The 56,814-nt window shown below is 56.8% G+C and carries 50 protein-coding genes, 5 tRNA genes and 1 riboswitch (1 of these 56 running past the window's edge); of the genes, 32 read left to right on the forward strand and 23 right to left on the reverse strand.

All coding sequences use genetic code 11. From position 1 onward, the window contains the following. Window positions 1-1,004, forward strand: partial view of an MBL fold metallo-hydrolase gene (locus HUW52_RS08805; RefSeq protein WP_175555655.1) — the 3' portion only. It extends 52 nt beyond the left edge of the window; only the last 1,004 of its 1,056 coding nucleotides appear in the window; its start codon lies off the left edge, out of view; the stop codon is at window positions 1,002-1,004. Window positions 1,005-1,040: 36 nt separating this feature from the next. Here HUW52_RS08805 and HUW52_RS08810 read toward each other — a convergent pair whose 3' ends face one another. Together HUW52_RS08810 and HUW52_RS08815 are read right to left on the reverse strand one after the other, a co-directional pair. Beyond that, window positions 1,041-1,358, reverse strand: coding sequence for a hypothetical protein (locus tag HUW52_RS08810; protein ID WP_099756962.1), 318 nt, complete (start codon window positions 1,356-1,358; stop codon window positions 1,041-1,043). Window positions 1,359-1,451: 93 nt separating this feature from the next. Next, the gene (locus HUW52_RS08815; protein WP_175553427.1) at window positions 1,452-2,219 is read right to left on the reverse strand and encodes a helix-turn-helix domain-containing protein; all 768 of its coding nucleotides are present in this window, start codon (window positions 2,217-2,219) and stop codon (window positions 1,452-1,454) included. 112 nt (window positions 2,220-2,331) lie between these two features. Between HUW52_RS08815 and HUW52_RS08820 the strand changes: the two genes are divergently transcribed. The 4 genes from HUW52_RS08820 to HUW52_RS08835 all read left to right on the forward strand — a co-directional run bounded on the left by HUW52_RS08820 (window position 2,332) and on the right by HUW52_RS08835 (window position 5,543). Further along, window positions 2,332-3,147 (forward strand): sulfite exporter TauE/SafE family protein, encoded by an 816-nt coding sequence (locus HUW52_RS08820; protein ID WP_175553428.1) that lies wholly within the window; start codon window positions 2,332-2,334, stop codon window positions 3,145-3,147. A 42-nt stretch (window positions 3,148-3,189) separates the two neighbouring features. Continuing rightward, window positions 3,190-3,555 (forward strand): hypothetical protein, encoded by a 366-nt coding sequence (locus HUW52_RS08825; RefSeq protein ID WP_110718758.1) that lies wholly within the window; start codon window positions 3,190-3,192, stop codon window positions 3,553-3,555. Window positions 3,556-3,588: 33 nt separating this feature from the next. Beyond that, the gene (locus tag HUW52_RS08830) at window positions 3,589-4,308 is read left to right on the forward strand and encodes a hypothetical protein (RefSeq protein ID WP_175553429.1); all 720 of its coding nucleotides are present in this window, start codon (window positions 3,589-3,591) and stop codon (window positions 4,306-4,308) included. Between the two features lie 86 nt (window positions 4,309-4,394). Next, complete coding sequence (locus HUW52_RS08835; RefSeq protein ID WP_175553430.1) at window positions 4,395-5,543, forward strand: hypothetical protein; 1,149 nt, start codon at window positions 4,395-4,397, stop codon at window positions 5,541-5,543. A gap of 3 nt (window positions 5,544-5,546) precedes the next feature. Here HUW52_RS08835 and HUW52_RS08840 read toward each other — a convergent pair whose 3' ends face one another. Next, window positions 5,547-6,533 carry a hypothetical protein gene (locus tag HUW52_RS08840; protein ID WP_175553431.1) on the reverse strand — a complete coding sequence of 329 codons (987 nt, stop codon included), beginning with the start codon at window positions 6,531-6,533 and terminating at the stop codon, window positions 5,547-5,549. 260 nt (window positions 6,534-6,793) lie between these two features. Between HUW52_RS08840 and HUW52_RS08845 the strand changes: the two genes are divergently transcribed. Further along, a complete protein-coding gene (locus tag HUW52_RS08845; protein WP_034153333.1) occupies window positions 6,794-7,615 on the forward strand; it encodes an HNH endonuclease in 822 nt (273 codons plus the stop codon). A 249-nt stretch (window positions 7,616-7,864) separates the two neighbouring features. Here HUW52_RS08845 and HUW52_RS08850 read toward each other — a convergent pair whose 3' ends face one another. Both HUW52_RS08850 and HUW52_RS08855 read right to left on the reverse strand, forming a co-directional pair. Beyond that, on the reverse strand, window positions 7,865-9,115 hold the full coding sequence (locus HUW52_RS08850; RefSeq protein WP_008084848.1) for a ribonucleotide-diphosphate reductase subunit beta: 1,251 nt from the start codon (window positions 9,113-9,115) through the stop codon (window positions 7,865-7,867). Window positions 9,116-9,657: 542 nt separating this feature from the next. Beyond that, window positions 9,658-9,918, reverse strand: coding sequence for a DUF2790 domain-containing protein (locus HUW52_RS08855; protein WP_175553432.1), 261 nt, complete (start codon window positions 9,916-9,918; stop codon window positions 9,658-9,660). 433 nt (window positions 9,919-10,351) lie between these two features. Here HUW52_RS08855 and acs point away from each other — a divergent pair, with 433 nt between their 5' ends. The 7 genes from acs to argR all read left to right on the forward strand — a co-directional run bounded on the left by acs (window position 10,352) and on the right by argR (window position 18,410). Continuing rightward, window positions 10,352-12,307, forward strand: a complete 1,956-nt coding sequence (acs, locus tag HUW52_RS08860) for an acetate--CoA ligase (protein ID WP_007912698.1) — start codon at window positions 10,352-10,354, stop codon at window positions 12,305-12,307. Between the two features lie 721 nt (window positions 12,308-13,028). Beyond that, window positions 13,029-13,802: an ABC transporter substrate-binding protein gene (locus HUW52_RS08865; protein ID WP_122598705.1), complete on the forward strand. Its 774-nt coding sequence runs from the start codon at window positions 13,029-13,031 to the stop codon at window positions 13,800-13,802. Between the two features lie 91 nt (window positions 13,803-13,893). Next, the gene (locus HUW52_RS08870; RefSeq protein WP_007912702.1) at window positions 13,894-14,583 is read left to right on the forward strand and encodes an ABC transporter permease; all 690 of its coding nucleotides are present in this window, start codon (window positions 13,894-13,896) and stop codon (window positions 14,581-14,583) included. After that, window positions 14,580-15,278 carry an ABC transporter permease gene (locus HUW52_RS08875; protein ID WP_007912703.1) on the forward strand — a complete coding sequence of 233 codons (699 nt, stop codon included), beginning with the start codon at window positions 14,580-14,582 and terminating at the stop codon, window positions 15,276-15,278. Before HUW52_RS08870 ends, HUW52_RS08875 begins: the two co-directional genes overlap by 4 nt. Before the next feature lies 1 nt (window position 15,279). After that, on the forward strand, window positions 15,280-16,392 hold the full coding sequence (locus tag HUW52_RS08880; RefSeq protein WP_175553433.1) for a M14 family metallopeptidase: 1,113 nt from the start codon (window positions 15,280-15,282) through the stop codon (window positions 16,390-16,392). A 27-nt stretch (window positions 16,393-16,419) separates the two neighbouring features. Next, complete coding sequence (locus HUW52_RS08885; protein WP_003227281.1) at window positions 16,420-17,184, forward strand: ABC transporter ATP-binding protein; 765 nt, start codon at window positions 16,420-16,422, stop codon at window positions 17,182-17,184. Between the two features lie 245 nt (window positions 17,185-17,429). Continuing rightward, window positions 17,430-18,410: a transcriptional regulator ArgR gene (argR, locus tag HUW52_RS08890; protein ID WP_175553434.1), complete on the forward strand. Its 981-nt coding sequence runs from the start codon at window positions 17,430-17,432 to the stop codon at window positions 18,408-18,410. A gap of 3 nt (window positions 18,411-18,413) precedes the next feature. Here argR and HUW52_RS08895 read toward each other — a convergent pair whose 3' ends face one another. Then, window positions 18,414-26,276 carry a dermonecrotic toxin domain-containing protein gene (locus tag HUW52_RS08895; RefSeq protein WP_175553435.1) on the reverse strand — a complete coding sequence of 2,621 codons (7,863 nt, stop codon included), beginning with the start codon at window positions 26,274-26,276 and terminating at the stop codon, window positions 18,414-18,416. A 304-nt stretch (window positions 26,277-26,580) separates the two neighbouring features. On the opposite strand from HUW52_RS08895, the gene HUW52_RS08900 reads away from it, so the two are divergent. From HUW52_RS08900 to astE, 7 genes are all read left to right on the forward strand, one after another. Continuing rightward, window positions 26,581-27,801 carry an aspartate aminotransferase family protein gene (locus tag HUW52_RS08900; protein ID WP_175553436.1) on the forward strand — a complete coding sequence of 407 codons (1,221 nt, stop codon included), beginning with the start codon at window positions 26,581-26,583 and terminating at the stop codon, window positions 27,799-27,801. Window positions 27,802-28,003: 202 nt separating this feature from the next. After that, window positions 28,004-29,023: an arginine/ornithine succinyltransferase subunit alpha gene (aruF, locus tag HUW52_RS08905; RefSeq protein ID WP_007919353.1), complete on the forward strand. Its 1,020-nt coding sequence runs from the start codon at window positions 28,004-28,006 to the stop codon at window positions 29,021-29,023. 51 nt (window positions 29,024-29,074) lie between these two features. After that, window positions 29,075-30,100: an arginine N-succinyltransferase gene (gene astA, locus HUW52_RS08910; protein WP_008077921.1), complete on the forward strand. Its 1,026-nt coding sequence runs from the start codon at window positions 29,075-29,077 to the stop codon at window positions 30,098-30,100. Beyond that, entirely contained in the window at window positions 30,097-31,566 is a 1,470-nt protein-coding gene (astD, locus tag HUW52_RS08915; RefSeq protein ID WP_175555656.1) for a succinylglutamate-semialdehyde dehydrogenase, read from the forward strand. Before astA ends, astD begins: the two co-directional genes overlap by 4 nt. Window positions 31,567-31,705: 139 nt before the next feature. Further along, on the forward strand, window positions 31,706-33,052 hold the full coding sequence (gene astB, locus HUW52_RS08920) for an N-succinylarginine dihydrolase (RefSeq protein ID WP_016983957.1): 1,347 nt from the start codon (window positions 31,706-31,708) through the stop codon (window positions 33,050-33,052). A gap of 57 nt (window positions 33,053-33,109) precedes the next feature. Continuing rightward, window positions 33,110-33,400 carry a hypothetical protein gene (locus HUW52_RS08925; protein WP_016983958.1) on the forward strand — a complete coding sequence of 97 codons (291 nt, stop codon included), beginning with the start codon at window positions 33,110-33,112 and terminating at the stop codon, window positions 33,398-33,400. Between the two features lie 12 nt (window positions 33,401-33,412). Then, window positions 33,413-34,423, forward strand: coding sequence for a succinylglutamate desuccinylase (astE, locus tag HUW52_RS08930; protein ID WP_175553437.1), 1,011 nt, complete (start codon window positions 33,413-33,415; stop codon window positions 34,421-34,423). Between the two features lie 156 nt (window positions 34,424-34,579). Here astE and HUW52_RS08935 read toward each other — a convergent pair whose 3' ends face one another. Further along, window positions 34,580-35,089 (reverse strand): 6,7-dimethyl-8-ribityllumazine synthase, encoded by a 510-nt coding sequence (locus HUW52_RS08935; RefSeq protein WP_175553438.1) that lies wholly within the window; start codon window positions 35,087-35,089, stop codon window positions 34,580-34,582. Window positions 35,090-35,190: 101 nt separating this feature from the next. Continuing rightward, a riboswitch (FMN riboswitch) is annotated at window positions 35,191-35,362 on the reverse strand. 275 nt (window positions 35,363-35,637) lie between these two features. On the opposite strand from HUW52_RS08935, the gene ltaE reads away from it, so the two are divergent. From ltaE to HUW52_RS08975, 8 genes are all read left to right on the forward strand, one after another. Beyond that, on the forward strand, window positions 35,638-36,642 hold the full coding sequence (gene ltaE / locus HUW52_RS08940) for a low-specificity L-threonine aldolase (protein ID WP_175553439.1): 1,005 nt from the start codon (window positions 35,638-35,640) through the stop codon (window positions 36,640-36,642). 146 nt (window positions 36,643-36,788) lie between these two features. After that, on the forward strand, window positions 36,789-39,407 hold the full coding sequence (gene alaS, locus HUW52_RS08945) for an alanine--tRNA ligase (RefSeq protein WP_038366539.1): 2,619 nt from the start codon (window positions 36,789-36,791) through the stop codon (window positions 39,405-39,407). Window positions 39,408-39,497: 90 nt separating this feature from the next. Further along, a complete protein-coding gene (locus HUW52_RS08950; protein ID WP_008086083.1) occupies window positions 39,498-40,739 on the forward strand; it encodes an aspartate kinase in 1,242 nt (413 codons plus the stop codon). 188 nt (window positions 40,740-40,927) lie between these two features. Then, on the forward strand, window positions 40,928-41,116 hold the full coding sequence (gene csrA / locus HUW52_RS08955; RefSeq protein WP_002554426.1) for a carbon storage regulator CsrA: 189 nt from the start codon (window positions 40,928-40,930) through the stop codon (window positions 41,114-41,116). 62 nt (window positions 41,117-41,178) lie between these two features. Beyond that, window positions 41,179-41,269 (forward strand) — tRNA-Ser (locus HUW52_RS08960). 107 nt (window positions 41,270-41,376) lie between these two features. Then, window positions 41,377-41,453: transfer RNA gene (locus HUW52_RS08965), tRNA-Arg, on the forward strand. 72 nt (window positions 41,454-41,525) lie between these two features. Then, a tRNA-Arg gene (locus HUW52_RS08970) sits at window positions 41,526-41,602 on the forward strand. 72 nt (window positions 41,603-41,674) lie between these two features. Next, a tRNA-Arg gene (locus HUW52_RS08975) sits at window positions 41,675-41,751 on the forward strand. A gap of 19 nt (window positions 41,752-41,770) precedes the next feature. On the opposite strand, the gene HUW52_RS08980 is transcribed toward HUW52_RS08975, so the two are convergent. Beyond that, complete coding sequence (locus tag HUW52_RS08980) at window positions 41,771-42,289, reverse strand: hypothetical protein (protein WP_016983963.1); 519 nt, start codon at window positions 42,287-42,289, stop codon at window positions 41,771-41,773. Window positions 42,290-42,610: 321 nt separating this feature from the next. Here HUW52_RS08980 and mgtE point away from each other — a divergent pair, with 321 nt between their 5' ends. Then, complete coding sequence (gene mgtE, locus HUW52_RS08985) at window positions 42,611-44,053, forward strand: magnesium transporter (protein WP_016983964.1); 1,443 nt, start codon at window positions 42,611-42,613, stop codon at window positions 44,051-44,053. Between the two features lie 125 nt (window positions 44,054-44,178). On the opposite strand, the gene HUW52_RS08990 is transcribed toward mgtE, so the two are convergent. Further along, window positions 44,179-44,505 carry an Arc family DNA-binding protein gene (locus tag HUW52_RS08990; protein ID WP_003178899.1) on the reverse strand — a complete coding sequence of 109 codons (327 nt, stop codon included), beginning with the start codon at window positions 44,503-44,505 and terminating at the stop codon, window positions 44,179-44,181. A 390-nt stretch (window positions 44,506-44,895) separates the two neighbouring features. Between HUW52_RS08990 and phnN the strand changes: the two genes are divergently transcribed. Continuing rightward, window positions 44,896-45,465, forward strand: coding sequence for a phosphonate metabolism protein/1,5-bisphosphokinase (PRPP-forming) PhnN (gene phnN / locus HUW52_RS08995; protein WP_175553440.1), 570 nt, complete (start codon window positions 44,896-44,898; stop codon window positions 45,463-45,465). Here the strand turns inward: phnN and HUW52_RS09000 are convergent. Both HUW52_RS09000 and HUW52_RS09005 read right to left on the reverse strand, forming a co-directional pair. Then, a complete protein-coding gene (locus HUW52_RS09000) occupies window positions 45,440-45,619 on the reverse strand; it encodes a PA3371 family protein (RefSeq protein WP_016983966.1) in 180 nt (59 codons plus the stop codon). The two genes, phnN and HUW52_RS09000, sit on opposite strands and share 26 nt — an antisense overlap. A 20-nt stretch (window positions 45,620-45,639) precedes the next feature. Further along, a complete protein-coding gene (locus tag HUW52_RS09005; protein ID WP_016983967.1) occupies window positions 45,640-45,876 on the reverse strand; it encodes a hypothetical protein in 237 nt (78 codons plus the stop codon). A gap of 295 nt (window positions 45,877-46,171) precedes the next feature. On the opposite strand from HUW52_RS09005, the gene HUW52_RS09010 reads away from it, so the two are divergent. Together HUW52_RS09010 and HUW52_RS09015 are read left to right on the forward strand one after the other, a co-directional pair. Then, window positions 46,172-46,248 (forward strand) — tRNA-Arg (locus tag HUW52_RS09010). A gap of 135 nt (window positions 46,249-46,383) precedes the next feature. After that, entirely contained in the window at window positions 46,384-47,199 is an 816-nt protein-coding gene (locus tag HUW52_RS09015) for a hypothetical protein (protein ID WP_175553441.1), read from the forward strand. Here the strand turns inward: HUW52_RS09015 and HUW52_RS09020 are convergent. From HUW52_RS09020 to HUW52_RS09075, 12 genes are all read right to left on the reverse strand, one after another. Beyond that, on the reverse strand, window positions 47,185-47,802 hold the full coding sequence (locus HUW52_RS09020; protein ID WP_175553442.1) for a recombinase family protein: 618 nt from the start codon (window positions 47,800-47,802) through the stop codon (window positions 47,185-47,187). The two genes, HUW52_RS09015 and HUW52_RS09020, sit on opposite strands and share 15 nt — an antisense overlap. 172 nt (window positions 47,803-47,974) lie before the next feature. Further along, on the reverse strand, window positions 47,975-48,871 hold the full coding sequence (locus HUW52_RS09025; protein WP_175553443.1) for a hypothetical protein: 897 nt from the start codon (window positions 48,869-48,871) through the stop codon (window positions 47,975-47,977). Window position 48,872: 1 nt separating this feature from the next. Next, window positions 48,873-49,400: a hypothetical protein gene (locus tag HUW52_RS09030; protein ID WP_175553444.1), complete on the reverse strand. Its 528-nt coding sequence runs from the start codon at window positions 49,398-49,400 to the stop codon at window positions 48,873-48,875. A gap of 161 nt (window positions 49,401-49,561) precedes the next feature. Next, window positions 49,562-50,146, reverse strand: a complete 585-nt coding sequence (locus HUW52_RS09035) for a tail assembly protein (protein WP_175553445.1) — start codon at window positions 50,144-50,146, stop codon at window positions 49,562-49,564. Between the two features lie 3 nt (window positions 50,147-50,149). Then, window positions 50,150-50,512: a hypothetical protein gene (locus tag HUW52_RS09040; protein ID WP_175553446.1), complete on the reverse strand. Its 363-nt coding sequence runs from the start codon at window positions 50,510-50,512 to the stop codon at window positions 50,150-50,152. A gap of 52 nt (window positions 50,513-50,564) precedes the next feature. Further along, window positions 50,565-51,398, reverse strand: a complete 834-nt coding sequence (locus HUW52_RS09045; protein ID WP_175553447.1) for a hypothetical protein — start codon at window positions 51,396-51,398, stop codon at window positions 50,565-50,567. Beyond that, window positions 51,395-51,613 carry a hypothetical protein gene (locus tag HUW52_RS09050; protein WP_175553448.1) on the reverse strand — a complete coding sequence of 73 codons (219 nt, stop codon included), beginning with the start codon at window positions 51,611-51,613 and terminating at the stop codon, window positions 51,395-51,397. Before HUW52_RS09050 ends, HUW52_RS09045 begins: the two co-directional genes overlap by 4 nt. Beyond that, window positions 51,600-52,031 carry a hypothetical protein gene (locus tag HUW52_RS09055; RefSeq protein ID WP_175553449.1) on the reverse strand — a complete coding sequence of 144 codons (432 nt, stop codon included), beginning with the start codon at window positions 52,029-52,031 and terminating at the stop codon, window positions 51,600-51,602. Before HUW52_RS09055 ends, HUW52_RS09050 begins: the two co-directional genes overlap by 14 nt. Then, the gene (locus tag HUW52_RS09060; protein WP_085730375.1) at window positions 52,028-52,444 is read right to left on the reverse strand and encodes a DUF5681 domain-containing protein; all 417 of its coding nucleotides are present in this window, start codon (window positions 52,442-52,444) and stop codon (window positions 52,028-52,030) included. Before HUW52_RS09060 ends, HUW52_RS09055 begins: the two co-directional genes overlap by 4 nt. Before the next feature lie 721 nt (window positions 52,445-53,165). Then, window positions 53,166-53,498 (reverse strand): hypothetical protein, encoded by a 333-nt coding sequence (locus HUW52_RS09065; RefSeq protein ID WP_077574169.1) that lies wholly within the window; start codon window positions 53,496-53,498, stop codon window positions 53,166-53,168. A gap of 100 nt (window positions 53,499-53,598) precedes the next feature. Further along, the gene (locus HUW52_RS09070) at window positions 53,599-54,348 is read right to left on the reverse strand and encodes a KilA-N domain-containing protein (protein WP_077574168.1); all 750 of its coding nucleotides are present in this window, start codon (window positions 54,346-54,348) and stop codon (window positions 53,599-53,601) included. Between the two features lie 565 nt (window positions 54,349-54,913). Then, complete coding sequence (locus tag HUW52_RS09075; protein ID WP_175553450.1) at window positions 54,914-56,587, reverse strand: 5'-methylthioadenosine/S-adenosylhomocysteine nucleosidase; 1,674 nt, start codon at window positions 56,585-56,587, stop codon at window positions 54,914-54,916. Window positions 56,588-56,814: the final 227 nt, after the last annotated feature.

Below are 56,814 nucleotides of genomic sequence, written 5' to 3' on the forward strand. Positions count from 1 at the left end.
GGCAGCATCAGGGGCTGTTTCGCAATCACGCACCTGTGCAGCGCGAGGGTGCGCGCAAAATGCTGCGGATCATGTGGAACATGATTTTCCACAAACCGCGCAACACCCGGCCCGCCGCGCCAATCCCTGTGCAGGCGTTGACCCGGGAAGCATTGCTGGCGGCGCCCAACCACAGCGTCTATCGCCTCGGCCACTCGACCCTGCTGCTGAAGCTTCGCGACAAATTCTTCATCACCGACCCGGTTTTCGCCGAGCGCGCATCGCCGGTGCAGTGGGCCGGACCGAAACGCTTCCACCAACCGCCGATCAGCATCGACCAGTTGCCACCGATCGAAGCGGTGATCCTGTCGCACAACCATTACGACCATCTCGATTACCAGGCCGTGCTCCGATTGGCCGCCAAGACCAACCTCTTTCTGACCCCGCTGGGCGTCGGCGACACGCTGATCAAATGGGGTATCGAAGCCAGCAAAGTCCGCCAGTACGACTGGTGGCAGGGCGCAGAGATTGCCGGCATCCGTTTCGTCGCCACACCGTCACAGCACTTTTCCGGCCGTGGTCTGTTCGACGGCAACAGCACCCTGTGGGCATCGTGGGTGATGATCGACGGCGATACACGGATCTTCTTCAGCGGCGACAGCGGCTACTTCGATGGCTTCAAACGCATCGGCGAACAGTACGGCCCGTTCGACCTGACCCTGATGGAAACCGGCGCCTACAACGTCGAATGGCCACACGTGCACATGCAGCCAGAAGAAACCCTGCAAGCGCACATCGACCTCAAAGGCCGCTGGCTCTTCCCGATCCACAACGGCACCTTCGACCTGGCGATGCACGCCTGGCACGAACCGTTCGACCGGATTCTGGCACTGGCGTGGGAACGCAGTATTTCCATTACTACGCCGCAGATGGGTGAGGCGTTTAACATCACTCAGCCGCAACGCGGTGAGGCGTGGTGGTTGGCGGTTGAAGGGGAGAATGACGCGGTGGTGCAGAGCGCCTGATAGCTCGCCCAGTTCGCCCCTTCGGGGGCGATTGTCTTACTCAGCCATCGCAAAATCCCCACGCCCCATCGCTTCCGACGACACGCCCTGAACACTGGCACTACGCCCCGGTGCAAACCCGGGAAAGAACACCAGCCCCTGCGCCTCGAACCGATAAGCCAGCGCCAGTCGCGCCGCATCCGCGACATCCTGCTGCGCTTCAAACCGTTGAATGTCTTCAACCGAAACTTCAGCCTCCCGCGATAGCTGTTCCACGCTCCAGCCCAGCATCGCTCGGGCCTGGACGCAGTGCGTCGGGGTGAACTGGAAAAGGGCAATGCGTTCGAGGATGTGGTTCATCGCAAGAGAGGCCATGGTGTGCTCCGGGCTCAAGAGTGCTGATTGAAAATGTACTGTGTTTTTGTACAGTTGTTTTCGGCCGGGATCAAACGCATTTTTTGATTTGCCCTAATTCGCCGCCTGCAACCAGACGGACGGTGCCTGCCCGAGGATCCGCCGGAACATCGTCGAGAACGCCGCCGGGCTTTCATAACCGAAGTCCAGCGCGATGCGCGTCACCGCTTCACCCGAGGCCAGTCGCGCCAGCGCCAGGACCACGCACGCCTGCTGCCGCCATTGCCTGAAACTCAATCCGGTCTGTTGCCGAAACATCCTGTTGAAGGTACGCAAGCTTATGTGTAACTGCTGGGCCCACTGCTGTGGAGATTGATGGGCGTACGGCTGATGCAGAAAGGTCTGACACAGAGACAGGAGCTTTCCGTCAGTCGGTAGCGGAATGTGCAACGGCAGCGGCGCACTGCGCGTCAATTCATGCAGCAACAGATCAATCAACACACCATCGCGTCCGCCCAACTCATAGGTCAGCGGCACTTCCACCGCCTCCATCAGCAAATGCCGCATCAACGGCGACACACTGATCACCTGACAGCGCGTCCCCAAATCCACCGCACCGGGCTCGATGTACAAGCTGCGCGTGCTGACCCCAAGCATCAACACCTCATGCGCCACATTCGGCGGAATCCACACCGCCCGCTGCGGCGGCACCACCCAATTACCGTCATGGGTGCTGACTTGCATCACACCCGTCGCGCCGTACAACAACTGCGCCCGCCGATGCGTATGAAAGGGCAGTAGGTGACCGTGAGAATAATCCGTACCGATTGCCACCACCGCGCGCGGCGTGTCATCCAGCAGATTGATCGAAACATTGCGCATCAGGCTTTTCCCGGTGATTGGCGTAAACACAAACATTATTGGCTCACTTGCTGAAGCAGGCCAAGCGATGCTGCTCTATCGTCGACCGCTCTCCCACCACGGACACCTCAACATGTTCTATCTACTGCTGACCCTCTTCGGCTGCCTGACTGGCATCACCGCGGTCCTGTTCGGCTTCGGCGGCGGCTTCGTCGTGGTGCCGCTGCTGTATCGCCTGCTCACCGCCAGCCACGGCGCCGATGACCCGATCGGCCAATCGGCGATGCACATCGCCGTCGCCACCTCGACCTGCGTGATGATCGTCAACGCCCTGATCGCCACCGACAAGCACCGCCGCGCCGGCAATCTCATCCGTCATTACCTGTGGCCCTTGGGTGGGTTTATCGGCGTGGGCGCAATCGTGGGTGCAGTAGCGGCGATATGGGTTAGCGGCGAAGTGATTCGCTACGCGTTCATTGGTTACCTCGGCGTGACAATCATTGATTGCCTGCTGCGCCGCGGATTTCTCACGCAAAACGCAGACGTCATCCCGCGCCGACTAGGCGCTACGGAAACTTCCGCAGGCGGTGTAGGCATCGGCGCCATCGCGACGTTTCTCGGTGTAGGTGGCAGCGTCATGACCGTGCCGCTGTTGCGCCGTTGCGGGCTGAGCATGTCGCAAGCGACGTCCATGGCCAATCCGCTGAGCGTGCCGGTGGCAGTGGCCGGCACGCTGACGTACATGGCGTTGGCCGGGTTCAGTCAGGCTAATCTGGGCGCGTGGTTTGTCGGGTATGTTGATTTGCTGGCGTTTGCGGTGCTGACGGTGGGGTCGCTCATCGGGATTCGATTGGCCGCGCCATGGATTGGCCGGATACCGGATCGGGTGCATGCCTGGGTTTATATTGGATTGCTGATTATTGTATTGCTGTGCATTTCACTAAAGTGATGCATTGCTCCACTGCACTCGCAACCAATTAATGGAGGGGATATGTCGGTTTCCGAGAGTGACTGGAAAAAGTACCGTGAACTGCGCAAGGTGGCACTGGATCGTTTTTGTCAGGGAGTTCTGTCCGAGGCCACGGTCGTCGCTCAAAACGATGCTCTTTCAGCGCATGCGCGTTACTTGACGCTATATCGGCTCATTCGCAGTCGAGATAAGGACATGGCGGCAGTCTTCGATCAGCGAATGAGCCGCTCAAACGTATGGCTTCCATTGCTCATGATGGTCGCGCATGATTTGCTGACCGACGCGGAGTTGTCTGGCTTCAGCGAAGAGATGCGTGAGAGGATTTCGGAAGCTGTGCGTCAGCCTTATGAAATTGAATGGGCGGAAGAAACCAAAATTGATAACTGAACGCTGTCCTCCAGCAATAACCAGAGAACCAGGATGTTGATCTTCAATTGCACCGAAGCCGCCAGTAAGTTTTTCAGCCGTGTTCACAAAGGCAAAAAGATTACGCCGGTGGACGCTAATCCGCCGTCCCCAATCATTGAAGATGATGAGTCGAACGGCGCTGATGAGCAGTGGCTGGTGCACGCGATAACGGTACAACGCAAGCATGTGTTGCTGGTCATTCACGTCCAGACCCGCTATTGCCTGATTTTCGCTGATGCGAAAAAGGCTGACACAGAAGACTTTGTTGATCGATTCGTGGATCGTTGGGTCAAGGGGATAGTGATCAACGCACATCATCATGACCTCGGGCAGTGGCTTAACCCTGAGTTGATGTTGGCGCGGCTGAAACAGACTTGTGAGCATCAACGGTTCTATCGACGTAGTCATCGCAGCGCGCAAAAACACATTGATGAAATTGCATGGATGTTTCAGGACAAGGTCGCCCATACGGGATCTTTGCCGCCGGATGAAATCACTGCGATGGTTTTTGACGAGCAAATGAATGACACGCCCAGGAACAGCAAGGGCGCCAAGTCTTACTACTTTCCGGATGAGGAAATGGCGCTTCACTGGCTGCGTCACTACTGCTTTCTCGATGACGTCCAGCTTCATGCTGCCAAGGAACGTCGCCAACAGATGGCTCGGGAAATTGCGGCCCTTGAGCACGAAGCCTGGCTTAAAAAGTACGAGCAAGAAAACTCGAATAGTTAAACCGTCCCCGCCATAATCCGCAGCGTATTTTTCAGCGCCGGCGCCTGTGTGCCGACGCGACCACCGACTCCTTCAAGGATTGATTCATGCTCAAGGGACTGATGCGCCTGGCACCGTGCGCCGCTGTGCTGTTCTCACTGATCTCCACTGCCCATGCCGAAGATGGCCGTCGCGTATTTACCGGCACATTGGGCAAGACGGCGATTGTTGTTGAACTCAACACCACACAGCAGGACGAAGTCACCGGCCGCTATTTCTACGAGAAATATCACCGCGACCTGGCACTCAGCGGTTCGCTGCAGGACAGCACGCTGAGCCTCGTCGAAGGCAATAACCGCTACGGTGACGACAAGCCGCTGCCGACGCTGAAAATGAAACCCACTGCTGATGGCTGGCAGGGCGAGTGGCAAAGTCCGCAGGGCAAGAAGCTGCCGGTGAAACTTGCCGAAGCCAAACTTCCAGCGCCGACATCAACGACTTTGCCTTTCATTGCCACACTGCCGAAGAGCGAACCCTACGAATATTTACGTTTACAGGGACTCAAGCTCAAGCCCGCGAAAACAGAAAGCTTCATGGGTTATAACCTGCAGTGGTGGGTCGAACCGGAATCGAAAATTTCGTTGTTCAGCGTCGCGTCCGGCTACCCGGCGCAAGATCAACTACGCATCAATCAGCTATTGCTTGAGCGACTTTGGCGAGAGGTCATCAGCTACCACGCCTGCATGCTGCAAGGTGGCGAAAATGCCGAGCAGTATCAGAGTGTCGCGCCCACGTTCCTGTCGCCGGACGTGGTCAGTCTGAACATCAATACCGGGTATGACTGTGGGGGCGCGCACCCCGATGTCAGTAACTCACCCGTCAACCTCAATGTTCACACTGGCCAAGACATAAAGCTGCAAGACGTGTTGTGGGTTGGCGAGCGCGAGAATACCTCGGCTGAAACAAACGCCAGCAATCAGAGCGATGTGTTGGCGCCGTGGCTGATCAAACAATTCACAACGCTGTATCCCAACGAAATGAAAAAACCAGCCGTCGGTGATGAGGACAGCTGCGATTACACCGATGAAAATGTCTGGAGCGTTTTGAATTGGCACTTCACCGCCAAAGGCATTTACCTGGGACCGTATTTTCCACGCGTACAACGTGGTTGCGATGAACCAGAGTGGTCGATCCTGCCGTACTCCCTCGTCAAACAACACCCCGGCGCCGTCAACCTGCAACTGCCCCAAGGCTAACCGTCACTCCAGACCCGGCGCTTCACGAATAATGAAGTGATCCAGGTTCTCGATATTGGCATTGAAGACCTCGAAAGGCTTTTCGGGGTTCTTCTTGCCGGGCACCTGCTTCAACTCCGGCGTCACCCCATAGAAGAAACAGAACAACGCCTTGTCGCTGTCCACCGCGTGCTTGATCTCTTCCAGAAACGCCTTGCGCTTGCGGTAGTTGTCGATCAGCTTCTTGTTCAGATAAACGCTGACCGGATACGGCTTCTTCTTACTGTCCTCGGGCTTCTTGAACCAGACCTTGTCCTCGAAATCGATACGAAAACTGGCACTGTGGAAGTCCTCGATCTTCTTGATCCGCCCCCAGTAAATCAGCCCCTTGTTGTCCGTCAGATACTCAATCTTCTTGAAGAACGAACTGTACGGCGCCGTATGCTCGCCGACCTTCAACGGCATCCGCTTAAGCAACTCCTTGTCCGCGAAGTTCGACACAAAACACTCCACCGGATGCGCAAACACACTGGTCTTGTCCGGCGCCGACTCACGACTCGCCGACTCTTTACCAGTGTCCGTCGCCACTCGCACCGGCTCATCCCGCAACACATCTGCCGCCCCCGCTGGCACGACAGGCTTGCGCACATACTCACGCCGGGTCAGCAACAGCTCTGATGGGAAGTGCTCCTCACGCCCGTCATCCGCCTCGCCATCCGCCGTCTCAACGCCTAACGCCGAAGCCTTCAAACTCACATACGGACAACCCGCCACATGCTGCGTAGTGGGCAGATTCTTGAAGTGCGGTGTGCGCACGTAATTCACGTTCTTGGCGTTGAATGTGCCCAACTCGTTGCAAATCTCGAACGCCGAACGACAGGCATCGTTGGGGCACTGGAAGTGTTCCTTCGCGGAGTCGAAGGCCACCGTCTCATCGAAATTGAGATCGCGAACGTCATAGATCGACAACTTGTCGTCGAGGCTGAGGCAGTAGGCGAGATCGAATTTCATGGTGGGGCTCGGATCCTTGAGTGGGGGAGGGGTATTAATAGCGGGAGGTGTGGGGTCGTGCACCTATTAATTCGGCAAAATAAAATATTTCTATACACGCGGAGTCTGGCGATCTGTCGTGTCATTCAAGGGGGGGATGCCCCCAGGTTTAGTCCATGAAGCCCTCAATTTTCTGGTCCTTGCGTCGGGAGCCTTCCATAATCATGTAGGAAATTTCGTGTTATTTGGTAGGCTTCGTCCTCTCTTGTGAGGATAAATGGATGCCAGCTGTCATTGCCGAAAGTGATGTTTCGAAGTGGTCTGATGAAACCGGCGTGCGGTACCACTTCCCAAAGCAGTTCAAAGGGGCGCTCTCCGAGGGGATGGAGGTGCTCTACTATAAATGTAGGATGAAAGAAAAGGAGTTTAAGAATCTGAGGCTTAGCACTAAACCTCATTATTTTGGTGTTGGTCGCGTCGTGAGAATATACGCGGATCTCGACAGTACAACTGGGGATCTGTTTGCTGATATTGAGGGCTTCAAACCTTTTGAGTTTGCGGTTCCAACCAAAGTGGATGGGCAATACTTTGAACCCGTTCCCCCGACACCTAAAACTAACTATTGGCGTAGTAGCGTTCGGAAAATTAATCAAGACGTCTTTGACAGGGTTCGTTCTCATGCGGTGCTAAAGGAGCAACCCAGTCTGAGCTCTGTTTCAGAAGACGGCGCGCAAGAGTTTGAGACGAGAATAACTGGTATTGAAGGAAAGAAGATCGCCTATTACGGTGTGAGGTATGAGCGCAACCCAAAGCTGAGATCGCGCGCGATAGATATTCATGGCCTTCGGTGTAACGCATGTAATTTTGATTTTGAGAAGGCTTACGGCGAGCATGCGAAAGGGTTTATCCATGTCCATCATGTGAAGCCCATTTCTGAATATGAAGAGGATCAAGTAGTTGATCCAGCAACCGACATGATTACTCTCTGTGCGAACTGTCACGCGGTTGTGCATAAAAAGCCCCAGCAATTGCTGAGTGTTGAGCAGTTGAAAGGGGTTCTTAGCGGCCGTTGGGTTTTCGATGACTCAACTATTGGAAAATAGCCAGATTACGCTTGGACGATTGATGCGCCAGTGTGCCTTTCGCCACTGAGCTTCAGCAGCGCGGATGGCCGTTTAAAGTAGGGCTACGAAAGTCGTTATGAGTATCGGTGTTGTGTAAACGCTGCCAGCTAAAGATCGAAAACACTAGTCATCACCCATAAAAAAGCCCCGATCAGATCGGGGCTTTTTGCTTTCTAGACTCGCCGACTCAGGCCGCAATCGTCAAATCGTGCCAAGCGAGACTATTAGTTAGTCCCAGCTAAGCGCACCACCAGTTTGGTATTCGATCACACGAGTCTCAAAGAAATTCTTCTCTTTCTTCAAGTCCATAATCTCGCTCATCCAAGGGAACGGGTTAGTCGTCCCTGGATACTCTTCCTTCAAACCGATCTGCGACAAACGACGGTTAGCGATGAACTTCAAGTAGTCCTCCATCATCGCCGCATTCATACCCAACACCCCGCGAGGCATGGTGTCACGCGCGTATTCGATCTCCAGCTGCGTACCCTGCAGGATCATCTGGGTCGCTTCTTCCTTCATTTCGGCATCCCACAGGTGTGGGTTTTCGATTTTGATCTGGTTGATCACGTCGATGCCGAAGTTCAGGTGCATGGATTCGTCGCGCAGGATGTATTGGAACTGCTCGGCGACGCCGGTCATTTTGTTGCGGCGGCCCATGGAGAGGATCTGGGTGAAGCCGCAGTAGAAGAAGATGCCTTCCAGAACGCAGTAGTAAGCGATCAGGTTGCGCAGCAACTCTTTGTCGGTGTCCGGGGTGCCGGTTTCGAACTTCGGATCGGAGATCGAACGGGTGTACTTCAGGCCCCAGGCCGCTTTTTTCGCGACCGATGGGATCTCGTGGTACATGTTGAAGATTTCGCCTTCATCCATGGCCAGCGATTCGATGCAGTACTGGTAGGCGTGGGTGTGGATCGCTTCTTCGAAGGCCTGGCGCAGGATGTACTGGCGGCATTCCGGGTTGGTGATCAGGCGGTACACGGCCAGTACCAGGTTGTTGGCAACCAGGGAGTCGGCGGTAGAGAAGAAGCCGAGGTTGCGCATGACGATGCGGCGCTCGTCGTCGGTCAGGCCTTCCGGGTCTTTCCAGAGGGCGATGTCGGCGGTCATGTTGACTTCTTGCGGCATCCAGTGGTTTGCGCAACCGTCCAGGTATTTCTGCCAGGCCCAGTCGTACTTGAATGGCACGAGCTGGTTGAGGTCGGCGCGGCAGTTGATCATGCGCTTTTCGTCAACGGCGACACGGGCGGAGGCGCCTTCGAGTTCGGCGAGGCCTTCGGCGACGTCGAGGGAGTTCAGTGCAGCCTTGGCGCGGGCGACAGCGGCCGAGTCGTCGGCGGTCACGGCGCGAGCTTCGATCGCGGCGGCACCGCCAGCGTTGTCGAGGCGGTCCATGTTGGCTTCAGTAGCGTGGCCGGCGTTGGCGCCTTTCACGGTTGCTACTTCACTGTCTTCTTTGTCGAATTCGTCCCAGCTCAGCATGACGTGTCGTCTCCTGCGTGAGGGCCTGTGCCCGTGTGAAACCTGATTGGTTGGTTTTTCACACGGTCGTACAGACCGCGTTGGATGTCGTTTTTTGCAGCGATGCACGCAGGCAAATAAACAGAAATTTTGACGGGTTCCGAGAGCCTCTGATGGGCGCAATCAGCGTTGAACGCTGCTGCGGGGCTTCAGAATGGCTTTTGCTCCCTGTAAGGGAATATTGCTGACCCGTATGGGGCGGCATTATAGGGAAAAAAACACGGCTGTGCTGAGGCGAATCCGCGCATGGAGCGGTCGAGGAGGCTGGTTTTTCGACGAGAGTGAGGGTTTACAGGGCTTTGCCGGGAGAAGATTTTTTTTCGTAAAAATCTCGCCATTGTGAATTTGCTCAAAAAACGAACAAAAAAACCGGTTTTTCACTACATCTAGTGTTTTGCAAGCATTTCTGACGGTTTCAAACACAACTGAGCCCGACCGAAGTCGGGCTGGAATCGACCCTCAATGAAGCGCTGAGAGATCCAATTCGGTGCAGTCTCGAATCATCAATTGGTGCAGCCGTTGCCCATGACGCTGTAACGCAGGATGTGGCGCTGGCCCTTGGAGTCGTCGTACTCCATTTTTGCCGGTACTACTTCGCAGACGTTGGGAATTTCACTCATCGATACAACGTTGGCGATGTCCAGGTGAGTGGAGTAAGTGTATTCCTCGATAGCCGGTTGTTGCTGTGCGACATCAGTCGGGACCTCATCTGCCATGGCGGTTGCGCACAGACTGCTGAGGGCCAGAACCAATAAAGCTTTCATTTCAGATTTACCTTTTTGAGGTCGAGTGGGGTCACGCAACCTTTATGGGGTTGCGTGTGTAACTTCATCGTTTGCAGTTATTACTTGGAGAGCTGGATTAACGGCCTTCGTGGGGGCTGTATCGTTGTTAATCGCGTTTGCCTTGTTGGCGAGGTGAATTTTAGGGGGATGGGGCGGGGGTAAACAGAGCGGGTTTTGATAAACACCTTTGGCAGATTTGGTAACAATCCCCTGAAAGGTCAAAAGATCGTCCGATCGCGGCCCGAGCCTTCGGCAGCTCCTACAGGGGCCGTTGCGCTTGGGGTTGGGGGCGTTTGCTCGGTATCGCCACGACTTGTAGGGGCTTGTTACTACCATCGTCGAATGGTTCTATGGCCCCCGCCCCGTTACAACAGGGTCATACAAAAACAACTATTACACCGAGGTAGGAAAGATGAGTGCGGCTTCTCTGTATCCCGTTCGTCCCGAGGTTCTGGCTAACACGCTGACTGACGAGGCGACCTACAAAGCCATGTACCAGCAGTCGGTCGTCAACCCTGACGGCTTCTGGCGCGAGCAAGCCAAGCGTCTCGACTGGATCAAGCCTTTCACCACGGTGAAACAAACGTCGTTCGACGATCACCATGTCGACATCAAGTGGTTTGCCGACGGCACCCTGAACGTTTCCTACAACTGCCTCGACCGTCATCTGGCCGAGCGCGGCGATCAAGTCGCGATCATCTGGGAAGGCGACGATCCTTCCGAGAGCCGCAACATCACCTACCGCGAACTGCACGAACAAGTGTGCAAACTGGCCAACGCCCTGCGTGGTCAGGACGTACACCGCGGCGACGTGGTGACCATTTATATGCCGATGATTCCCGAAGCCGTGGTCGCCATGCTGGCCTGCACCCGGATCGGCGCGATTCACTCGGTGGTGTTCGGTGGTTTCTCGCCGGAAGCCCTGGCCGGTCGCATCATCGACTGCAAATCGAAAGTGGTGATCACCGCTGACGAAGGTATCCGCGCTGGCAAGAAGATTTCCCTCAAGGCCAACGTCGACGACGCGCTGACCAACCCGGAAACCAGCAGCATCCAGAAAGTCATTGTGTGCAAGCGCACCGGTGGCGATATCAAGTGGAACCAGCATCGTGACATCTGGTACGAAGACCTGATGAAAGTGGCGGGCACCGTTTGCGCGCCGAAAGAGATGGGCGCGGAAGAAGCGCTGTTCATCCTTTATACCTCCGGCTCGACCGGCAAGCCGAAGGGCGTGCAGCACACCACCGGCGGTTACTTGCTGTATGCGGCGATGACCCACGAGCGCGTGTTCGACTACCGTCCGGGCGAAGTCTACTGGTGCACCGCCGACGTCGGCTGGGTCACCGGCCACAGCTACATCGTCTACGGCCCGCTGGCCAATGGCGCGACCACGCTGCTGTTCGAAGGCGTGCCGAACTACCCGGACATCACCCGGGTGGCGAAGATCGTCGACAAGCACAAGGTCAATATCCTCTACACCGCACCGACCGCGATTCGCGCGATGATGGCTTCGGGTCAAGCCGCGGTTGAAGGCGCGGATGGCAGCAGTCTGCGTCTGCTCGGTTCGGTCGGCGAGCCGATCAACCCGGAAGCCTGGGATTGGTACTACAAGAATGTCGGCAAGTCGCGTTGCCCGATCGTCGATACCTGGTGGCAGACCGAAACCGGCGGCAACATGATGAGCCCGTTGCCGGGCGCTCACGCGCTGAAGCCGGGTTCGGCAGCACGTCCGTTCTTTGGTGTGGTGCCGGCGCTGGTCGACAACCTCGGTAACATCATTGAGGGCGAGGCTGAAGGCAATCTGGTGATTCTCGATTCGTGGCCAGGTCAGGCGCGCACGCTGTATGGCGATCACGATCGTTTCGTTGATACCTACTTTAAGACTTTCCGTGGCATGTACTTCACCGGTGACGGCGCGCGCCGTGATGCCGATGGTTACTACTGGATCACCGGGCGTGTCGATGACGTGCTCAACGTGTCGGGCCACCGCATGGGTACCGCCGAGATCGAGAGCGCGATGGTGGCGCATCCGAAAGTCGCCGAGGCGGCGGTGGTGGGTGTGCCGCATGACATCAAGGGGCAGGGCATTTATGTCTATGTCACGTTGAAGAATGGTGAGGAGCCGACTGAGCAACTGCGTCTGGAGCTGAAGAACTGGGTGCGCAAGGAGATCGGGCCGATTGCATCGCCGGACGTGATCCAGTGGGCACCGGGGCTGCCGAAGACCCGTTCGGGCAAGATCATGCGCCGGATTCTGCGCAAGATTGCTACGGCGGAATACGATGGCTTGGGGGATATCTCGACGCTGGCGGATCCTGGTGTGGTGCAGCATTTGATTGATACGCACAAGACCATGAATGTGGCTTAAGCGTTAGAAGCATAGGAGCCCTGTCCGGTTTTGCCGGGCGGGGCTTTTTTGTGTCTGGAGGTTTTGTGGTGACTGGGCGGGCCTCTTCGCGAGCAAGCTCGCTCCCACAGTTTGACCGAGTACCTTCAGACAAAATGCAGATCCCTGTGGGAGCGAGCTTGCTCGCGAAAGCAATTTGTCAGACGCCGGTGTAGTCCCTCGTCGGAACCCAGATCCACCCAACCAATAATTATCGATCTCCCCCGTAAGACATTTCCCGCTGTTACCCGCTGCCTTTCACGTAACCGAATGTGTAACCGCCCGCCTCGCGACGGGGCAAAGGGAAACGCATCGCCCCGTTTTAGAGCCTTAAAAGCCCCGGTGAAAAATAAGACACCACGCTGCGCTTGCCGGATTAGAAGGGTTTGCGAATAATAGGCCCGCAATTTGCAGCATAGATCGGTTCACTGTCTTTCGCTCTTGCATGAAATTGCAGGGCTGTCAATGTGCCAAAGTCGCTTTCTCTGTGCATCTGTAATTAGTTGTCGCATTGAAGAAATATCGGCTTCGGGCCTGTCGTTAGAATGCCGATCACTCGCTCATCGTGGCCGAGGTTGAAATCTCTGACGGTTTCAATCGGAAATTTCCCACCGATGCAGCAACCGATTTCCTGATTCACCCATTCGCATATTGGGCTGTCGCTCACTCTGCCGTTTTTGCCCTTTACCGATGGAGTCCCAAGATGAAGAAACTTGTGCTGCTTGGCGCCCTGGCACTGTCCGTGCTGTCGCTGAATGCCTTCGCTGACGAAAAACCTCTGAAGATCGGTATCGAAGCGGCTTACCCTCCGTTCGCTTCTAAAGCACCGGATGGCAGCATCGTTGGTTTCGACTACGACATCGGCAACGCTCTGTGCGAGCAGATGCAGGTCAAGTGTGTGTGGGTCGAGCAAGAGTTCGACGGTCTGATCCCGGCACTGAAAGTGCGCAAGATCGACGCGATCCTGTCGTCCATGTCGATCACCGAAGATCGCAAGAAGTCGGTCGACTTCACCAACAAGTACTACAACACCCCGGCACGCCTGGTCATGAAGGCCGGCACTCAGGTCAGCGAAGGTCTGGCTGAGCTGAAGGGCAAGAACATCGGCGTACAACGTGGTTCGATCCACGAGCGTTTCGCCCGCGAAGTTCTGGCTCCGCTGGGCGCCGAGATCAAGCCGTACGGCTCGCAGAACGAAATCTACCTCGACGTGGCCGCCGGTCGCCTCGACGGTACCGTGGCTGACGCCACCCTGCTGCAAGACGGTTTCCTCAACACCGACGCCGGCAAAGGCTTCGCGTTCGCAGGTCCTGCGTTCACCGACGTCAAATACTTCGGCGACGGCGTAGGCATCGCAGTGCGTAAGGGCGATGCCCTGAAAGACAAGATCAACGCTGCCATCGCGGCCATCCGCGAAAACGGCAAATACAAGGCAATCCAGGACAAGTACTTCGCCTTCGATATCTACGGCAAGTAATACGTCTCTGCGACAAGTCCGAAATGGCGCAAGCAACAGGATCTCTGCGGTTTGCGCCATTTTTTCATCCCAACTTTCGAGGACCTGAATCATGTTGAAAGGCTACGGGGCTGTCATCCTCGATGGCGCATGGCTGACGCTTCAGCTCGCCTTGTCGTCCATGGCTCTGGCCATCGTTCTCGGGCTGATCGGTGTCGCGTTGCGCCTGTCGCCAGTGCGCTGGCTGGCCTGGCTGGGCGATCTGTATTCCACGGTGATTCGCGGGATTCCCGATCTGGTGCTGATCCTGCTGATCTTCTACGGCGGTCAGGACTTGCTCAACCGCGTGGCACCGATGCTCGGCTATGACGACTACATCGACCTGAATCCATTGGCCGCCGGTATCGGCACCCTCGGTTTCATCTTCGGTGCGTACTTGTCGGAAACCTTCCGTGGTGCATTCATGGCCATTCCCAAAGGTCAGGCCGAAGCAGGCATGGCGTACGGCATGAGCAGTTTTCAGGTGTTCTTCCGGGTGATGGTGCCGCAGATGATTCGCCTGGCGATTCCGGGCTTCACCAACAACTGGCTGGTACTCACCAAGGCGACCGCGCTGATTTCCGTGGTCGGTCTGCAAGACATGATGTTCAAGGCCAAGCAGGCGGCAGATGCCACTCGCGAGCCTTTCACCTTCTTCCTCGCAGTGGCGGCGATGTACCTGGTGATCACCAGTGTTTCGTTGCTGATCCTGCGTCAACTTGAGAAGCGCTACTCGGTAGGCGTAAGGGCGGCTGATCTATGATCTTCGACTACAACGTCATTTGGGAGGCCATGCCGCTGTACCTCGGCGGCTTGCTGACCACCCTCAAATTGCTCGCGCTGTCGCTGTTTTTCGGTCTGCTCGCGGCTCTGCCGCTGGGGCTGATGCGCGTCTCGAAGAACCCGGTCGTCAACGGCGCCGCGTGGCTTTACACCTACGTGATCCGTGGCACGCCGATGCTGGTTCAACTGTTTCTGATCTACTACGGTCTGGCGCAGTTTGAAGCGGTCCGCGAAAGCTTCCTGTGGCCGTGGCTGTCCAGCGCAACGTTCTGCGCGTGTCTGGCCTTTGCGGTCAACACCAGCGCCTACACCGCTGAAATCATTGCCGGCAGCCTCAAGGCCACGCCGAACGGTGAGATCGAAGCGGCCAAGGCCATGGGCATGTCGCGCTTCAAACTGTACAAACGCATCCTGCTGCCATCGGCCCTGCGCCGGGCACTGCCGCAGTACAGCAACGAAGTGATCATGATGCTGCAGACCACCAGTCTGGCCTCCATCGTCACCCTGATCGACATCACCGGTGCGGCGCGCACGGTCAACGCGCAGTTCTATCTGCCGTTCGAGGCGTACATCACCGCCGGCGTGTTCTACCTGTGCCTGACGTTCATTCTGGTCAAGCTGTTCAAACTGGCCGAGCGTCGCTGGTTGAGCTACCTCGCGCCGCGGAAGCACTGATATGGAACGCATCGACCACGTATTGCCGTGGAGCCATCTGGGCAGCGAGCGCAAGATTTCCGTGTTCCGCTTCGGGCATGGCGAGCGCAAGGCCTACATTCAGGCCAGCCTGCACGCTGACGAATTGCCGGGCATGCGCACCGCCTGGGAGCTGAAAAAGCGCCTCGGCGAACTCGAAGCCAAAGGCTTGCTCAACGGTGTCATCGAACTGGTGCCGGTCGCCAACCCGTTGGGTCTCGGGCAGTTGCTGCAAGGCAATCACCAAGGCCGTTTCGAGGCGGGCAGCGGCAAGAATTTCAACCGTGATTTCGTTGAGCTGAGTGCGCCGGTTGCGGCCGCTTTGGCTGAAAGCCTCGGTGATGATCCGCACGCTAATGTGCGTCTGATCCGTCAGGCGATGGCCGATCACTTGGCCGCATTGCCGGAGGCGAGCAGCCAGTTGCAAGGCATGCAGCGTGTGTTGCTCAGCCATGCTTGCACCGCCGATGTGGTGTTGGATTTGCACTGCGATGCTGAAGCCGCGCTGCACATGTACGCGTTGCCGCAGCACTGGCCGCAGTGGCGTTCGCTGGCCGCGCACCTGAATGTGAAGGTCGGATTGCTGGCGGAAGATTCTGGTGGCAGCTCGTTCGATGAAGCGTGCTCGTTGCCGTGGTTGCGTCTGTCGCGTCAGTTCCCCGATGCGCAGATTCCGCTGGCGTGTCTGGCGACGACCATTGAGCTGGGCGGTCAGGCCGACACCGGTCGCGCCGAAGCCTGCGCGTATGCTGAAGGCATTCTCGCCTTCCTCGCTGAGCAAGGTTTGATTACCGGCGAGTGGCCGAACCCGGCGCACGAAGCCTGTGAAGGCATGCCGTTCGAAGGCACCGAGTTGCTGTTCGCGCCGCATCCGGGCGTGGTGAGTTTTCTGCGCAAGCCCGGCGAGTGGGTCGAGGCGGGCGACGAAATTTTTGAAGTGATTGATCCTCTGTCCGATCGGGTCAGCACGGTGTGTGCTGGTACCTCCGGGGTGCTGTTTGCTATTGAACGGCTGCGTTATGCCCAACCCGGTTTCTGGCTGGCCAAGGTGGCGGGGCGCGAAGCGCTGCGTCACGGGCGCTTGCTCAACGACTGACTGACTGTTTTTGTGAGAACCGACCGCATGTACAAACTTGAAGTCCAAGACCTGCATAAACGCTATGGCAGTCACGAAGTGCTCAAGGGCGTGTCCCTGAAAGCGGCAGCCGGCGATGTGATCAGCATCATCGGCTCCAGTGGCTCCGGCAAAAGTACTTTCCTGCGCTGCATCAACCTGCTCGAGCAGCCGCACGCGGGCAAGATTCTGCTCAACAACGAAGAGCTGAAACTGGTGGCGAACAAGGACGGCGCGCTGAAAGCCGCTGATCCGAAACAGCTGCAACGCATGCGTTCGCGCCTGTCGATGGTGTTCCAGCATTTCAACCTGTGGTCGCACATGACCGCGCTGGAAAACATCATGGAAGCGCCGGTGCATGTACTCGGCGTCTCCAAGGCCGAAGCGCGCGAGAAAGCCGAGCACTACCTGAACAAGGTCGGCGTGGCCCATCGTAAAGATGCGTTCCCGGGGCACATGTCCGGTGGCGAGCAGCAGCGCGTGGCGATCGCTCGTGCACTGGCGATGGAGCCAGAGGTGATGCTGTTCGACGAACCGACCTCGGCACTCGACCCGGAACTGGTGGGCGACGTGCTGAAAGTCATGCAAGCGCTGGCTCAGGAAGGTCGCACCATGGTTGTGGTAACCCACGAAATGGGCTTTGCCCGTGAAGTGTCGAACCAGTTGGTGTTCCTGCACAAAGGTGTGGTTGAAGAAAGCGGCAACCCGCGTGAAGTGCTGGTCAATCCGCAATCGGAACGTTTGCAACAATTCCTCTCGGGCAGCCTCAAGTAATCGCTGCCGTTATGCACCAGATTAGGTCATGCTTCGCGACCTAGAGACTGACCAAAATCCCCTGTGGGAGCGAGCTTGCTCGCGAAAGCGGTAGTTCAGATAGCAACGATGTTGACTGATACACCGCCTTCGCGAGCAAGCTCGCTCCCACAATGGATCTCGGTTGGTTTCAAGATTTGTGTTCATTTACGGGCTAGCATTGGCCCATGCCTTCATCACTGTTCTTCGCTTCGGATTGCCCGCCCATGACTGCCCATCGAATTGGTTTCCTGATTTGGCCCAGCACTAAAGCGTTGACGCTGGCGCTGGCGGAGGAAGCCTTGCGTGTTGCTCAGCGGGTGCACCCGGACGTGGTTTACGAACTGTCGTTCCTGCAAGCAGAACCTCCGACCGAAGGTGCCTGGCAACTGCCCGGTGAAGCGTGGGCGGGCAAGCTCGAAAATTTCCAGAAACTGTTCCTGCTCGCTGACGAACCGCCGACCACGTTGGCGCCGGCACTCAGCAGTGCGCTCAAGCAACTGGTACGCGCAGGTACGGTCATCGGTGGTCTGTCCGCAGGTGTTTATCCGCTGGCGCAACTCGGTTTGCTCGACGGTTATCGCGCCGCCGTGCACTGGCGCTGGCAGGACGATTTCGCCGAGCGTTTCCCGAAAGTCATCGCCACCAGCCATCTGTTCGACTGGGATCGCGATCGCCTGACCGCGTGTGGCGGCATGTCCGTGCTCGATCTGTTGCTGGCGGTGCTGGCTCGTGATCACGGTGCAGAACTGGCCGGCGCGGTCTCGGAAGAGCTGGTCGTCGAGCGCATCCGCGAGGGCGGCGAGCGTCAGCGCATCCCGTTGCAGAACCGTCTCGGTTCCAGTCATCCGAAGCTCACCCAGGCGGTGTTGCTGATGGAAGCCAATATCGAAGAACCGCTGACCACCGACGAAATCGCCCAACACGTGTGCGTATCCCGTCGTCAGTTGGAACGGATCTTCAAGCAATACCTCAACCGTGTGCCGAGCCAGTACTACCTGGAACTGCGCCTGAACAAGGCCCGGCAGATGTTGATGCAGACCAGCAAGTCGATCATCCAGATCGGCCTGTCGTGTGGTTTCTCTTCGGGGCCGCATTTCTCCAGCGCCTATCGCAATTTCTTCGGTGCCACGCCGCGGGAAGATCGCAACCAGCGGCGCAGCAGCAGCCCGTTCGAATTGTCATCGGTGCCGCCTGAGCGCGGCTAACCCCTAGTCGACGACGAGGTCAGCGGAGCTTCCCGAAGAGTCGATGTACGGCCTGGCTTCGGCGCCACTGGAAAACGAGTCCTCCTCGAACGCGTCGAATTCCTGTCGGGTTCTTCGCGTCAGCGCCAATCGCGCAGCCCTTCTGCTGTGGTAAACATTGAGGGTTTGCTGACTGGTCGGGGATAGCGGATTGCCGTTGAAGTCGAAATCGGTAGTGTCGGCGTCCATGATTTCGATGGGCAATTCGCTGATGCCGTTGTTGCCCAGGTTGGCATTATCAAGGCGCGCGCTACTGAATAAACCCGGCGGTATGTCTGTCAGTCCCGTGTTGTTCAGATCCAGTCTGGCCAGTGCGGTCATCTGACTGAGGTCGGGGACTCGGCCCAGCGTGTTGTTCCTCAAGTTCAGTCGATTGAGATTGATCATGTTGCGCAATGCATTCGCGGTGTCCTCGGTGAGGGTGACACGGCAGTCGATCAGGCTCAGTTCCGTCAGGTTTTCCATGGCTGCAACCGCGTAGGGAATGTCCCCCAGTTGGTAGCCTTCTATGGCAAGTGCGTGCAGGTTGGCAAAACGCTCGAGGAATCGACCGAGACGAGGCGATGTGAAGCTGCTGCTCGTCAGGTTCAGTGCGCGTATGTGGCTGAAGTCAGCGGACAGCGTCGGCAGCTCACCGATGATCGGCAGGTTCGAGGTGAAACTGATTTCGCTTTGACCCGCGGTGACGATTCGGCGCCAGCAATACTCCAGGCTTGTCTTGAATTGTTCCCGGCGTTCGCGCTCCTGCAGCAAGGTTTCGGGGGGCAGCGGGGCATTGCTGACGGGATCGACTGGAGTCTGTGTGGTCCAGGTTTCGAGATCACTGATCAGGGACGTCAGCTCGCCGCGCCGGCGTATCAGTTCAAGGTGCCCGTCGGCCAGTGTGCCGGGCAGGCTGTAAACCAGTTCGTCGAGCCGCGAATCGGTCAGATGCGGATACAACTCGCGGGCCAACAGGCTGTTTTCCTGCGGGACGGAAACGCCAAAATTAATGCCCTGTGCTTGCCAGTGGGTTTTTATCCGCTCGCGTATGGCCGGCAACAGTGGGTTCTGATTCAAGTCAAAACCATTGCTGGCGTCCGGGGACAGCTGAAAAAGTGCCTCTGGCAGCACGCTGATGCGGTTTTGATGAAGGATCGCGGTTTCCAGTACCGGCAATTCGAGCAGGCCGGGGGGAATCTGCTCGATCCCGGTTCTGGAGAGGTCGATGAAGGTCAGTGCTCTCAATGCAGAAACGTCAGGGGCGTCGCCGAGTGGGTTGTTGTACATATCCAGCATGGTCAGTCGGGACAGCGAGGACAACGCAGCTTGCCCGGCTTCTTCCAGAGCAACGCCACAGTTGCTCAATACCAGTGTTTTCAGTTTGGGCATACGAGACAGGGCCAGGGGTACTTGACCCAAGGCAAAACCGCGCATTTCCAGTGCCTCAAGTCCGCTAAAGCAGCTCAGGAACCCCTCGGTGCCGGACAGCGCTTCGTTGCCCTGCAAGGTTAGTTGGGTGACATGGCTGAAGTCGGCCGCCAGCGTCGGCAGATCGCCGATCACCCGCAGATTGGCGTCGAACGCATTGAGCCTGAGTTCTGTTTTGCTGTTTTGTCGACTACGCCAGAAGTGTTCCAGTTTCCGACTGAACGCTCGGCGCTCAAACCGTTGCGTGGCTCGGTCAGCCGCGATCATGTTCAACCCCAGAGGGCCTGCCGGAGCACGGTCGGACCATTCGGCAAGGTCGCTGACCATCTGCGTGATTTCCATCTCCCAGTGCGCCAGTTGAGCGCTGCCGTCTGCCAGTGTTCCGGGCAATTCATAGATCACATGAGTGATATCTTCGATGTCCAGGTCAGGAAACAATTGCTGTGCGGTGGTGATGTCGGCGAGATCGGGAAGTACGCCGAAGTCGTAACCAATGGCCGCGTAGTGCGCCTTGATGCGATCACGCGTAGCGGTGGACAACGGGTTTTTGGCCAGATTGATGCCGTCAGCCAGATCGATGTCCATCGTGAAAAAGGATTCCGGCAGATCCGTGATCGCGTTGTCGTTGAGCAGCGCAGTGCGCAGGTTCGAGTGAGTGGCCAGGCCATTGGGCACGTTGGCCAGGCCGGTGTTGATCAAGCGAATATCATTGAGCATCGGCAGCCCCGCCAGATCGGGAATCTGCACCAGCGTGTTATGGCTCAGATTCAGCCGTTCAAGTTCACTCAACGATTGCAGCAACGTCTGCCCTTCAGGCGTGAAGGTGATACCGCAACTGGACAGTGTCAGCTCCCTGAGCTCTGACAGGCGCGCAAGGTTGGCCGGGACCTGCCCCAGTGCGAAGTTGCGCATTTCCAGAACGTGCAGGTTGGGAAACCGGTCAATGAAGGAGGCGATCTCACCAATGGCTGGCGTGCCTATCAGGTTCAGCGTTGACACATGGCTGAAGTCCGCCGTCAGCCGTGGCATGTTTCCGCTGAAGGCCAGATTGGTAAAGAAATGATCCTCGCGCATGCTGGATGTGCTCGATCGGCTCTGCCAGAAATTCTGCAGTCGTTGAGCGAATTCCGATCGTGCCGTGTAGTTGTTGTACATCTCGATGGCATCGATCGCCGCACCGGTCACGGGATCGTGTTGCGGTACCTGAAGGGCCCATGCGCGAAGGTCGCGTTTGAGCCCTTCCAGCTCTGTTTTCCAGGTGTAGAGCTGAGTCCTGCCGTCTGCCAGGGTGCCGGGCAGGTCATAGATCACTTCACTGGCCTCGACGGTGTCGAGCGCCGGGAACAGTTCGCGCGCCAGGGTGATGTCTGCAGGATCCGCGAGTACGTCGAAATCCTGCCCGGTTCGGCGGTAGTAGGTTTTTATCCGTTCACGGGTGGCCAGCGAGAGTTGCGGATTATCGGCCAGATCAATGCCGTCGCTGCGGTCGGCCGGGAGATCGAACAGGGCGTCGGGCATTTCGCTGATGTTGTTTTCGCTGAACAGTGCCGATCTCAGGCGGGGATGGTCGGTGATGCCGGGTGGAAGCTCGCGCAGGCCTGTATCGGAGACGTCCAGATATTTGAGCGAGGGCAGCAGATTCAGATCAAAAAGGGTTCCGAGGGGGTTGCCGCGCAATTCGAGTGTCTGCAACTGGTTCATGGCGGTCAGCGCTGCCTGATTTTGCGGGGTGTTCACCACCCCGCAATCCTTCAGCCGCAATATGACCAGTTGCTGCGCATCGATGGATGACAATGTGCCGGATTCCAGGTCAAAAAAACTCAGTTCCAGCTGGGTCAGATTCTGAAAACGTTGCAGGAAGGGCTGCAGGGCCGAAACGTTCTTGTTGCCATCGAGCAACAATTCGCCAACGTGAGCGAAGTCTGCTTCGAGCACCGGCATATCGCCGATGAACTCGATGCTCGCTTGCAGGCGACTGTTGCGCAGGCTCGGGGTTGCCGGAGATCTTTCGCGCCAGAACTGTTCGAGTTTGATGCTGAATCCTTGTCGGGCCAGGCGCTCATTTACCCGCTCGCTCATGGTCAACGCCAGGCCGGTTTCGGGGTGAACGTCAGGAACGCCATTGGTCCATTGCGCGAGGTCGTTTTGCATCTGGTGGAGTTCGGTTTCCCAGCGGGCGAGCCGGGCGCGGCCGTCAACCAGTGTTCCGGGCAATCGATAGAGCAGTTCAGTGGCGCGCTCGGTGTCGAGTACGGGAAAGAGGTTCATGGCCCGATTCAAATCGGCTCGTTCCGGCAAGATGCCGAAGTGTTTTGAGGTTCGCTGGTAGTAGATTTTCGCCCGCTCGCGGCTGACGGCAGACAAGGGATTGTTGGCAAAGCTGAAGCCATCGCTCAACACCGCAGACAGCTCGAAATAAGCCTCGGGAATGTCGACGATCCGATTGCTGTCGAACCTGCCGGTAGCCAGTCGTGGATGATTGAGCAGACCGTCCGGCAGCGTGGTGATGTTCGTGTTGTCGAGATTGATGTAGCGCAATGAAGGTATGGCGTGCACATCGGGCGTGGCGCCCAGTCGGTTGCCCTGCAGGTCCAGCACCTGCAGTTCGGACAGCGGCGAAAACAGCGAGCGGCTGTCGGCCGGCAGCGCTATGCCGCAGTTACGCACGGTCAGATTTCGCAGGCTCGACATCGTGCTGATGGCGGGCGGCAGGTTCGGCACGTTCAGGTTCTGGATGTCCAGATACATCAGTCGCGGGAATCGCTGCAGAAACCCGTCGACGGCACCGGTGCGGGCGCTGCCATTGATGCTCAGCAAGATGACATGGCTGAAATCGGCGTTCAGCACCGGCAGATCGCCAATGATCGGGTCCCTGATCTGCAGGATGTAACCGGCAGAGCTGCGTAACTCTCTGCGCCAGCAGCGTTCGAGGTCGATCCTCAGATTCGTTCGGCTTTGCCTTGCCGCTCGCCGTTCAATCGCCGTCAAAGGAAGGCCGGTGGCGGGGTTGTTCGCCGGCACCTGCTGCTCCCACAGGCGCAGATCATCTTGAAGCTGGCCGAGTTCGCCTCTCAGGCGCGCCAGTTCGTTTCTGATGGCGACCGGATCCTGGTTGAAACTGAGCGCAAAGTCCTCGGCCTCCTGGGCGGTGTAGCCGCGATAGATCACCTGAACAGGTTCCCGCGGAGCGGGTTCTGCGAGGCCGCCGGGCGGCAGATAGGCTTCAGGCAGACCAAACGTTGGCTGATGACCGCCGCGTCCCACCAGGCGCAGGGTTTCCAGCTGTGTCTCTGGCGCGGGGGCCAGTGCAATCGCCACGCGCAGATTCGCGCGATCGAGCGGTCGGGCACGTATTGCACTTTTCAATTGTGGCGCCTGGTCAATCTGCAGGTTCAGCGCCTGGCGTTCAGTGTCCGGCAGGGCGTAGAGGATGCTCGAGTAAATATCCGCGACCGCGTGCAATTGCTGGCCGCGGTCATCGAACGGCTGGTAGCGACCATCGGTCTGCCTGACCAGGACTTTTTGCGACGGGGCATCGACACGCCCGGTGCTGTCGAGCAGTGCGCCTGCGTAGTGCTCATCACGGATTTCGAGGCGCACGTCACCGCTCCAGCCCGGCAAGTTCCGGAGGCTGTGCAGGGCCAGCGTGTCGGTGTCCGGATTGCTCGTCGAGTCCAGCTCCAGTCCTTCATAAGCGCGGGTGATGCGTACTTGGGCAGTGGCGATCTGGATCAGGTCTTGCTGACGCTGTGGCAACTGACCTTCGCTGATCTGCAGCAGCTCATCGCCGGTGGCGCTGTTGAGCAGTTCCTGGGTGACGGGCAGGGGCAGTGTCGATTGATGTTGTGTGATGCAGGTGATCAATGGGTCTTCGGGCGTTCCGATGGCCTGGTAGCGAGCATCGAACAACACCCCGCGCTGCGCTTTGGCGACTTGCAGCAGTTGCTGGCGCAAATTGCGGGTGCGCACCTCCAGCGACAGATCCGGCCCGGCGAATGTTTCGCCCGATAACGCTTTGGCATCCTGTTCGTTGAGCGTTTGCAGCAGCGTTTTGAGAACGTCGCCGTCGCGCAGATTGTTCAGGTGAATATCGGTCAGTGGCAAGGTCTCGTCGGTTGCAGACTGCCAAATGACGAGACCTTGCTGATCGGTCAGGCAAAGGCGTTTGCCGACAGGCCAGCGACCGTATTCGCTGAGCAGTTGCAACTGTGTCAGCGGGTCGGCGGCACGTTGCTGTTCAGGCAGTTCGCTGGCCATCTGTTCGATGAACAGTTGAAGATCCTGGTCGATCCTGAAGCGTGTAATGCTGTCGGCCAGCAATGGCGGCAACGGCGCCTGATCGACATGCATCAGGCGCAGGGCGTCATGGTCAAAGCCGCTGACCTGAAGGATGCGCTCGCGTTGAGCGGGAGTGAACGATTCGACCGTGTGGCCGATTCGTCGCAATGCCGTTGGGGGATCCCACTCCAGCGGCTGTTCGAGCTCGGTATGCCACGCGCCGTCGCCGTTATGGCGAAGTAGCGGTTTGTAGGCATCGGAGCGGGTGGGATGGTCAATTCGATACTGGCCGGGAATCTGGCTTTCGGTCACGGCGTAATGTGCTTCATCCAGTGACAGCACTTGCTTTCCTTGATGCTGATGCAACCCGAGTCCATTCGGCGTGGACGAGTGGTCAGGTGCGGTTTTCTGTTCGTAGCGGGCCAGATCCGGTGCCCAGTAGCGGGTTTGGCCGTCAGGCATCTTCACCGACTTGAAACGGTCGATGAAGGCGACAATCTCTTTGGGCAACACATTGCGAAACTCGCTCACCGCAATGCCACCGCCGACGGCAAATGCGCCGAGCTGGACCAGTGACTCCAGGCAACCGAACAGATGTTCCAGCGCTTCGATGTTTTGACCGTGTGCCCATTCGACGATGCCTTCAAATACTTCGTCGAGAAACTGATAGGCCATGTACGCCATCATCATCTCTCCCAGAAACGGCACGAACGGCGCAATGATGAACGCAGCGGTCTGTAAAACGGCCGAAGCGATGCCGACGAACGAATCCCATAGCGCCCAGCGCGCTTTTGAATCCACCGCAGCGGTGGCGACGGCAATGACTGCGGCGTCGTTAAGGATCTTGTTCAACTTGCCTTGATAAAGGTGTTCCCATAATTCGCCGCTGATCGGTGTCGGGTTCAATTGAAGTTTCGGTTTGTCCAGCGGTTCGTCTCGCCAGGGCGCTTTAGAACTGCCGGCTTGCGGTGGGTGCCACGTGACCCGGCTCAATCGCGCGTTCAGGCTGGAGAAGAAAAAGCCGCGCTGTTCATGGTTGATGAAACGACTGAAGAAGTTCTGGTAGTCGGCGGAGCGCAACTGGCGGGTCAGCTCGACTTCAAAGGCTGCCGATGAGGCGTACTCCTTGATCGGGTGCTCAGGATCGTTCGGCACATAGACCACCACTCGGGCCGCACTTCGCGGCTCATAGGTTGGCGGCGCAAAAAGCACAATGTCGGCCAGCGGCGCGGCCATCATCGTCAGGCTGTGGCATAACACGGAATGGCCGTTGATCCGCATATGCGGGATGCCATCGACCAGTGCGCTGATCGTGCGAAACCAGCTGTCACTGATGTCGCCGCTCATGCGCGCAAATTGCAGGGCGGCTTTCAGTCCGGCCTGCTGGCTTTTGTCGACTTGCTGGCGCAAGGCCGCAGCGGTTTGCCCGTCGCTGATTCCGAGGTTGTCTTGCAGATAGGTCATGTACTGCGCGCCGATATCCAGCGTGCGACAGAGCTGGGTGAACGCCGGGATGCTCATCTGTTGCTTGATCCCGGGCAGGGTGTCGAACACGTCACTCAGCGAAGGTTGAGCGGGGAGCGCCGAGTCGACGCCCTCCTCAAGGAGGGGGCGGCCGCTCTTGGTGGGGAAGGTGATGTAGGTGGAGTCGGCCTCGTAGGCATCGTCCACGGTTTCCTTTTCCTCGAAGTTATGCAAAGCGGCGTCCAGCAACGACACCTTCCAGGTACGGGCACCGGTCTTGATCGAAAACACCGGAGTGGTCACCGGGATGTACAGGTGCAGGAACGTGGTTCTGACATCCAGATCCAGATTGAACCGGGCCTTGAGCGCGGCTTTGAGCAATGGCTCGGCGAAGGCTCGGGCATCCTGCAAGTGGGCCAGCCGTTGGTCGACAGCGTTTTGTGCCGACCAGTGGGCGGCATTGAGGGCTTTAAGCGCCTGATGCTGAGCAACCGGCAGCCCTTGCAGTTTCAGCGGCATCACCGGGTGTGTGTTCTTGAGGGCGTTGCGTCGGGTTGGCGAGGCGTTGCCCAGCCATTCGGGCAGGCTGTCTTTGAGATGCAGGTAATGAGCATCGGGTTGTCGGGAGTCGACGATTTGGCGGGGGGCGGTGTGCTGCTCTGCGGTCGGGTACATCGGGCCAATCCTTGGCGGTGGAAAGTGCCAAGCAAAACAGAGCAACGCACAGCGAGTGCGGTACATATTTATACCGGTGAAAAGGTATTGAGTTGATATCCTTCCCGACCTGCCGCAAATCGGCAGCGCCAGTTTAAACTGCGCCTTTGCGACGCTATATGTCGCATTGCCGTAAACCCGTGAAAATCCGGGGTTTGCGCTATAAGAAGTTGTCGCTTGGCGACAAGGCCGGGCAGAAAACTGTCCTTACAATCCCCCCATCGCTCGCCAGTTTCAGGCGGGTGGCCCTCATCAGGAGACTCCGATGTCCGTTGAGCACGCTGCGGTACAACGCGCCGATTTCGACCAGGTAATGGTTCCCAACTACGCGCCTGCCGCTTTTATTCCGGTGCGTGGCGCCGGTTCCCGTGTCTGGGATCAGGCCGGCCGCGAGCTGATCGACTTCGCCGGCGGGATTGCCGTTAACGTATTGGGCCACGCGCACCCGGCGCTGGTCGGTGCACTGACCGAGCAAGCGAACAAGCTGTGGCACGTGTCCAACGTGTTCACCAACGAACCAGCGCTGCGCCTGGCGCACAAGCTGATCGACGCCACATTCGCCGAGCGCGTGTTCTTCTGCAACTCGGGCGCCGAAGCCAACGAGGCCGCGTTCAAGCTGGCCCGTCGTGTGGCGTTCGACCGTTTCGGCAGCGAGAAGTACGAAATCATCGCCGCGCTGAACAGCTTCCACGGCCGTACCCTGTTCACCGTCAACGTCGGTGGCCAGTCGAAGTACTCCGACGGTTTCGGCCCGAAAATCACCGGCATCACCCACGTGCCTTACAACGACCTGGCGGCGCTGAAAGCTGCAGTTTCCGACAAGACCTGCGCGGTCGTGCTGGAACCGATCCAGGGCGAGGGCGGCGTACTGCCGGCCGAACTGGCTTACCTGCAAGGTGCCCGCGAACTGTGCGACGCGAACAACGCGCTGCTGGTGTTCGACGAAGTGCAGACCGGCATGGGCCGCAGCGGAAAGCTGTTCGCCTACCAGCATTACGGCGTGACCCCGGACATCCTCACCAGCGCCAAGAGCCTGGGCGGCGGTTTCCCGATCGCGGCGATGCTGACCACCGAAGCACTGGCCAAACATCTGGTCGTCGGTACTCACGGCACCACGTACGGCGGCAACCCGCTGGCGTGCGCGGTCGCTGAAGCGGTAATCGACGTGATCAACACCCCTGAAGTGCTGAACGGCGTGAACGCCAAGCACGACAAGTTCAAGGCGCGCCTTGAGCAGATCGGCGAGAAATACGGCCTGTTCACTCAGGTGCGTGGCCTCGGTCTGCTGATCGGTTGCGTACTGAACGATGCCTGGAAAGGCAAAGCCAAGGACATCTTCAACGCCGCTGAAAAAGAAGGCCTGATGATTCTGCAAGCCGGCCCGGACGTGATTCGTTTCGCCCCGAGCCTGGTGGTGGAAGACGCCGATATCGATGCCGGTCTCGACCGCTTCGAACGCGCTGCTGCAGCACTGACGCAAGCCTGATAGACCCTTCGGCGCCGGAGCATTCGGGCGTCGAACCCAATTTTTGATGCCGGTGAGATTCATTGTGGGAGCGAGCTTGCTCGCGAAGAGGGAGTTTCAGTCGCCATCTATGCTGACTGATACACCGCTTTCGCGAGCAAGCTCGCTCCTACAGTGTCCGGTGTTTTTTTCTGTGAATTGATAAGAGAAAAGGAGTGACACCATGCTGGTGATGCGCCCCGCGCAAATGGCTGATCTGGGCGAGGTACAGCGTCTGGCTGCGGACAGCCCGATTGGTGTCACTTCCTTGCCGGATGACGTGGAACGTCTGAGCGACAAGATTGCCGCGAGCGAAGCTTCGTTTGCCGCCGAAGTGAGCTTCAACGGTGAAGAGAGTTATTTCTTCGTCCTCGAAGATTCCACCACTGGCAAGCTGGTCGGTTGCTCGGCCATCGTCGCTTCGGCCGGTTATTCGGAACCGTTCTACAGCTTCCGCAACGAGACCTTCGTCCACGCCTCGCGCGAGCTGAAGATCCACAACAAGATCCACGTGCTCTCGCAGTGCCACGACCTGACCGGCAACAGCTTGCTGACCAGTTTCTACGTGCAGCGCGAGTTGGTCGGTTCGCCGTGGTCCGAGCTCAACTCCCGCGGTCGTCTGTTGTTCGTTGCCAGCCACCCGGAGCGTTTCGCTGATTCGGTGGTCACCGAGATCGTCGGTTACAGCGACGAGAACGGCGACTCGCCATTCTGGGACGCGATCGGTCGCAACTTCTTCGATCTCAATTACGCCGAAGCCGAGCGCCTGTGCGGGCTGAAAAGCCGTACGTTCCTCGCCGAATTGATGCCGCATTACCCGATCTACGTGCCGCTGCTGCCGGACTCCGCCCAAGAGGCGATGGGCCAGGTGCACCCGCGTGCGCAGATCACCTTCGACATCCTGATGCGCGAAGGCTTCGAGACCGATCACTACATCGACATTTTCGACGGTGGCCCGACCCTGCATGCACGTGTTTCGGGGATCCGTTCGATCGCCCAGAGCCGCGTGGTGCCAGTGAAGATCGGCGAGCCGGTGAAAGGTGCCGGTCGCCAGTATCTGGTGGCCAATGCGCAGTTGCAGGATTACCGCGCGGTGCTGCTGGAGCTGGATTACGCGCCGGGCAAACCGGTGACTCTGGATCTGGAAGCGGCCGAAGCCCTGGGCGTCGGTGAGGGTGCCAGCGTGCGCCTGGTGGCGGTTTAACGCCTTAGCGAGTTTCACGGGTGGCGAAAGCGGCCCGTTTGAGGAGATAGCATGATTGTTCGTCCCGTACGCAGCAGCGATTTAGCCGCTCTGATCGACCTGGCCCGCAGCACCGGCACCGGCCTGACCACGTTGCCGGCCAACGAAGAACGTCTGGCCCACCGGGTCGGCTGGGCCGAGAAGACCTTTCGCGGCGAAGCCGGTCGTGGCGATGCGGACTACCTGTTCGTGCTCGAAGACGATGACGGCCGCGTAGTGGGGATTTCCGCCATTGCTGGCGCTGTCGGCATGCGTGAGCCTTGGTACAACTTCCGTGTCGGCCTGACCGTCAGCGCCTCGCAAGAGCTGAACATCTATCGCGAGATTCCGACGCTGTTTCTGGCCAACGACCTGACCGGTAATTCCGAGCTGTGCTCGTTGTTCCTGCACGCCGATTACCGCAGTGGTTTGAACGGTCGCATGCTGTCGAAGGCGCGAATGCTGTTCATCGCTGAATTCCCTGAATTGTTCGGCAACAAGATCATCGCCGAAATGCGTGGTGTGTCGGATGACGCCGGCCGTTCGCCGTTCTGGGAAAGCCTCGGTCGGCACTTCTTCAAAATGGAATTCAGTCAGGCCGATTACCTCACCGGTGTCGGCAACAAGGCGTTCATCGCTGAACTGATGCCGAAATTTCCGCTGTACACCTGCTTCCTCTCCGAAGGCGCGCGCAGTGTCATCGGTCAGGTTCACCCGGACACCGAGCCAGCCCTGGCGATGCTCAAGGGCGAAGGTTTCAGCTATCAGGGCTACGTCGACATCTTCGACGCCGGCCCTGCGATCGAATGCGAAACCGGCAAGATCCGCGCGGTGCGTGACAGTGAAGCGCTGGTGCTGGCCGTCGGCACACCGGGGGATGACGCGACGCCGTTCATCATCCATAACCGCAAGCGCGAAGACTGCCGCATCACCGCTGCGCCGGCGCGTCTCGCTGCCGGCACGCTGGTGGTTGATCCGCAGACCGCCAAACGTCTTCAACTCAACGCTGGCGACCAAGTGCGCGCCGTAGCGTTGTCCGCTGCACGGGAGTCGAAATAATGAATTCGTTATACATCGCAGGTGAGTGGCTGGCCGGTCAGGGCGAAGCTTTTCAATCGCTGAACCCGGTGACCCAGCAAGTGCTGTGGTCGGGGGAGGGCGCCACCGCTGCTCAGGTTGAGTCGGCTGTGCAGGCTGCGCGTCAGGCGTTTCCGGAGTGGGCGCGTCGTTCGCTGGACGAGCGCATCACTGTGCTTGAAGCGTTCGCCGCTGCGCTGAAAAACCACGCTGACGAACTGGCTCGCACCATCGGTGAAGAGACCGGCAAACCGCTGTGGGAATCTGCGACCGAAGTCACCAGCATGGTCAACAAGATCGCTATTTCGGTGCAGAGCTACCGCGAGCGTACCGGCGAGAAGAGTGGCCCGTTGGGCGACGCCACCGCCGTATTGCGCCACAAGCCACACGGCGTGGTTGCGGTGTTCGGCCCTTACAACTTCCCCGGTCACTTGCCGAACGGTCATATCGTGCCGGCGTTGCTGGCCGGTAACAGTGTGCTGTTCAAGCCGAGCGAACTGACCCCGAAAGTCGCCGAGCTGACGGTGAAGTGCTGGATCGAAGCGGGTCTGCCGGCAGGCGTTTTGAACCTGCTGCAAGGCGCTCGCGAAACCGGCATCGCGCTGGCGGCGAATCCGGGCATCGACGGTCTGTTCTTCACCGGATCGAGCCGTACCGGCAATCATCTGCACCAGCAATTTGCCGGTCGTCCGGACAAGATTCTGGCGCTGGAAATGGGCGGCAACAATCCGCTGGTGGTCGATCAGGTCGCGGATCTGGATGCGGCGGTTTACACGATCATTCAGTCGGCGTTCATCTCTGCCGGCCAGCGTTGCACCTGTGCACGCCGTCTGCTGGTGCCGCAAGGCGCGTGGGGCGACAGCCTGCTCAAGCGTCTGGTGGAAGTCAGCGCGACCATTGAAGTCGGCGCGTTCGATCAACAACCGGCGCCGTTCATGGGTTCGGTGATTTCCCTTGGCGCGGCGAAAGCGCTGATGGACGCTCAAGCACATCTGTTGGCCAATGGCGCGGTGTCGTTGCTGGCGATGACTCAGCCACAGGCACAGGCCGCGTTGCTGACCCCGGGCATTCTCGATGTGACGGCGGTTGCCGAGCGTCCGGACGAAGAACTGTTCGGCCCGTTGCTGCAAGTGATCCGTTACGTCGATTTCGAAGCAGCGATCGCTGAAGCCAATGACACCGCTTATGGTCTGGCCGCTGGTTTGCTGTCGGATTCCGAGGCGCGTTATCAGCAATTCTGGCTGGAAAGCCGTGCCGGCATCGTCAACTGGAACAAACAGCTGACCGGTGCTGCGAGCAGCGCGCCGTTCGGTGGTGTCGGTGCTTCGGGCAACCATCGCGCCAGTGCCTATTACGCAGCGGATTACTGCGCGTACCCGGTGGCGTCGCTGGAAACACCGAGCCTGGTGTTGCCTGCCTCTCTGACACCCGGCGTGAAGATGGCGTGATGCCCCTTCGCGAGCAGGCTCGCTCCTACATTGGAATGCATTTCCCTGTGGGAGCGAGCTTGCTCGCGAAGGCCGCGCCTCGGTCGTACTGAATTGTTACCTGAAGCCTATAACAACAGATTCTCGTGGAGCCTCGCTGATGAAATCCTATGAAGTCAATTTTGACGGTCTAGTGGGGCCGACCCATAACTACGGTGGTCTGTCCTACGGCAACGTTGCCTCCCAGAGCAACAGCCAGCAATCCTCGAACCCGAAGGAAGCGGCGCTGCAAGGTCTGGCGAAGATGAAAGCGCTGATGGAGATGGGCTTTCAGCAAGGCGTGCTGGCGCCACAGGAACGTCCGGACGTGGCCGCTCTGCGCCGTCTGGGTTTCAGCGGCACCGACGCGCAAGTGATCGAGCGCGCCGCCAAAGAAGCCATGCCGCTGCTGGTCGCCAGTTGCTCGGCGTCGAGCATGTGGGTGGCCAACGCCGCCACGGTCAGCCCGAGTGCCGACACCGCAGACGGTCGCGTGCATTTCACCGCTGCCAACCTCAACTGCAAATATCACCGCAGCATCGAGCACCCGACCACCAGCCGTGTGCTCGGCGCGATGTTCGCCAATCAGCAGCATTTTGCTCATCACGCAGCATTGCCAGCGGTCGCGCAGTTCGGTGACGAAGGCGCGGCTAACCACACACGTTTCTGTCGTGAATATGGCGAGGCGGGCGTCGAGTTCTTCGTGTTCGGTCGCAGTGCCTTCGACAATCGTTTCCCAGCGCCGCAAAAGTACCCGGCGCGCCAGACCCTCGAAGCGTCGCAAGCGGTAGCGCGTCTGCACGGTCTGCGTGATGAAGGCGTGGTTTACGCTCAGCAGAACCCGAACGTGATCGATCAAGGCGTGTTCCACAACGACGTGATCGCCGTGGGTAACGGTGAGGTGCTGTTCTATCACGAGGATGCATTCCTCGACACCGAGTCGATGCTGGCCGAACTGCAAAGCAAACTGGCCAAGGTTGGCGGCAACTTCCAGTCCGTGTGTGTGCCGCGTTCGGCAGTCACCGTGGATGACGCCGTGCGCTCTTACCTGTTCAACAGCCAGTTGCTGTCGCGTCCTGATGGCTCGATGTTGCTGATCGTGCCGCAAGAGTGTCAGGCCAACGAGCGCGTCTGGGCTTACCTGCAAAGCTTGACCAGCTCCGGCGGTCTGATCCGCGAAGTAAAAGTCTTCGACCTCAAGCAAAGCATGCAGAACGGCGGTGGTCCGGCGTGCCTGCGTCTGCGCGTCGCGCTTAACGAAACCGAACTGGCGGCGGTCAACCCAGGCGTTATCATGACGCCACCGTTGTACGGTTCGTTGACCGCATGGGTTGAAAAGCACTACCGCGACCGCTTGAGCGAAACCGATCTGGCGGATCCGCAATTGCTGCTTGAATGCCGGACGGCACTGGATGAACTGACGCAAATCCTTAAGCTGGGCGCGGTTTATCCATTCCAGATCAATTGATGGCCGGCGCGTCGCCTGATCGCGGCGCGCGGCTTGTCTCCCCAAGAGAGTAAAAACATGAGCGATTCCCTGCAGCTGATCCTTGAAGACACCGACGGCACGCAACTGCAAACCTCGTGCACCCGCGTCGCGGTCATGTGGCAAGGCAAAGAGCTGTGGATCCAGCAGGACGGCCGTGGCCAACTGCTGATCGGCGTGGACGTTGAAGAAGGTGACGCCGAGTACGCCAACCTGCTGCTGCGCCCATTGGCGACTAATCTGGTAAGTCTGCAACTGGAAATGGAACCGGCTGACGTCGGCGACGACGAAGACCACGTGCACGGCCCGGATTGCAACCACGACCACTAAGGAAACCGCTCTATGCTCGCCCTCGGCAAACTGCTTGAACTGACCCTCGCCGGCCGCGAACCGGCGGAGAAGACTCAACTGACTGTCGAAGGCGTGCGTATGCGCTGGTTGAGCGAAGGTGCGCTGGAAGTCCGGCCGCCCGAAGCACGCGACAATGGCCTGGACCTGCTGCTGTCGGCAGGCATCCACGGCAACGAAACAGCGCCGATCGAGTTGCTTGATCGGCTGCTGCACGACATCGCACGCGGCGATCTGAAACCGCGCGCACGTATTCTGTTCCTGTTCGGCAACCCGGAAGCGATTCGCAAAGGCGAGCGTTTCGTCGAGCAGGACGTCAATCGGCTGTTCAACGGCCGTCATGAACAAAGCAGTGGTTCGGAAGCGCTGCGTGCCTGTGAGCTGGAGCGGTTGGCGGCGAGCTTTTTCAGCAAGCCGGATCGTCAGCGTCTGCACTACGACCTGCACACCGCCATTCGCGGTTCGAAGATCGAACAGTTTGCGCTGTATCCGTGGAAGGAAGGCCGCCAGCATTCGCGCCTTGAGCTGGCGCGCCTGCGCGCTGCCGGGATGGAAGCGGTGCTGCTGCAGAACAAACCGTCGATCGTGTTCAGCTCGTATACCTACGACAAGCTCGGTGCCGAGGCTTTCACGCTGGAACTGGGCAAGGCGCGGCCGTTCGGGCAGAACGACGGGGTGAATGTCTCGCTGCTGGAAACCCGTCTGAAGCAGATCATTGAAGGCAACGAGCCGCAGATGGCGCAAGAAGGGCTGGATGGTTTGCAGTTGTTCAGCGTCGCCCGGGAAATCATCAAGCACAGCGATGCGTTCCGCCTGAACCTGCCGCAGGACATCGAAAACTTTTCCGAATTGGAGGTGGGTTACGTGCTGGCCGAGGATCTGGCCAATACTCGCTGGATCATTGAGGAGGAGGGCGCACGCATCATCTTCCCTAATCCCAAGGTCAAGAACGGCTTGCGCGCAGGCATCCTGATCGTCCCGACCACCGACGAAAACCTCGCCTGACCCCAGTTTCGGTTTCGACATATAACCCTGTGGGAGCGAGCTTGCTCGCGAATGCAATCTGACATTCAACATTTGAGTTGGCTGTCAGTCCGCTTTCGCGAGCAAGCTCGCTCCCACAGTGGAAAGAGTGAGGCCCAAGGCCTCACCCATGGGCTATCAGACCGCTACAGCACGCGGCTCTGTACGACGCAACGCCCGAACTTTCTGCAGCGTATCCGCGCAAGTCCGCGCCGCTTCCTGACCCTTGTGCACAAAGTGCTCAAAGAAGAACTTCTGATGCTCGTCGCCAGCATGGAAGTGATGCGGCGTCAGGGATACCGAGAACACCGGCACTTCGGTTTCCAGCTGCACCTGCATCAGACCACTGACCACCGATTGGGCAACGAACTCGTGACGGTAGATGCCGCCATCCACCACCAAGGCTGCGGCGACGATGCCGGCATAACGACCGGTCTTGGCCAGCAACTTGGCGTGCAGAGGCATTTCAAAAGCGCCGCCGACTTCGTAGATGTCGATGTCCGATTCCTGATAACCCAGGGCAATCATTTCAGCGACGAAGCCTTTACGGCTCTGGTCGACAATTTCCTTGTGCCAGCAGGCCTGGATGAACGCAACGCGCTCGCCGTGTGGGTGTTTGCTTTTGCTGTCGATAGCGGTGGGTTGCATGTTCTGACTCCTGTTTGTGTGAAAAACAGGGCGTTATGAATCGAAAGGGATTCAAGGGTACGCACACGCACAACATCGCGCGGACGGCCCTTTGGCGTTAATCCCGTTCTCTCTTCATCCGGACTATGACCGTCGGCCCCGGGATCACACCGGGTCTGCTGACCTTGCCGCCGCTCACAACCGAAGTCGCATTCGTCGCCAAGCGCTCGCGGGCTATGCGCATTGCGCGCAATTACCGCCGGTGGGGAATTGCACCCCGCCCTGAGAACGTTTTCGCCGCCCTTTCTCGGGCGGCGCAGCGTTTTTAACACATATTTTCCGGCCCTGCACAGAACCTGTGGGAGCGAGCCTGCTCGCGAAAGCAGTGTGTCAGTCAGCAGATGTGTCACTGACAGACTGCTTTCGCGAGCAGGCTCGCTCCCACATGGATGGCGTGTTCTCAAGAAGTAACCTGACCTTTTCGCGCACAAGGGTTGATTAATCCACGCGATGACCGCAGTAATTCCACTTCGTAAAGGGATTTCCCCTGCTGACTTGAGGCCAGGTTCATGAGCGTTATCGATCTTCGCAGCGACACCGTCACCCAACCGACTCCGGCCATGCTCGACGCGATGACAGCGGCGGACACCGGCGATGACGTGTACGGCGAAGATCCGACGGTCAATCGTCTGGAAGCAGAATTGGCCAAGCGTCTGGGGTTCGCCGCCGCGTTGTTCGTGCCGACGGGCACCATGAGCAACCTGTTGGGGTTGATGGCGCACTGCGAGCGCGGCGACGAATACGTCGTGGGTCAGCAGGCGCATACCTACAAGTACGAGGGCGGCGGCGCGGCGGTGCTCGGTTCGATCCAGCCGCAGCCGCTGGAAGTGCAGGCTGACGGTTCACTGGATCTGGATCAGGTCGCGGCAGCGATCAAACCGGACGACTTCCACTTCGCTCGCACTCGATTGCTGGCGCTGGAAAACACCATGCAGGGCAAAGTGCTGCCGCTGGAATATCTCGCCCGGGCGCGCCACTTCACTCAAGACAATGGCTTGCAACTGCACCTCGATGGCGCGCGCCTGTACAACGCGGCGGTCAAGCTGGGTGTCGATGCGCGGGAAATCACTCAGTACTTTGATTCGGTATCGGTGTGCCTGTCCAAAGGTCTTGGCGCGCCGGTTGGCTCGGTGTTGTGTGGTTCTGAGCAACTGATCGGCAAGGCTCGCCGTCTGCGCAAAATGGTCGGCGGCGGCATGCGTCAGGCCGGGGTATTGGCAGCGGCGGGGCTGTATGCGCTGGATCACAACGTCGAGCGTCTGGCAGATGACCACGCCAATGCGCAATTGCTCGCCGAGGGCTTGCGTGAAGCGGGTTTCATCGTCGAACCGGTGCAAACCAACATGGTTTATGTGCAAATGGGCGACAAAGCCGAAGCGATCAAGGCCTTTGCCGGCGAACGCGGGATCAAGTTGAGCGCCGCCGCGCGTCTGCGCATGGTCACGCACATGGACGTCAATCGCTCGCAAATCGAGCAAGTGATCGCGACATTCGTCGAGTTTTCGCGCAAGTGACAGCGTTAGCCGTCCAATTGACCGTTTCTATCGTATAAACACGCTGTACCCCGCGCGCAGGGCCGATATAATGCGGCCCTTTGCCGTCGCTTCGTCTGTTGACGTTTCGAACAGGCCTTTGGCCGCAGCCTCCGTGGAAGAACCTAATGAAAAGCGCAGAAATCCGTGAAGCCTTCCTTCGCTTCTTCGAAGAGCAAGGCCACACCCGTGTAGCCTCCAGCTCTTTGATTCCGGGCAACGACCCAACCCTGCTGTTCACTAACGCGGGGATGAACCAGTTCAAGGACTGCTTCCTGGGCCAGGAAAAACGTGCGTACACCCGCGCGACCAGCAGCCAGAAATGCGTGCGTGCCGGTGGCAAGAACAGCGACCTGGAAAACGTCGGTTATACCGCTCGTCACCACACGTTCTTCGAAATGCTCGGTAACTTCAGCTTCGGTGACTACTTCAAGAAGGACGCGATTACCTACGCGTGGACCTTCCTGACCGGCGTTCTGCAACTGCCGAAGGAAAAACTCTGGGTCACCGTCTACGCCTCCGACGACGAAGCGTATGACATCTGGACCAAAGAAATCGGTGTGCCGGTCGAGCGCATGATTCGCATCGGCGACAACAAAGGCGCGCCGTACGCCTCCGACAACTTCTGGACCATGGGCGATACCGGCCCGTGCGGCCCATGCACCGAGATTTTCTACGATCACGGCGACCACATCTGGGGCGGCCCACCGGGCTCGCCGGAAGAAGACGGCGACCGTTACATCGAGATCTGGAACAACGTGTTCATGCAGTTCAACCGCACCGCCGATGGCGTGTTGCATCCGTTGCCAGCGCCGTCGGTCGATACCGGCATGGGTCTGGAGCGGATCAGTGCGGTGATGCAGCACGTCAATTCCAACTACGACATCGATCTGTTCAAGAACCTGCTGAAAGCTTCGGCTGAGGCAATCGGTTGCGAAAATGGCGATCAGTCTTCGCTGAAAGTCGTGTCCGACCACATCCGCTCGTGCGGCTTCCTCATCGCTGACGGCGTGCTGCCGTCCAACGAAGGTCGCGGTTATGTGCTGCGCCGGATCATTCGTCGCGCCTGCCGTCACGGTAACAAGCTGGGCGCCACCGGCAGCTTCTTCTACAAGATCGTTGCTGCACTGGTTGCCGAGATGGGCGAAGCCTTCCCGGAACTGAAGAAGCAGCAGAGCAACATCGAGCGCGTACTCAAGGCAGAAGAAGAGCAGTTCTCCAAGACTCTGGAGCACGGCCTGAAGATTCTCGAGCAGGACCTGCTGGAACTCAAAGGCACCGTGGTGCCAGGCGACGTGGTGTTCAAACTCTACGACACCTACGGTTTCCCGATGGACTTGACCGCCGACATCGCGCGCGAGCGCAGCCTGACGGTCGACGAAGCCGGTTTCGAACGTGAGATGGAAGCCCAGCGTGTTCGCGCGCGTTCGGCCAGCTCGTTCGGTCTGGACTACAACACTTTGGTCAAGGTTGATGTGGCCACTGAGTTCACCGGTTACAAAGACACCAGCGGTTCGGCAAAAATCGTCGCTATCTATAAAGATGGCCAGTCGGTCGACGTCTTGAATGAAGGCGAAGAGGCGGTGATCGTTCTGAATCAGACGCCGTTCTACGCTGAATCCGGCGGCCAGATCGGCGACTGCGGTTATCTGCAGGCCGGCAGCGCACGTTTCGACGTACGTGACACCACCAAGACCGGCGGCGCGTTCCTGCACCACGGTGTGCTGGATTCGGGCAGCCTGACCATCGGCGCGCCAGTGGAAACTCACGTTGATGCCGAAGTACGTCACGCCACTTCGTTGAACCACTCGGCCACCCACTTGCTGCACGCTGCTTTGCGTCAGGTGCTGGGCGAACACGTTCAGCAGAAAGGTTCGTTGGTGGATAGCCAGCGCCTGCGTTTCGACTTCAGCCATTTTGAAGCGATCAAGCCTGAGCAGATCAAAGCGCTGGAAGACATCGTCAACGCCGAGATTCGCAAGAACTCCGCCGTTGAAACCGAAGAAACCGACATCGAAACCGCGAAGAACAAAGGCGCGATGGCGCTGTTCGGCGAGAAGTACGGCGACAACGTGCGCGTGCTGAGCATGGGCGGCGATTTCTCCGTCGAGCTGTGCGGCGGTATCCACGCCAACCGTACCGGCGACATCGGCCTGCTGAAAATCATCAGCGAAGGCGGTGTGGCATCGGGCGTGCGTCGTATCGAGGCGGTCACTGGTGCTGCGGCACTGGCGTACTTGAATGCGGCAGAAGAACAACTCAAGGAAGCGGCCAGCCTGGTCAAGGGCAGCCGCGACAACCTGATCGACAAGCTGTCGGCTGTGCTGGAGCGCAACCGCCAACTGGAGAAGCAACTCGAACAGTTGCAAGCCAAGGCGGCGAGCGCGGCGGGCGACGATCTGTCGTCCTCGGCACTGGACGTCAAGGGCGTGAAGGTTTTGGCCGCACGTCTGGATGGTCAGGATGCCAAGGCGCTGCTGGCGCTGGTAGATCAGTTGAAGAACAAACTCGGCCGCGCAGTGATCCTGCTCGGCAGTGTCCATGAGGAAAAGGTCGTTCTGGTTGCAGGCGTAACCAAGGACCTGACTGGCCAACTCAAAGCCGGTGATTTGATGAAACAGGCTGCTGCGGCAGTGGGCGGGAAGGGCGGTGGTCGTCCGGACATGGCGCAGGGCGGCGGTGTTGATGCCGGCGCGCTAGATGGCGCATTGGCGCTGACCGTTCCATTCGTCGAGCAGGGTTTATAAGACAGTCCGTGCGGCCCGCAGTCTAGTGGCGGGCCGGGCGGCTGTTCGAGTAATTATTGGGCGCCCTTCATGGGCAGAGGCGGCTTTGAAATGGCTTTGATCGTACAGAAATTTGGAGGCACCTCGGTCGGCACTGTCGAGAGAATCGAGCAGGTCGCCGACAAGGTTAAGAAATTCCGCGATGCCGGCGATGACCTGGTGGTCGTGCTGTCTGCAATGAGCGGCGAAACCAACCGTCTGATCGATCTGGCCAAGCAAATCAGTGGCGATGGCCAACCGGTTCCGCGTGAGCTGGACGTGATCGTGTCCACGGGTGAGCAGGTGACGATTGCCCTGTTGGCCATGGCGCTGATCAAGCGCGGTGTGCCTGCGGTGTCGTACACCGGTAATCAGGTGCGGATCCTGACCGACAGTGCGCACAATAAAGCGCGTATCTTGCAGATTGATGACCAGAAGATTCGCGGTGATCTGAAAGCGGGTCGCGTGGTGGTTGTCGCCGGTTTCCAGGGCGTCGACGAGCACGGCAACATCACCACCCTCGGTCGTGGCGGTTCGGATACCACCGGCGTGGCACTGGCGGCAGCGTTGAAAGCTGACGAATGCCAGATATACACCGACGTTGATGGTGTTTACACCACCGACCCGCGCGTTGTACCGGTCGCTCAGCGCCTGGACAAGATCACCTTTGAAGAGATGCTGGAAATGGCCAGCCTCGGTTCCAAGGTGTTGCAGATCCGTGCGGTTGAATTCGCCGGCAAGTACAACGTTCCGCTGCGCGTACTGCACAGCTTCAAGGAGGGTCCGGGCACCCTCATTACTATTGATGAAGAGGAAACCATGGAACAGCCGATCATTTCCGGCATCGCTTTCAACCGCGATGAAGCCAAGCTGACCATCCGTGGCGTGCCAGACACCCCGGGCGTGGCGTTCAAGATTCTCGGCCCGATCAGTGCCGCGAACATCGAAGTCGACATGATCGTGCAGAACGTTGCGCACGATAACACCACCGACTTCACCTTCACCGTGCACCGCAACGACTACCAGGCCGCACAGACCGTGCTGGAAAACACTGCTCGCGAGATCGGTGCCCGTGAAGTGGTTGGCGACACCAAGATTGCCAAGGTCTCGATCGTCGGCGTCGGCATGCGTTCCCACGCAGGCGTGGCCAGCCGCATGTTCGAATCCCTGGCTAAAGAAAGCATCAACATCCAGATGATCTCGACCTCGGAAATCAAGGTTTCCGTGGTGATTGAAGAGAAGTACCTGGAACTGGCCGTGCGCGCCCTGCACACGGCTTTCGAACTGGATGCTCCAGCCCGTCAGGGCGAGTAAATTCCGTTTCTTGAAGGGCGCGGTCTGACCGCGCCCTTTATTTTTTGAATGGCGCGAGCCCTGAACTGTTCTTTTGCTCGCGCTGGTCAATACTCAGGCATGTAGGGCTACGATCGCTCCGGTTGTAGGTCGGGTGCCTTTTTTTTGCAGACTGTTGTCCCTGAAGTGAATTGCGTAAGGAGAAAGGTATGCTGATTCTGACTCGTCGGTGCGCAGAAAGCCTGATTATCGGTGATGGCGAAATCACCGTGACCGTGCTCGGCGTTAAAGGAAACCAAGTGCGTATCGGCGTCAACGCCCCGAAAGAGGTTGCCGTGCACCGTGAGGAAATTTACCTGCGTATAAAGAAAGAGAAGGACGAAGAACCAAGCCATTAATTTTTATCGATTTTTATGTTTGCAAACGGGGAAAAGGTTGGTTAAGATACGCCCCGTGTTGCGGAGAGCTGGCCGAGTGGCCGAAGGCGCTCCCCTGCTAAGGGAGTACACCTCAAAAGGGTGTCGGGGGTTCGAATCCCCCGTTCTCCGCCATTATTTGCTTAGTACGTCGTAATCTGGCTTTTTCTGTAAGTTGTTGAAATTAATAGAAAAAGTGGTTGGAATAGAGATTAGACGGGCTATAATGCGGCGCAACAAATGCACTCGTAGCTCAGCTGGATAGAGTACTCGGCTACGAACCGAGCGGTCACAGGTTCGAATCCTGTCGAGTGCACCATTTAAGAGTTAGTTACAGCAATGTAAATAACTTGGCTTCAACCAGGTGTGATCTGGTCTAACAAACACAAATGCACTCGTAGCTCAGCTGGATAGAGTACTCGGCTACGAACCGAGCGGTCACAGGTTCGAATCCTGTCGAGTGCACCATTTAAGAGTTAGTTGCAGCGATGCAGATAACTTGGCTTCATCCAGTTGTGGTCTGGGCTAAAAACACAAAATGCACTCGTAGCTCAGCTGGATAGAGTACTCGGCTACGAACCGAGCGGTCACAGGTTCGAATCCTGTCGAGTGCACCATATACCGAAAAGCCCGCGTTTAACGCGGGCTTTTTGCTGTCCGGGATTTGGCTTTTCCTTTCACGCAGCCCCTCTCATCAAAATCGACTTGAGCACTTCTGCCTCGCTTGAGGTCATAGCGATAGCTCGTCGTCGATGTCCGAATATTCACCTTGTCCGGCTTGCCCAGCGCGCTTTCGACATCCTGCTGGCTCATTCCGGCAATCACGCGTTGATTGATGATCGCTTCGCGACGTTGTCTGGCATCGATCAGGTTTCCACACGGGTCTTCGGCGGTGCCAACAACGCCAGGTTCGCGTCCTTTGATTTTCATGCCGGATATTTCTTCGTGGTTGTGTTCCGGCATCACTGCCACAACTGACCCGGGCATATAAGGATGGACTTCCTGCACGGACAGCTGTTCGCCGCTCGCGCAGCTCATGCTGGTGAAGGTGATGCTGCCGTCGGTAGCTTCGCAGCGATGAAGGGTGGTAGCGCCCCCGGCAGGCGGGAGGAAAAGCAGGCAGGTGAGTAAAGGCAGCGCTGATTTCAATGGCATTCGACGTCCTCCATGACGATCTACGCTGAAGGGTAGTCGCTACATTTTTCATTGCCGGTGTGTTTTCTTTTCAGGATGAGTCGTCGCATTTGCAAGGATCAGGACAGTGCTCAGGTTTGTTTCGCAAGCGCTTGTTTCGGCCGTGATTTTTTAACGTTTAAAACCGTCAGGCGGTGTATCATTGCGCCCGTCAGCCCCGCCGGGGCTTGTGGAAAACCTCCATGGACTTACCCAGTAGTTACTCAGTACCCCGTTTCACCAATCATGAATTGACTGATTGATCCTTCCGGCGTGCCCCGCTGCTGGGAGTGGAGTTCGCCTATGTCTGAAATCGAAGTAAAGAAAACACAGGAAAGCCTGCAGGATCGACTGGCGCAAGTCGTCGAGCTGCTGCAGCGTCAGCGCGTCGTTGAAGACCTGACTCATCGCCAGGAAGGCGCGCATCACGACCGGGTTGAAAACCTGGTTCACCGGCAAAATCTCGTCGAGTTGCAACGCAAGCTCGATGATCTGCACTCCGCCGACGTCGCCTACATTCTTGAAGCCTTGCCGCTGGACGATCGTCTGACGCTCTGGCAACTGGTCAAGGCCGATCGCGACGGCGACATTCTTCTCGAAGTATCCGATTCGGTTCGTGAAACGCTGATCGCCGACATGGACGATCACGAGCTCCTGGCTGCCGCCAAGGACATGGACGCCGACGAACTTGCTGACCTGGCCTCCGAGCTGCCGCGAGACGTCGTCCATGAGCTGATGGAGAGCCTCGATAACCAGCAGCGCGAACGTGTCCGTTCGGCCTTGTCGTATGACGAGGAGCAGGTCGGTGCGCTGATGGACTTCGAGATGGTGACGATCCGTGAGGATGTCAGTCTCGAAGTGGTTCTGCGTTATCTGCGGCGTCTCAAAGAGCTACCCGGTCATACCGACAAGCTGTTCGTAGTTGATTACGACGGTGTGCTCAAAGGCGTGCTGCCGATCAAGCGTTTGCTGGTCAACGACCCGGAGAAGCAGGTGGCCGATGTCATGGCCAGCGATCCGGTGAGTTTTCACCCGGATGAAGACGCCTACGACGCCGCTCAGGCGTTCGAACGTTACGACTTGATCTCGGCCCCGGTGGTCGACAAGAACGGCAAGCTGATCGGCCGTCTGACCATCGATGAAATGGTCGACTTGATCCGTGAGGAGAGTGAAAGCGAAGTCCTCAACATGGCGGGTCTGCGTGAAGAGGAAGATATTTTCGCTTCAGTATGGAAATCCTTGCGCAACCGTTGGGCGTGGCTGGCGATCAATCTGATCACCGCGTTCGTCGCGTCACGTGTGATTGGCCTGTTTGAAGGCTCGATCGAGAAGCTGGTAGCGCTCGCCGCATTGATGCCCATTGTGGCGGGTATTGGCGGTAACTCCGGTAACCAGACGATCACCATGATTGTTCGCGCCATGGCGCTCGACCAGGTCAGCACCGGTAATACTTCACGTCTGATGCGTAAAGAACTGGCAGTCGGGTTGATTAACGGTCTGGTCTGGGGTGGCGTGATCGGCGTGGTCGCTTATCTGCTTTACGGCAGTTGGTCGCTGGGCGTGGTCATGACGGCCGCGATGACGCTCAACCTGTTGCTCGCGGCGTTGATGGGGGTGTTGATCCCGATGACTCTGGCCAAGATGGGCCGCGACCCGGCCATGGGTGCCAGCGTGATGATCACGGCAATGACCGACAGTGGTGGCTTCTTCATCTTCCTGGGGTTGGCGACAATCTTCCTGCTCTGATCCGCTTAAATGAAAAGCCCGCCGATTGGCGGGCTTTTTTATGCGTGTAGCTTTATCTGTGCAGCCCTCAAATCGCAGGCAAAAAAAAGCCAGCAATCATGCTGGCTTGAGGTGTTCGGTACGGCTCAGGACGCGTCTGCGGCCATTTCAGCGTCGTGGGCGATCAAGGACACCAACGCGTTCTGCTGACGGTGGGACAGCTGACGGAAGCGTTGCAGCAGCTCGCGCTCGTGAAGCGACAGCTCCGGGCTGTCCAGGCGCATGCTCAGCTCTTCGCCCAATGCACCTTCCTGAATAAGACTCTGCTCAAGGCGCGCAATGATCTCGGAGTTCATGCTGCGATGATGATTGCGAGCCACCTCGGCAATGCGTTCACGCATTCCGTCTGGCAGACGTACGACGAACTTGTCAGCCGTACGGCTGGAATAAATTGCCTGTTTCAATGGGCGCATATATTTAACCGGTTAGTTCAGGGGAGCGGTTCTCGGGATTGGCCGCAGGATGTGTGGTAGGACAAGCATCCGCGCCAAATGGTTCAACCTGAATTGTTAAGAGGCCGGCATCATGCCTCAAAATTGCCAGATCATTGGCGTCAATTCTGTGACAAATATTGATCCGGGTAAAGGCGTAATGCCAGCACCAATTATCAGAAATGCGGACTGGTTGGAAAACTTTACCTTGGCCGGCATCTCTGACCGCTTCTTCATGCAGATCAATTGATGTCCGAAGACCTCGGAATGTGCATGCTATGCGGGTTTCATTCCTTTGTTCCTTACCTGTACAGGATAGTGGCAATTTGCCGATTTACTAGGGGCAGACACGTCCCCGAGGGCTTTTTCAGGATGGATGGCAGGCTTATTTATCTCATGGGACCGTCCGGTTCAGGCAAGGACAGCCTGATCGAGGCCGCGCGTGAGCCATTGCGGGCGAGGCATTGCGAGATCATGCGTCGGGTGATTACCCGATCAGCGGAGTCGGTGGGTGAGGATGCCATCGGCGTCACGCCTGAAGAGTTCGAACGACGTCAGCGCGCCGGCGAGTTTTCCCTGGCGTGGCAAGCCAATGGCCTGGCCTATGGCATTCCCGGAGAAATGGACGAATGGTTGCGTGCGGGGCGCGATGTGCTGGTGAACGGCTCGCGCGCCAATCTGCGTCAGGCGATGGAAAGCTACCCGACGCTGTTGCCGGTTCTGCTGACTGTCAAGGATGAGGTCTTGCGCGAACGCTTGTTGCGCCGTGGGCGAGAGACGCTGGAGCAGATCGACGCCAGGCTCGCGCGCAACGCGCTCTTCAAGGACAGGCGATCAAGCGACGCACCGGTGCACTTGATCGATAACTCCGGCGACCTGACGGCCGCCGTTCATCAATTGCTTGAGCTGATCCGACTCAACGCAACACCGGATCAAACTTGATCCGGCGGCCGGCAACCAGTGCCAATACGAACAACACCGCAAACACACCACAGCCAATCAACGGCAGGGTGATTTCGGTTTCCTCGAACAGCGCAAAATGCACAACGCCACTCAATAAGGCGAGGATCAGAAATCCTGCAGCTGACTTGGACATGCTGTACTCCTGAAGATATTTCAAAAAACCAGACGTTCGCCAGCGTCCGCCGGCAGTGCCTGCCCAGGTTCACTGACGGTTTTACGGGTGATGCCGCCCTGATCATTCAGCACTGCCAACTGCGGCGCCTTCTGCACCTGCAAGTAATGCGGCATGCGCTGCGCCACCGATTCCGGCGCAGCACCCTGTGGGGCAAAGTGGAAACCCAGCAGAACCGCCAGGGCGGCTGCGTTTGCGAGCAAGAGGGTGCTGTTCATGGGGCGCTGCTCCGATTGTTCTTCTATGGAACAGGCAAAGCAGCTGTCGTGCCAACAGTCTAACCGCTGTTAAGTCCTTTAAAAACAAGCATTTGGAAGGGTTTTTCCAAGGAGTCGGGTTGCAATCTGCAATGATGGCTTTTTGGGGGAGTGCAAAATGCACGGTAAATCTTCCCACAGCATTGCAGGACGCCTGCCTACACTTAAAAAGCCCTACGGATGACATGACAAATCAGGGCCTGGCCGTTAACATGCACGCCGTCCGTCGCGCCGTCTCTGGCCTCGACAACTCAGTGTCTCAGTAGCTCAATTGGATAGAGCATCCCCCTCCTAAGGGGAAGGTTGGCAGTTCGAACCTGCCCTGGGACACCATATTTTCTGGGCCTCTTAGGCCGACCGGTTGTAAGCTTACTTTCCGCGTGACAGCAGGGTGACAGCAAGTGTTATCAAAGAGCTCCAGTCAGATCGATCTGATGGGGCTTTTTTTCGGAAATGGGGTAATTGGTCATGGAAGAATTCAGCAAAGTCGTTTTGACCGCGGTTACCTCGTCTCTAGGCACCGCAGGATTGATTGCGATTCTGGGCTGGCTCTTTAGGGTTTGGATTGGTGAGCGCCTCAAGTCTTCACTTAAGCACCATTACGATCAGCAGCTTGAACAACTCAAGGCCGATTTGAAGGGGCAGGGGGAAGCGAACCTTACCCATCTAAAGTCAGAAGTCGACCGTCAAGCTGAGCAGCTTCGAATAGCTGCATCATCTTTTTCTGAGGTACAGAAGGCGACGATCGTTCGCAAAATCGAAGCTGTCGACGCTCTTTGGGTAGGTGTGCTTCACGCTCGCAGGGCCTTCCCATCGATAATAGTAATGACCGACGCGCTCACGAGGTCGGAAATCCTAGATCTTTACAATGGTGAAGCTAGGTCGGAGCTTCTTACTTTAAAGTTTGGGATGATTACAGAGTTTTTTGGGGATCTTCCAAGGTATCGTCCATATCTAGGAGAGGTGGTATGGGCGCATTTTGCTAATTATCACGCTCTCCTGAGTCGTATCGTTTATCTGTTTGTCCAAGGTAAAACGGATCAAACCAAAATGATTTGGTACGAAGATGAATATATAAATCAGCTCGTCCGGAGAGTATTTGGTGAAGAAAAATTTACCGAGTTCGAGGGCTTATTCGGCAGCCGATTGACTTGGATGCATGGTCAGTTTGATTCGATGTTGCTTCAATCTATTGACCACCTGCTCAGCGGCAAAGCGTTCGGCGCGGAATCGTTGGCTCATGCTCAGTACACGCTTGGACTTCTATCTTCAAAGGCAAGCTGAATCTCTAATACGCAGCACGGTGGTAGTTGAGCAATTGGCGTGCCGAGCAGTAGCGCGTATGCCGAGGCCGGCGCCCAGCAGTTCTTTCACCCGCTTGTGCAGCTCCTCATCCACCGGCCGCCCCTGGTACTTCCCGGCGGCCCTCGCCTTCTCAATCCCTTGGGCCTGCCGCTCGCGGCGCTGCTCGTAATCTTTGCGAGCGATCGCCGCCATCATCTCCACCAACATCGAGTTGATCGCGCCCAGCATCCGGCCAGTGAACTCGTCGCCCTTGGTGTCTTGCATTCCCTGGTGGCTTGTCGGTAGGTCGAGCGCGACGATGCGCAAGCCCTTGGAGTCGATCGCAGCCTTGAGCTTATGCCAATCTTCCACAGGAAGGCGTGAGAGGCGGTCTATCGACTCCACCAGCAAGACGTCACCCTTGCGCGCATCTTTGAGCAGGCGCAACAGCTCAGGCCGATCTGTCGAGGCGCCGCTGGCGCTCTCCAGGTAAACACTCGCGATCACCTTGTTGTGGTCAGTGGCGAATTGCTCAAGCGATGACCGGGCGCGGCCGGCGTCCTGCTCTTCGGTTGATGCTCGGAGATATGCGCGGATGAACATGATGTGCTGTCCGTATCAGTTAAGATGTTCTACTAATACTGTTGCACTTTGAGTGTTACTTATCAAGCAGGGAGGGCGAATAAACCCGAATTTGCGCGTATCAGCTCAGGCATACTCAAAAGGACGGACCAGCGGAAAAGGCGGTGACAACCGCCCCTTCACAGCTCAAACCTTAAACTCCAACCTGAATTTTTGTTTTTGAATTTGTTTTGAATCTATTTCCAGAAATTGGAGATTGGTAGATATCTTCGTCTAAGAAACGGAGGAGTTCCTTTAGCCTACGCTTGTCTTCAGGAAATGTAAGTTTGTGCTGTTCCCCAAACTCTTCTATATCTACAGTTATTCCGAAGCCCGCTGCAGCGGTTCTAATGTCGCTAGGGGTGCAGCGCTCAAGAATTCCCTCTTGATTTATAAAGGTTACTTTTTTGCGAATCCAATTGTCTAGATTGGCATTGAGCCATTCCTCATTGAATCCGTGAAATTTTTCCGCGTTAAAGAAATTATTAACCTCTTCCTGGGTGCTTTCGTGGTAGTAAGCATCCATGTCAAAAAGCCTTCGTACGTTGTGGAGGCTAACAAAACGCAACTCGGCTGGGTCGGTGGCAGCGCTATTCTGACTTAGAACAGCTGTAGGTTTGTTGTCTAGTGTCATGCCCACGCCGGTCAAACGACGAAATGTATTCTGATCGTAAAATAAAGAAAATCTACCTGCGGTAATAGCTTGTCGTTTATCGAACGCCTGTAACATAACAGTCGTTTTTCCATCTATAGTCACGCCCGCGAAAAGCGCCTTTACCGTTGACAGCCCTTCCTCTGTTGGCTCCCAGATGCCTATGTCTTGGGGGCTGCGTACGGCTGACAAGACCCCGTCAATGTCATCGAAGTTTCGAATGATAAGTAACTCGTCATCGAGTGGTCTGTAACGTGCGTCAAAATCAATTTCTTCCTTGTCTGTCGTGAAGAAGTTGATTTGGCGGCGAACCTCGATTTCTAAATCGTCTTGCAAAGGCGCGGTTGTTATAACGCGCAAAATTCGTGGCGTGGTTTGAAGTAGTACGAATAAATCCATTTCATTGCTCCTTGCTCGCATCAAGAACTGTATGAGAGGTTACATATCGCACGTGAGTTACTTCGGAGGGGACGTGTATTTTTGATCTCGTGATCAATAAGAGGTTTGCGCCGTTGCTCAATTGAATTTCAAAAAACTTGTAACCGCATAGCGCGAGTATGGGGTTTGCATAGGAGGCTTTTGAAACCCAGATGAAAACAAAAAATGTCGCTGCAAAAAAAGAAAATGTGGCGGCGTCTACGAAGTAAGATCCACCGCCAAGAATCGGGAGCATGTATGCGACGAAATATCCTGAGATTTCTTTGTCTGCTGGCTTGGTAGAACTCACTGTTATTGTGGTTCGATTAAGTCGTTTTGAGCTAGCAACTATGATCTCTAAACATATACCGCAAAGAACCAGCGAGACTGCGGCGATTAGTAATGCTTTCAGGCAATCTTGTTGTACTTTGTAAACTAAGAAAGCCAGCGTCAATCCAATCGGCGCAATGGTGGTCGCGACAAGTGCAAATTTCATCAAAAAACCTAGCATTCAGCGATCCTTGAGCTGTGGGATTTCCGTGCATTTGAAAATGCGCTAAGTCGTAATGATAGATCCTTGTTACTGGTTTTATGTACAGTGTTTTTTGCCGTTCGTCCGTATTCCGTAGGTTGACGGTAGGTTTCATTTGAGAGAAGTCAAATGCTGAACGCCTATGTTTTGTCTTCGGCATAGATCGAGGCCGAGATAATCATTCCACCCCACCGGCGTTCGCCGATGCAGATCGGCACCGGGTTGCCGCTCGCCGTAGTGTTCTTTGCGCTGCCGAATGCATAGGACGGAGCGTTATCAGGGGAGCTACTTTGCTTCAGGCCAGTAGCTTGAGGGCTCAGCATCTGGATGACTCCGCCGGCTGCGAGTGCAATACCTGGTGCCAGGGTCGCGCCGTTCGTTACGGAGCTCATGGCGATCAAGACCACGCCAAGTACAGTTTGAAACAGACCTGCACGCTTGCTCCCTGCGATTACCGGGACGATCCGGATCTCCTGAGCGCCCCCCATCTTCAGCTCGCGCTCGCCGATATTCTTGCGGTTCTGGAACACTGCGAATTCGAGACCTTTTCGTTTGGCATCTGCGAGGTACTTTGCAAACCCAGGGTGATTGACGTCGATCGCTTTCACAGCTTCCCGCGTGTCGCCGGTGGAGAGTTCGTAAATGTGTTCACGCCCGAACAGCTTGCCGGCCGATCCGCTCAGCAGGATTCGGGTTTTGGTTCCGTAGTTGGTGGTCATAGCCATGGTTTACTCCTTGGCGCCCTGGGCGCTGTTGTTGGGTACCGAAACACCCAGTCGGATGGCGAGCAGCGAGCGCGAAATATGTGCTTGGTCGACGGTCACCTGTTCGTGGCGTGGGTCGTAGTTCCAGATCCGGTCATAGATCCCCTGGTAGGCCCTGGCACCGCGGTAGGTGCCGCGCAGAAGATCGGCCGATACCCGGGCTTCATCCTCGGTGAAGAACGGCCCGTCAATGGTCACCTTCTGGCCGTCGCGGACGTGCTGGACATCCCACACGACGTAGCCAGAGTCAGGGCTTTGCTTCAGCGTGTAGGGTGCAAAGCGGGTTGTCTTGCACGCCTCCGCGAAGCGTTCCTGGTAAGTGGTCAAGGTATTTGCTCCCAGTTGGCGGCCGCACCGTGACGGCCGCAAGTCGAACCGCTTACGCGGCTTCGGATTCTTCCTCTGCGGCTTTTGGCCTGCTTCGAGCTGGGATCTTTTCCAGCCAGGCGCGCAGAGCTTCCGAGCCTTCACAGCCGGATCGCCATTTTTCGAATCGACCTGCGTAACCAGTTGAGTTCGCAATCATTCCACTGAGCGACACACCAACCTGCGAAGTGGTGGCCAGCACATCGTCGTAGACGGCCAGCATTTGACGGAGAGCGTCGATGTCATCTGCGCGAGAGGCGGCGATGCCCGCCCGGGAAAGGCTCGCTGCTGCTTCAGAGTTGAGGCCAGAGAGCATCGGATTTGCTCTTAGCACTGCTTCGACGATATCGAAGTGACCACCCTGGCGCGCTTCTGACATGAGGTTGCGGCGTTCTTCCGGACTGAGGCTTCGCACAAGGGCTCTCAGTTCTTGGTCTGCGAGAAAGCCTGCGATATCGCTACTCGCGCGCGGAGTGACAGGAGAGAAGCCTTGGGTGACGGTTTCGGCCAGGGTGAGCATATCCTTCGCGACCGACTGCATCGCGGGAAGGAGGGTGTCTGTCACGCCTGCGATTTTTTCTTTGCTCAAGCGCTCGATCGCGGACGAGTTGAAATCTTTGTTTTCCCGGATCGAGACGATCTCTTCGCCGAAGTCTTTGAAGGTCTCCAGCGCCAGTGTTTGAAGCTGGCGAGCGGACTTCATCAAACCGCCGGCTTGCCATACACCTTTGGTCCCGTCCGGACGCTGGATAGAGAAGGTGTGAGACTCAATGCGGGAGTGCTCGTATTCGGAGTAGTGGAGGTTGGCCAAGCCGACCTTGAGAACTGAGCGTTTGCCGATTTTCATTGCGTTACCTTTGGATTGTTTGGGATTGGAGTCGGGCGGTCGGAGCACGTAGAGGCGTTGAGAATTTCGAGGAGAGACGTTTCCCCAGCAGCGGCGCCGCCGACGGCTTCGGCACTCAACTCGTCCATCAGCTGACTGATCTGCCGAACGTCGCTGCTAAACTGGGAGTCGCCGGCGGTCTGCTTCAGGCGGGCGATTTGGTTACGGATGTTCATTACGCGCCTCCACGATCCGCTGGTATTGCTCTGCAGCGTGCTGCTCAACCGAGACACCTTCAGGAGGCCAGGTAACGATCCAAGCCCCTTCCTCGGGCGCGGCGCGCATATCGAGAATGCCGACTTGAGCTGTCCGGCCGGCGCGCTCAATTTGTCGAGTGTGAAGAATGATGGCTTTCGCCATTTGCTCACCCTGGTCGCTATCCATCTCTGCGAAGGGGAAGAAGAGCGATACGTTTTGCCCTTGAATTCGATAGTCGACCTGGTGCCCAGCGGTTTTCGGAAAGTCTTCTTCCGCTTGGGGCTCTCTGGTATTTGCTCGGATCACCGCGAGCACAATCAGCAGCACTGTTTCATCTGCGGCGCCGATCTTCTGGGCGATCCTTTGCAGTTCTGCTTTCAATGACTTGATGCTCATTGCTGCATTCCCTCCATTTGCGTTCGGAGTTCTTCGACGGCCTTTTGAAGCTCTGCGACCTCGATCACTCGGGCGACGGCGCCCAAGCCTTCGATGAGCGATTTGCCTTGGTCGGGCGCGAGTTGTCCGCCGGCAACGGCACGCATGATTGATTTGGCTGCGCTCGGTAGGTCCGTATCGTCGAGTTCAAATTGCACCGGCTCGGAGGTCGGTTTGATTGGTGGGACAAGGCGTTCAAGGATCAGTCGGCAGGCTTGCATATCGCCCTTCTTGGCAGCCGCGAGCACCTTCTTCGTAACTGCGTCCGCACCCTCGGCAAGTCGAGCTCGAAGCTCCTGTGTTTGCCCGGAGCGCCCACCTGGGTTGCCTGACTGCCCGGGCTTCCATTTCCCGCTCTTGTCGCGCTCAGTCATGCGGTGGGAGATTCCATGGCAATGACCGGTTTGTTTTCCGCAAGCGCGATGAGGAGGGCGGATGCCTGGATGCTTCCTTCGCTGGCAGCGTCGCGCAGGCGACCCCACGCCGCGGCTACCTCTGAGCGAGTCGGTTTGTGTTGTCGACCTCGAGCGGTCTTGGCTGTGTTCATGGGATGGCCTCAAGTGGATTTGAATTGGCTTCAAACCCACATTAGGCATGATCTGATCTTATATCCAGTGTTTTTTGGGTGCACCTCATGTGCTACACGTAACAGGACGGAATGGGACTGAAATAGTTGGTTTTGCTGGTAGAGAAGGGAGGATTTTTGTTGCAGTAAGTTGGCGACAGCCAAAGTGATACACGGCTGAACTTTCAGCCCAGTCATTCATCCTGCAATGAAGGTTGGGAAATTGCCGTGGAGTGGCGGGACTTCCTCAACTTGAGGAACACCCCCCAATGGCGGAAGTTGAGCGATCCAACCCCCGTTGGGGGCTGGACCTGACCTCCCATTTCGGTATGGCAGGTGTCGCGACACGTTTTGCGAATTATGAAAACGTGTCGCGTACTCGATGCGCTCAGTTTTGAGCACATCTTCCCCCAGCGGGGTAATACCCCGGATATGAGGGGGGTCGAACTACCGAGAAATCCTCGGCAGTTCGCGGACAGGGCAAAGTGAGAAAATCCCACATCTGTATGAATGGCCCAAAAGTGAGCTAGTCATTTCGTAAATCGAGTCTCTAGCACCTGGCCAGACGCTTCATCGATCCGGCAACTGCAGCCAGCAAAGTTCCCAACCCACAGCGGCTCCTCGCTCGTCACGTCGGTATAGGCATCAATGGCCCCCATCCTAATATCTGGCGCGCGCCATAAAAGATTGCCGGAGCGGTCATAGCAGAAGAGGTTTCGAGCAGGGATATCCCTCTCAAAGGCCATCCAGTCGAATATCACCATCACTCGCTCGTTGATTAGCACCGCTTGAAGGGCGGGATGTTCACCGTCAAAGCTTATGCCGTTGCCGAATATCTTTTTACCGCTGACGTTGAGTTTCATGCGTTTTCATCCTGCCCACTGGCATTACCTCAGGCGAGGTTTCCACCATATCCGGAGATGCGTGTTACCTGTTCCAGCCTGCTGTCAGGATTAGTGAACGTTACTGGTTTTCAAGGAGTCGAGGTAGGTACTGAAGGGCTGTCACGTCTCGTTCTCTGAAGTATGTCGCAGCCTTTTGGGGTAGCCAGACTTGGTGAAAGTGAGCTCGGAAGTCTCCTAAAACCTCATTTGGATAGAGTTTTGGATAGACGACCCGTCCATCTTCAAATTCGTGCCGATATGTCCCAAGAGCATCAGTGTCGATTCCTTTCACATCTCTCAGCCATTTGCAGAACATTCGGCCTTCGGAGATATCCGGTAGCAAGCGATCCGGTAACGAGTAGCCCGCGTCCTCCATAGGACCGATTAGCGCAAGGATCATCTCGTTAAGCATAGAGAAATGGGTGTAGGGAACCGCGCCACGGTTGGCCATGTATCGTTTCATGTGATACGGCAGATTCTGTGGCTTCGCTTTATCCGCAAGCCATTCACGCACCCAGATTGCGACGGCCACAGCAAATTTCGGCGAGCACCATTGCCCCAGGTTGAGCGCCACATCCGGATGCACCCATGTTCCTCGGGTCTCATTAGGGCCATTCATAACGGTGAGTACAAGCTGGTCGGCGGGAATCCCCGTTGACCTTGCGAGCTCGTCCAAAAAGTCATTGGTAACCTTCAATCTCGAGTAGTCGTAGAAAGACTTCCCAGAAGCGTTACACATGGCGGTGGCGTTTACGTAGCCGTCTGCTGTCCGTTGATGGATGAGGGCTCCATCTACACGGCGCGGGATGAGGTCAAGCTGTACTTCCATACGGCAAACTCCGTTATTAGGTCCGAGTGGATCCAATCGGACAGGCAGAGTGCCACCATAACTGCATTTGTCTAATTTGGCCTATACCCTTTGGTCTAAGAAGGAGGGAACCAAATGCTTACCCACTGGATTTTTGTGATGTTTATCGGCGGTCAGCCGGTCATGACAGAGCAGAGGGCTTCCGAGTCTGACTGCAATCGGATGCTGGTGCGTCTTGTCACGGCGGCGCGAGCCCAGGGTAAGGACGCGATCGGTGCCTGCTATCTTCGTGCAACGTCAGATTAGGGGTAGCACAGCGAGACCAAAAACGTCTCAATAAGATCTAAACGTCACACACTGTGTCTATTACGCTAGGGCGCTATCAAAGTGTTTGAACGATGAGGACGATTCTTGTAAAGCTAGGTTAGCATAGTTTTACCCCTTTCTTGTTTATGAATCTACCGTACTTAGATTAAAGTGTGACTACGATGATCATGCTTCTAGATATCAACTTTTGAGGTTGTAACTCATTAAAGGTCAGAGCTAATATTCTGACCCTTGGTATGGCTGTGAGATTGCTTTGATTTTAATTTTGACTTGCGGGTGTGATTTGATCAAAAAAATCAATCAGCCGAAATGCAAGATCAGCTGCGTTATTTATAGCGAGCGGGTGGTCTTCTTGTTGTTCTTTGTTGTCCAGTAGGTCTGATATCCCGCGAATCAGTATTCCAGGAATGCCGGTTTCATTCATGGCAGCTAAAAAACCAAAGCCTTCCATTTCAATTGCCAATGCATCAGCATAGGTTGTAGCAATGGTCGTTGCTGATCTACCACCGGTACTTCCTACTAGTTTTTCTCCGCACGCAATTGGTTTAAAGAACGTTTCATAAGGTTTTTCTATGCCCCTGTCTCGAGTTAGAAAAGCAGTCGCCAAAGACTCTGCTTTTGGAGAAAGTCCAAAAATGCGAGGACGCGGTAATAGTTTATATTCAGTTTCTTTGCCTGATTCGTAGTTGTATACAAGGCTTGCCACAACTACACTTCCTATTTTTGCCTCTTTGCGGCCACCTGCGATTCCGCTAAATATCGTTAGATCTGGTCGCAGTAGTTCTAAAAGTCTCGAGGTGTTAATTGCGGATTTTGTGTTGCCAACACCGACTGAGAACAAATAGATATTAAGGGTGCCACTTGAGGTTTCGTATAGTCCGCGGGTTACGATGAAGTCGCCATATGATACAGGCGTTGGGTCTATCATGCGCGCGTAAAACGGAGCGGCCTCTGATTCAAGAGCAGTGATTATAAGGAGTATACGATCACCGCGACCAGCTGTTTCCCTAGTTTGCATTTCTTGTTCCACTTCAATCCATTGCGTAGGCGATAGGTCGAATTCAGCAGCTGTTTGCTGCCAAATTAGTTTGGATGACATACTATGTAAAAATCTTTTTTCAGGTTTTTTGAAGTAAAACGACAAATCTGCGATTGATAAGCTGGTTAAGGTTGATAATGTCTTTTTCTCAATCATCCTCTCAGTGCAGGCGACCAGCTCGAGAGTGTTGCTTGCTGCCAAGAATCTGCGTGTGACAGTTTGGTCAAATTTCAATTCGTCAGGAATAACCGCGAGGATGCCTTGACGATCAATTAATAGTGTTGAGTCGTCACTTTGTAGTGGGCTATTCTTATTCGTCACATGCTCCACAGTGATTGCAGAGGGATTTCTATGTCTCGTGAGAAGCTGAACTAACTGGCGCGTATTAGGAAGTTCATTGTGCGCCCCTGTAATGCAATTGCAGATGTAGGTTTTTGGCCAGTCCGCGGCAGGCTTGAAATTTTTCTTTTGGGGGCTCTTGATGAGCCCTATGATGGACAGAACTAGATGCTTTAGCGATTTGTCATTACGAAGTATGCTAAGTTTTAATATGTCTGTGTTTTCATCAGTTGGCAGTGCTTGTCGCTCAATTTCCATTGCCAGTAATTTTTTGCCATACAGGCGGAATCTGAAGTTAAAAATAATTCCAGATTCAATATTTTTAAATGGAAATTTGCTCCCGTCGAATCCATATTTTTTGCAACAAACACGGAGTAGATCGTAAAATCGATTCGTGCAGTGCAAGGTTTGAGGGTTAAATGCAAATTCGGTTCTACCGCCTAAGGTACGAATGAACGACTTACCAGTATCAGCATTAAATATAGTTAGCAGTGACGACAGGCTCTCTTCTGGAAGATCTATCAGAACCTTCCATCTCGTTTGGATTATCGCCATAGGTCGGGGAGACTGGGTTCGAACCAGCCGATAACGTAAAACGCCATAGCGCCCATTGCGCCCCCCCTATGACAAAGAAAACATTTGAATGTTATCGACTACGTTTGCCTGTTACCAGTGTAGAAAAGTATTTTTTACTCGAATTCGCGTTTTTTTGTATCCACCCATTTAGAGCTTCAGTGTGAAAGCACGAGCCGAGCCTGGTCACTTTTTTAGCCTGATAATCG

The organism is Pseudomonas sp. 43A, from assembly GCF_013363935.1.
GTDB classification, from domain to species: Bacteria; Pseudomonadota; Gammaproteobacteria; order Pseudomonadales; family Pseudomonadaceae; genus Aquipseudomonas; species Aquipseudomonas crudilactis.

Excerpts from the sequence above, each read along its gene's own strand:
- HUW52_RS08810 (WP_099756962.1), bottom strand. The coding sequence starts at position 1,358 with ATGGCCTCTCTTGCGATGAACCACATCCTCGAACGCATTGCCCTTTTC.
- HUW52_RS08815 (WP_175553427.1), bottom strand. The coding sequence starts at position 2,219 with ATGCGCAATGTTTCGATCAATCTGCTGGATGACACGCCGCGCGCGGTG.
- HUW52_RS08820 (WP_175553428.1), top strand. The coding sequence starts at position 2,332 with ATGTTCTATCTACTGCTGACCCTCTTCGGCTGCCTGACTGGCATCACC.
- HUW52_RS08825 (WP_110718758.1), top strand. The coding sequence starts at position 3,190 with ATGTCGGTTTCCGAGAGTGACTGGAAAAAGTACCGTGAACTGCGCAAG.
- HUW52_RS08830 (WP_175553429.1), top strand. The coding sequence starts at position 3,589 with ATGTTGATCTTCAATTGCACCGAAGCCGCCAGTAAGTTTTTCAGCCGT.
- HUW52_RS08835 (WP_175553430.1), top strand. The coding sequence starts at position 4,395 with ATGCTCAAGGGACTGATGCGCCTGGCACCGTGCGCCGCTGTGCTGTTC.
- HUW52_RS08840 (WP_175553431.1), bottom strand. The coding sequence starts at position 6,533 with ATGAAATTCGATCTCGCCTACTGCCTCAGCCTCGACGACAAGTTGTCG.
- HUW52_RS08845 (WP_034153333.1), top strand. The coding sequence starts at position 6,794 with ATGCCAGCTGTCATTGCCGAAAGTGATGTTTCGAAGTGGTCTGATGAA.
- HUW52_RS08850 (WP_008084848.1), bottom strand. The coding sequence starts at position 9,115 with ATGCTGAGCTGGGACGAATTCGACAAAGAAGACAGTGAAGTAGCAACC.
- HUW52_RS08855 (WP_175553432.1), bottom strand. The coding sequence starts at position 9,918 with ATGAAAGCTTTATTGGTTCTGGCCCTCAGCAGTCTGTGCGCAACCGCC.
- acs (WP_007912698.1), top strand. The coding sequence starts at position 10,352 with ATGAGTGCGGCTTCTCTGTATCCCGTTCGTCCCGAGGTTCTGGCTAAC.
- HUW52_RS08865 (WP_122598705.1), top strand. The coding sequence starts at position 13,029 with ATGAAGAAACTTGTGCTGCTTGGCGCCCTGGCACTGTCCGTGCTGTCG.
- HUW52_RS08870 (WP_007912702.1), top strand. The coding sequence starts at position 13,894 with ATGTTGAAAGGCTACGGGGCTGTCATCCTCGATGGCGCATGGCTGACG.
- HUW52_RS08875 (WP_007912703.1), top strand. The coding sequence starts at position 14,580 with ATGATCTTCGACTACAACGTCATTTGGGAGGCCATGCCGCTGTACCTC.
- HUW52_RS08880 (WP_175553433.1), top strand. The coding sequence starts at position 15,280 with ATGGAACGCATCGACCACGTATTGCCGTGGAGCCATCTGGGCAGCGAG.
- HUW52_RS08885 (WP_003227281.1), top strand. The coding sequence starts at position 16,420 with ATGTACAAACTTGAAGTCCAAGACCTGCATAAACGCTATGGCAGTCAC.
- argR (WP_175553434.1), top strand. The coding sequence starts at position 17,430 with ATGACTGCCCATCGAATTGGTTTCCTGATTTGGCCCAGCACTAAAGCG.
- HUW52_RS08895 (WP_175553435.1), bottom strand. The coding sequence starts at position 26,276 with ATGTACCCGACCGCAGAGCAGCACACCGCCCCCCGCCAAATCGTCGAC.
- HUW52_RS08900 (WP_175553436.1), top strand. The coding sequence starts at position 26,581 with ATGTCCGTTGAGCACGCTGCGGTACAACGCGCCGATTTCGACCAGGTA.
- aruF (WP_007919353.1), top strand. The coding sequence starts at position 28,004 with ATGCTGGTGATGCGCCCCGCGCAAATGGCTGATCTGGGCGAGGTACAG.
- astA (WP_008077921.1), top strand. The coding sequence starts at position 29,075 with ATGATTGTTCGTCCCGTACGCAGCAGCGATTTAGCCGCTCTGATCGAC.
- astB (WP_016983957.1), top strand. The coding sequence starts at position 31,706 with ATGAAATCCTATGAAGTCAATTTTGACGGTCTAGTGGGGCCGACCCAT.
- HUW52_RS08925 (WP_016983958.1), top strand. The coding sequence starts at position 33,110 with ATGAGCGATTCCCTGCAGCTGATCCTTGAAGACACCGACGGCACGCAA.
- astE (WP_175553437.1), top strand. The coding sequence starts at position 33,413 with ATGCTCGCCCTCGGCAAACTGCTTGAACTGACCCTCGCCGGCCGCGAA.
- HUW52_RS08935 (WP_175553438.1), bottom strand. The coding sequence starts at position 35,089 with ATGCAACCCACCGCTATCGACAGCAAAAGCAAACACCCACACGGCGAG.
- ltaE (WP_175553439.1), top strand. The coding sequence starts at position 35,638 with ATGAGCGTTATCGATCTTCGCAGCGACACCGTCACCCAACCGACTCCG.
- alaS (WP_038366539.1), top strand. The coding sequence starts at position 36,789 with ATGAAAAGCGCAGAAATCCGTGAAGCCTTCCTTCGCTTCTTCGAAGAG.
- HUW52_RS08950 (WP_008086083.1), top strand. The coding sequence starts at position 39,498 with ATGGCTTTGATCGTACAGAAATTTGGAGGCACCTCGGTCGGCACTGTC.
- csrA (WP_002554426.1), top strand. The coding sequence starts at position 40,928 with ATGCTGATTCTGACTCGTCGGTGCGCAGAAAGCCTGATTATCGGTGAT.
- HUW52_RS08980 (WP_016983963.1), bottom strand. The coding sequence starts at position 42,289 with ATGCCATTGAAATCAGCGCTGCCTTTACTCACCTGCCTGCTTTTCCTC.
- mgtE (WP_016983964.1), top strand. The coding sequence starts at position 42,611 with ATGTCTGAAATCGAAGTAAAGAAAACACAGGAAAGCCTGCAGGATCGA.
- HUW52_RS08990 (WP_003178899.1), bottom strand. The coding sequence starts at position 44,505 with ATGCGCCCATTGAAACAGGCAATTTATTCCAGCCGTACGGCTGACAAG.
- phnN (WP_175553440.1), top strand. The coding sequence starts at position 44,896 with ATGGATGGCAGGCTTATTTATCTCATGGGACCGTCCGGTTCAGGCAAG.
- HUW52_RS09000 (WP_016983966.1), bottom strand. The coding sequence starts at position 45,619 with ATGTCCAAGTCAGCTGCAGGATTTCTGATCCTCGCCTTATTGAGTGGC.
- HUW52_RS09005 (WP_016983967.1), bottom strand. The coding sequence starts at position 45,876 with ATGAACAGCACCCTCTTGCTCGCAAACGCAGCCGCCCTGGCGGTTCTG.
- HUW52_RS09015 (WP_175553441.1), top strand. The coding sequence starts at position 46,384 with ATGGAAGAATTCAGCAAAGTCGTTTTGACCGCGGTTACCTCGTCTCTA.
- HUW52_RS09020 (WP_175553442.1), bottom strand. The coding sequence starts at position 47,802 with ATGTTCATCCGCGCATATCTCCGAGCATCAACCGAAGAGCAGGACGCC.
- HUW52_RS09025 (WP_175553443.1), bottom strand. The coding sequence starts at position 48,871 with ATGGATTTATTCGTACTACTTCAAACCACGCCACGAATTTTGCGCGTT.
- HUW52_RS09030 (WP_175553444.1), bottom strand. The coding sequence starts at position 49,400 with ATGCTAGGTTTTTTGATGAAATTTGCACTTGTCGCGACCACCATTGCG.
- HUW52_RS09035 (WP_175553445.1), bottom strand. The coding sequence starts at position 50,146 with ATGGCTATGACCACCAACTACGGAACCAAAACCCGAATCCTGCTGAGC.
- HUW52_RS09045 (WP_175553447.1), bottom strand. The coding sequence starts at position 51,398 with ATGAAAATCGGCAAACGCTCAGTTCTCAAGGTCGGCTTGGCCAACCTC.
- HUW52_RS09050 (WP_175553448.1), bottom strand. The coding sequence starts at position 51,613 with ATGAACATCCGTAACCAAATCGCCCGCCTGAAGCAGACCGCCGGCGAC.
- HUW52_RS09055 (WP_175553449.1), bottom strand. The coding sequence starts at position 52,031 with ATGAGCATCAAGTCATTGAAAGCAGAACTGCAAAGGATCGCCCAGAAG.
- HUW52_RS09060 (WP_085730375.1), bottom strand. The coding sequence starts at position 52,444 with ATGACTGAGCGCGACAAGAGCGGGAAATGGAAGCCCGGGCAGTCAGGC.
- HUW52_RS09065 (WP_077574169.1), bottom strand. The coding sequence starts at position 53,498 with ATGAAACTCAACGTCAGCGGTAAAAAGATATTCGGCAACGGCATAAGC.
- HUW52_RS09070 (WP_077574168.1), bottom strand. The coding sequence starts at position 54,348 with ATGGAAGTACAGCTTGACCTCATCCCGCGCCGTGTAGATGGAGCCCTC.
- HUW52_RS09075 (WP_175553450.1), bottom strand. The coding sequence starts at position 56,587 with ATGGCGATAATCCAAACGAGATGGAAGGTTCTGATAGATCTTCCAGAA.